Genomic DNA, 40,726 nt, shown 5'->3' with positions numbered 1-40,726 from the left:
TTACTTTTTGGTTTTTTCATACAAGAGACATTCGATTTGTCTACTATCAATTATTTACCAAAATTGGGCATTCTTGAATTGAAAAAATTATATAATTCCAATATTTATTTTTATTTATCACATATTTTTTGGGTTGATTTTTTGAAACAAATCTGTTTTTTTTCTATGGGCTTTAAACGCATGGTTTTGAAGCATTTTTTGTAAGAAAAGTTTTCTAAAAAACTCGAATTGCGCCCGACTACTTTATCGAAAAAAAACGTCATAGGGAAATGGTTAATGTTCGATCCTAGACCATTGGCTTCATGCATCTTTGTTTCTTCTTACTATATGTGATCAAGGTTACTTTTTCTAATTCTCAACTGTTTTATTTTTGAAATATAAACCAATAAGAACCATGTTTAATTTCTTTAGAACAAAACCAAAAAACTATACAGACCTCTCCAATGAGGATTTCAAAAACGGCATGACAGCAAAAGATGCAGTTCTCATTGATGTGAGGACAGCTGGGGAATTTCAATCCGGAAAAATCAAAGGTGCCAGAAACATTGATATGATGGGGCCTGGATTTATGGGGCAGATCCAAAACCTGCCTAAAGATAAAAAGTATTACCTCTACTGCAGAAGTGGCAACAGAAGCGGGCAGGCTTGTGAAGTCATGGCAGATATGGGGTTTGAAAGTACGTTTAACCTCGCAGGCGGTATCATGAGCTGGCCTTATGAGGTAGTTTAAATTGAAGATTGATTGGGTTAAAGGGTGAAAACTCCATCGACAGATATGCTGTTCGGTGGAGCTTTTTTTTGGATACTTCCGTTCAATTTCAGTTGGGTCTTTCAGACCTGTAATGAGGGGTATGCGATCCATTCCTGGGATTTTATCCCGGATTGATACAGTCCGAGCCCTTTAGGCCTGGTTCTTTTCCCTTATCAGCACTTTATGGATCAGAAAGCTGGATCTCTTTGATTGTAGAATTTTGCCCCTTTAATTAATTCCCTTGTGCCCTGAGCCATTGCTTGGAATAGGATTTGTGTACTATTTATTTACGGATACGGTTCAAGCAAGGCCAGAAGGGCCATCCTTTCACAACCCAGACTAGGACCAAGCGTAAAAAAACAGTCCATTGGACCCCCGAGCTTTCGGGGTAGCTTGGGGCCAGGTTGCAGGGTAGGCGGAAACCCCAGAGGCTTGAAGGGCCAATCCTTGATTTCCTACGTATTGCTCATCAAAATCACTTGGGTACTAAAATCAATCTTCCAACCCCCATTTTTTCTACTTTATCTTTACCAAATGGCACAGTGAAAAACCTATCATTGGCCCATAACTCAAAAAGATGCTTGTAAAACGGACTTTCCGGATCACCGGACTGGCCCGGGGTATTGATACCCATGGTCCTTTCCCAGTCGCCTGTGTCTACTACAATCCTGAAAGAAGCTCCAGAAGTGTTGTTGTCCCCATAAGCATTGGCAGCAGGGGTAAAACTATAGCCTCCTCTTGGAAGGGGTCCTGCATCCAGTTTTTCCCTCCATTCCTCAGACAGGGCCAAACTCAGTGGATGCCGAATAGAGGCATGCTTGTAATCCTCCTGTCCATATTGCCAGTTATTTGGGTTAAGCCCCAACTTCTTTTCCAATTCATCAACTGCTTCTTTAAAGCAAGCCAGTATCCATTGATTCCTGGCACTTTCCGGGGCTTCTGTGAATAATTTTTCAGGTTTTTCCACCCATTCCAGGATTCTTGTCATTTGGATGGCTCCTACATAGGGCAGTGCCACATCAGGAACCGCCATATTTTTTCCATTCTCCCTTAGTTTTCTCTCCCACATAACATAAATCCCGGCAGGAATAGACTGGCTTTCCAGTCTATAATCCCATCCTTCCAGGAATTTGATCGCGTTCTTGTATTTATCTTCCTCAAAATTCAGATTCAACAAGTAGGGCACCAGTTTTCTCGCAGGAAGGGAGAGGTAGTCATTTTGAAGGGCTCCCATCTCTTCCATGGTGAATTTCCGCCCTTCGGATAAAACTTCCCTTATACGGTCACCTCTAAAAGCATCTGCCCATTCATAGCCTATGGTATGCTGTAATGAATAGTCTTCTGGAGTGACATTTTCATTGGCTGTAACAAAAAAGCCAGCTGCTGGATTGGTGATGTTTGGGCGTTCTTTGATGGCTTGGTAGCCTTCCCAATCCATACTGCCATCACCCAAAGAGGCTACCAAGCCGGAATGGCTGGTTCTGATGGGGTTGATACCTGTGGACTGCCATCCTATATTTCCTTCTTTATCAGCCCAAACCATATTTTCAGCAGGAATATGGTTGAAGCTGCATGCCTCTCGAAATTCCTCCCAGGTCTTAGACTGGTCCATCCGCAAACTCGCTAAATAAGGTGCTCCTCCAGGTTCCATCCAAGCACATTCTACAGCAACCGCTTTGTTCAGTTCTTGGTCAATGAAGGTCACTGGGCCATGGACGGTGTAATAATGCTTCACAATTTCATCGGCACGTCCTTTCACTTTGATGGTATCCTGAATAATACGCATATCCTGCCAATTTCCCTTGTAAAAATATTGTGTAGGTTTTTGCGGATGGATGTCATATACCCTTAAGTCTTCATTATCTGTCTCAAAAATGGTCAAACCCCAGGCACCGTATTCGTTATGCCCGATAGAAATACCCGGAATCACAGGTTCTCCCGCACCTACTACATTCCATCCAGGGGCATGTAAACCTACCCAATAGCGCAGGGAAGGAATGGCATGGAGCCGGTGTGGGTCATTGGCCATGATTGGATAACCACTTTCGGTAAATTCACCTGAAATTACCCAGTTGTTACTCCCAATATTGAATTTTTCCATTTTCAAGGCTTCTTCCTGTTCTTGCAGATATTCCTGATATTCGCTTAGAAAGCTTAAATTTTGGTTACGGTATTCTGGCAGCACATCTTCTGGCTGGAATGCAAAACCTGCTCTGAAAGCATTGTAAGGGGCCAAAATATCTTTGAAAAGCAGCTCTTGGGGTATAGCTGCTGGAATTTCAAGATGAGGTTCATTAGGATGGAAATATAAAAAAGATTTGGCTTTTTCAGCTCCAATTTGACTGACTACCCTGCTGTACAGGAGTTCATCCTGCACATTTTGGAGGAGACCCTGATGCCTGGATATGACTGTTTCCCATGTCCAAAATCCAGGTAAAATATCCAGCATTTTGAATTCAATAGGTAGGTTTTCGGGTTGCATCCTTACTTCCTGGATATAGGCATTGACCCCTGCCACAAAAGAATCTACGATTTCAACACCCCTGGGGTGATAATGCTGTAGTTCCTGTTCCTTATTTCCACGAAATTGGAACAGCCGAACCCCTTTATCTCTTTCAAGTTCCCTATCACCTAAAATTTCAGCCAGGGTTCCTGCTGCCCTTCTTCTCCAAATTTCAAACTGGAACAAGCGGTCTTTAGCTGCAAGATAGCCTTGGCTGAAGAAAAGATCCTGCTCATTTTGGGCAAAAATATGGTTGATACCATTTTGATCTCTGGTGACTTCAACTTTCTCCATCAAGCCACTGATTGTCAATGTTTGCTCTTGCGCTAAGCAAAGGCCTGTTAAGCTGATAGAAACAAGAAACAGGACTGCGTTCTTAATTTTCATGAGGTATGTGTTTACTGTATAATCCAATAAGTTTTGTAAAAATCTGTATTTTCCTATTCAATATTGGATAAACGGTAAATTCAAATCTATTTTATTTTGCAATTTTGAATAAATTAAACCTTGTAACCTATGAAAAAAATGATGTTTGCCACGTTTTTGGTAATCTTTGCTGCATTGGCATGCCAATCTCCCCAAAAGGAAGTAGTGATAGAAAAAACTGTAGAAAAGAAAATCAGCAATATGGACCCTTTATTAAGACATGTTGTGCTCTTTAAATTCAAGGATGAATCTTCTGAAGAGGATGTTGAGAAAGTAAAGGATGCTTTTATGGCTTTAAAATCAAAAATCTCGGAGATTGAAGATGTAGAATGGGGTACCAATAACAGTCCTGAGGGATTGGATCAAGGGTTTACCCATTGCTTTTTTGTCAGTTTTAAATCTGAAGAAGATCGTGATATTTATCTTCCTCACCCGGAACATAAGGCTTTTGTAGAGGTATTGGGACCTCATTTGGATAAGGTCTTGGTCGTGGATTATTGGGCTAAAAAAGATTAAAAAATTATTAGTGTTTTTGGGTATTGGAGGTAAAATTCAAACCATTTATCCAAAAACACTAAGTTTATTGGTCAATTTTCAAAAGCAATCTAAGGTCTAATCCCTATTTACAGGTAATTCTCTGTTGTCATCAGAATCTCTTTCTCCGATTTCTATGACTTCTATGACAATATAACTGGAAGCACCTCGCCAAGGGAGGGGGTTGAGGTATTCCTTATACCTTAATTCCACAAATTTTCCACCTGCTCTTTCCAATTGCTTGGCGACTTCTTCTCCCTGGGCACTGAACCGAAATTCATTGCTTTGCAGTGCTCCTGCTGAGGGACTTTGGAAGCCTTCCTGGACAATTCTTCCTTCCCAGGTTTTAAAAACATAGCCTTTCTTTTCGAAATAGTTTAAATTACCTCCTTTGATACCTTCGCTAAAAACAAAAAAGTACCGCCAATAAACAACAGCAGCAAGGATCAGGACCAAGACAAATAGACTGATTTTTACATATTTATTCATAAGAAATAGGACTGGGTTAAGAAAAGTTTATTCGATCGTTTTTTGTTAATCAATTTCCTATAATTCTGGCAATTAAACAAGAAGGCCTCTTGAATTCTTTTAACTCTGGATCTATTTTCAGGTTATATATCAATGCATATGTTTGAAGATAAAAAAATGAATATTTTGCCGGAAAAAGGAGAAGTGTATTATTATCCTTCTTTTTTTTCTGTTGAGCTATGTGATGATTTTTATGAAAAATTAGTCAATAAAATTCAATGGAAACAAGAACCAATCTGGATGTTTGGCAAAAAAGTCATGCAACCCAGATTGACAGCCCTGTACGGTAATCCATCCGTCGCATATGGCTATTCCGGAATTAAAATGCAGCCCTATCCATGGACTGACTTTCTGTTGCAGATCAAGGAAGCAATCGAACAGGTAGCTGACACGGATTTCACCCATGTTCTGCTAAACTATTACCGGGATGGAAAAGACAGCATGGGCTGGCACCGGGACAACGAACCAGAACTTGGCAAAAACCCAGTTATTGGATCGGTGAGTTTTGGATATCCCAGGAGATTTCAATTTAGGCTTTATAATGATAAGAGTAAGAAAAAAGAGTTACTCTTGGAGCATGGCTCTTTTTTGTTGATGAGGGGAGAAACCCAGCATTATTGGGAACACCAGATTCCCAAAAGTCAAAAAGTCCAGGGGGCCCGGATCAATCTGACGTTTCGGAAGATTTTAAAATAAATCTGGAAAAAAACTTAGACGGCGAATGGAATTTTATTGAAGTACCTTCAAGATTCTAATGCACCTTCCTTATCGGTAAACCATTAAATTTCTGATGTCTAAGTATTAGGGTTTAAACAATTTTTCAATCCAACAGCCATAGCCAGTTTCCATAGCCTTCATTTTCCATATCCTTTTTGGAAATAAACCGCATGGCTGCAGAATTCATACAATAGCGCAGGTTGGTTGGGTTGGGACCATCATTGAAAACATGTCCCAAGTGTGAATCTCCAAGCTTGCTTCTCACTTCTACCCTGGTCATTCCAAAAGAGACATCAGTAGGTTTATCGATCAGCCTGGCATCTATGGGCTTGGTGAAGCTAGGCCATCCGGAATAAGACTCATATTTGTCTTTTGAAGAAAACAGTGGAGCACCGGAAACAATACAGACATAGATGCCCTCTTCCTTATTGTCATTGTAGGTATTGGCAAAAGCCCGTTCAGTAGCTTCATGCATGGTCACATCGTATTGCAGCTTGGTCAACCTTTTTTTCAGTTCGGCATCTGATGGTTTTTTGTATTTTTCCTCCAAACTCACAGGCCAATGCTTGGCGATGAAGGCATCCCTTCCTGACCCCCTTCTATAGGCATAGTATTCAGAGGGGTTTTTGAGGTAATAATCCTGATGGTAATCCTCGGCGGGGTAGAAATTACTGTATTTGATAACTGGGGTAACTATGGGTTTATCAAAAATCCCGGCCTCGTCCAATCTTGTAATGGCTGCTTCAGCCTCCTTTTTTTGTACATTATCATGATAAAATACTGCTGAAGTGTACTGTAATCCCCGGTCATAAAATGAGCCCCCTTCATCGGTGGGGTCAAACTGTTGCCAAAAGATATCCAATAATTCACTGTAGGAGATTACATCTGGATCAAAAGTAATCTGAACGGATTCTCTATGTCCGGTTTTCCCATTGGCGACATCCTCATATTTCGGGTTTTTTTCTTTGCCTCCGGCATAGCCGGAAATTACAGCAATGACCCCATCAATACCTTCAAACGGAGCCTCAATGCACCAAAAGCATCCACCTGCAAAAGTTGCAATGGCTTTCCTGCCATTATAGTCCTCAGGATTGGAGTAGGTTTGTTTTCCTTTATGCTTTTCTTCTGTTTTGGAACATCCACTATGGGCAAGACTAAATAGTGGAATAAGGGCTAAAATAAAGATTTTTTTAACTGTTTTCATGTGCTAATTACTGGTTGTTTATGAATGGGCACAATTTTGGATATTGATTATGCCAAGTTATTACAAATTTTAGTTCTTTGTTGAATTGATTTGCGTAGGCAAAACCTACCACTGAATCAACCGCAATTTGTGTAATGGTGTTTGGAATAAAATCAAAGAATCCATTCCAGGTAAAATATTTATTGTTATCGAGTCTATTGTCATAAATTCAATCACTTATGAAAACGATTTTGAAGCCATTCCTGTTCACTTTGTCATTGATGTTTTTCAGCATTACGGTTTTCCCACAATCAGGAGGGGGATTTGGAATAAAGGGAGGTCTAAATTACAACTCCAATGGGAAGTACTTCCAAGATGCGGAAGCCGTTTGGGGGGATCCATTGAATAATCTGGGCTATCATCTTGGACTTTTCGGTAAAATTAATGCAGGTCCAGTCTTTTTAAGGCCAGAATTGTATTACACGCATTTGGAATCAGAGATCAATAGTACAGTCCTGAAAACACAGAGATTGGATGCACCAGTCCTGATCGGGCTTAACCTTTTTGGTTCTCTGGTGTCTGTTTTTGCTGGCCCTTCCTTTCATTATTATTTGCAAGATGGCCTTAGAAATTATGATTTTGATGAATTTAATTCGGGATACCAATTTGGTGTTGGCCTTAATCTGGGCAAGTTTGGTCTTGACCTCCGATATGAAAGGATATTAAATGGGCAGACTATTACAATAGATAATGTATTTACCGGTCAGGGGGATTTTAAGTTCCAGCAGCTGATGCTAGGTTTATCCATCAAATTCTAAAGCATAAGTTATTACAATTCAAATAAATCCCCTTACCGTATGGGGATTTTTTAATTTAGGATCTGGTATTTTTTATTAAATTGGAAAGTTTCAATCCTATTAACCATGAAAATTAATTTATTATCAATCCTTGCTTTGGGGATTTTACTGATTGCTTGTAAAAAAGAAACTGAGAGATTTGTAAATGAGAAGCCTGAAGAGACAAGGTTCACCAAAGTCACCTTAATTGAGCGTTTGGATGAACCCATGGAACTGGAAGTGCTCAGAGATGGCAAAATCCTTTTTATCGAACGTAAAGGAAAGATCAGGTTGCTGGAACCTGAATCCGGAATAGTGAAAGAGGTAGGCTTTTTACCCGTTTACTATGAAGCTGAAGATGGCTTATTAGGTCTTGCCAAAGACCCCGATTTTTACAATAACCAATGGATTTATCTGTATTATTCCCCGGAAGGGGAAGAAAGCATCAACAGGCTTTCCAGGTTTACGCTTGTAGATGAGATCATGGATATGGCTTCAGAAAAAGTGATGCTGGAAATACCTCAGTTCCGTGGATGTTGTCACAGTGGGGGATCTATTGAATTTGATAGTCAGGGAAACTTGTACCTCTCATTGGGAGATGACACTACTCCTTTTGAATCCGATAATTTCAATCCCATTGACGAAAGGCCCGGAAGGCCTGAGAATGTGGATGCGCAGAGAAGTTCTTCCAATTCCAAGGACCTGCGAGGTGCCATATTACGGATTACTCCTCAAGAAGACGGCACATACACCATTCCCGAAGGGAATTTATTTCCGGAAGGTACTGCCGACACAAGGCCAGAAATATATGTTATGGGAAACAGGAATCCATTTAGAATTTCAGTTGACCCAAAGAATGGGTACTTGTATTGGGGAGAAGTTGGACCTGACGCTCAATTTGATAGTTTGGGTCGGGGGCCCCGCGGATATGATGAGGTCAATCAGGCCAAAGAGGCTGGCTTCTTTGGTTGGCCTTATTTTGTGGGAGACAATAAGGCTTATTGGTATTACGATTTTGAAAAACAGGAAAGTACATCTCAATTCGACCCCCAAGCGCCTGTCAATTATTCCCCGAATAACACTGGCATCAAGATATTACCACCAGCCCAAGAAGCCATGATTTGGTACCCTTATGCTGATTCTGAAGACTTTCCAATGTTGGGCTCTGGAGGGCGTAATGCCATGGCCGGACCGGTATACTACCATGATCTCTTTCCTTTCAGCGAAGTGAAATTTCCCAAATATTACAGCGGTAAACTTTTTATTTATGACTGGATGCGGAACTGGATTTTCACAGTCAGTTTCGATGAAAACGGAGATTATGCGGGTATAGAAGAGTTTTTACCGGAGACCCGGTTTAAGAAAATAATTGATATGCAATTTGGCCCTGATGGGTCCCTTTACACGCTGGAATACGGGACTTATTGGAGTGCACAGAACGATGATTCGGGTATTTATAAAATTGAATTTAACCCAGGAAACAGGCAGCCAATAGCCAAAGCTCAGGCTTCGAAAAACCAAGGGGCGGTTCCTTTACAGGTCGCATTTAACAGTGAAGGTAGCTTGGATTTTGACGGGGATAATTTAGAATTTGAGTGGGATTTTTATGGGGATGGCGTATACATTTCCAAAGAGGCCAACCCTGTTTTCAATTTCGAAAGGCCCGGGACGTTCAATACTATTCTTACAGTAAGAGATCCAGAAGGCTTGAATAGTCAGGCGGTTCTTCCCATCACCGTGGGGAACGAGCCTCCGGTTATCCGGTTTGATTGGGAAGGGAACAAAAGTTTTTATTGGGGTAAACCCACCAAGTCTTATCGGGTCATGGTTGAGGACTTGGAGGATGGTAGTTTGGACAATGCTGGGATTGCTGCAAAAGATGTGTTGGTTACTTGGGATTTTTTGAAAGAAGGTTTTGATAAAGTTTTATCTTCTGAAGGGCATCAACAAACAGAAAGTACTACACAGTTATTAGGGCAAAACTTGACTGTAAAAAGCGGTTGCAACGCCTGCCATGGCGAAGAAAATGCCTCGGTAGGTCCAAGTTATAAAGAAGTAGCTTTGGAATATGAAACTGATCCCAATGCATCCGATTTGCTTTTGCAAAAAGTAACGCTTGGCGGCGGAGGTGTTTGGGGTGAAAGGTTGATGCCTTCCCATGCACATTTGCCGGAATCAGATATTGTATTGATGGTGGACTATATCCTTTCCTTGTCACCCAATGCTGCACTTCATCAAAAAAACAGATTGGAAATTGAGGGAGAATTAAAGCTGGATCAACATAAGGATCAGGGGACATACATTTTGACGGCGAGTTATAGAGATAAGGGGGCCAATGGGATAGCTCCTATACTTAGGCGGGAAGAGTTGGTCCTGAGACATCCTTTGGTCCTTGCAGCCGATGCGGATTATTTTGAAGGAACAGCCAAGGCTAATTTCAGGGACTCCAGGTTGGTTAAGTTTACGGAAAATGAGTCTTACATAGGCCTTGATTCAATTGATTTAACACAGATTGAAAACCTTATCCTTTCCATTGACCCCAATAGAAGAACGGGTTGGTTGGAAGTAAGGCTAGGAAGTCCTCAAGGTCTTATGGTTGGGAGGACCCAATTGCTCAGCAATGAATTAAGGCCAAAAAATGCTCAGGGGAAGTGGTTTGACATAAAAATACCGCTAGAACCTACGAAGCAAAAAGACAATATTTACCTGGTTTTTCAGACAGAGACAGGCGTGGATATATGGAATTCCTTCCTTCTGAATACCATTTACTTTGATGGAAAATAATACCAAAAAAGCAGCTGGAAAATAGAAATCCAGCTGCTTTTTTTTAAAAGTATAAAAATTTTACCTGAATTTTTTTTGCAGGTAGCTAAGCGCCATGCCATAAGCCTCCTTGGTGGCTTCCTTATCGTGTCTGGCATTAGAAGGATTGGCAAAGCCATGTACCGCATCAAAAATTTTATAATTCAGCTCTTTGCCTGCAGCTTCCATGGCAAGGGCAAATTCTTCAATTACGGTTTTGGAAATGTATTCTTCAGTGGCAAACAGTCCCAATACATCTGAATTTAAGTAAATCAATTGGTCTACTTCTCTGATAGGCATACCGTAATATATGATAGAACCTACATTTTGATGGCCAAGGAGCAGGGCTGATTTAAGAGACCATGCACCGCCAAAGCACCAACCTACATTGGCAATTTTAGCCTCCGGGCCAGCAAAGCTTTTTGCTGCCAAAACGATATTTTCTAATCTTTTTTCATTGGTACCTCTCATAAATGTACCTGCTTCTTGGGGATTTGAGGTAACTTTTCCATCATACATGTCCAGGGCAAGCACATTGACTTTTCCTCCGAGATCATTGTAGAACTTTTCTGCCTCCTCTTTGATGTTATCGTTTAAGCCCCACCATTCCTGATACACAAACAACCATTGGATGGAAGGTTCCTTTGCTTTGATTAAATAGCCTGCTGCATCTTTTCCATCGGCTGCGGGGAAAGAAACCATTGTACCCATTGCCTCAAAATCAAATTCCCGAGGTGCAGGATGAAAGGCAATAAATTGAGGATCATCCAGGAAAGCAATCATTTCGGAAGGGCCTGTATGGCAAATGGTGATTTCTTCGCCACTTTTTGTAGGCATGTCATGGGCAAAATAATACCCTAAGAAACTGAACAGAATAATAGAAATGTATAAACTGATTTTTAACATGGTGTTTTTATTTGGATGAACAAAAAGGAAATGTTATTGTTGGCTTGATTTTTAGCCTTTAAGCTTTTCAATTTCAATTGTTTGAAATAGTCATATGGATCATAGACTGTCTCTCAATCAAAATTAAGAATTTTAAAACTGCTAATAAATACCAGTCAACCCTTTTAATTCCCGATGGTGTCGGAATTTTTGGTCAGATCAACAGACTCTGTTAAATTGAGTTCATGAAAAATGATGTTATGATGAAAAAATTTTATCTATTGTTGCTCTGTTTGGGATGGTTATCACTGTCCTTTTTACATGCACAGCAAATACCCAGTCCAAAATCGCATTTTGGATTTGAAATAGGGGATGATTATAAGTTGTTCAATTACACTGCATTTGAGGAATACATCAAAAAAGTAGCAGCAGCTTCAGATCGTGCGCAACTATTTGAAATTGGTCCCACTGAAGAGGGGAGGCAAATGCCCATGTTGGTTATTAGTTCTCCTGAAAATTTAGGTAAGCTTGAGCGATACAAGGAAATTTCCCAAAAGCTGGGAAGGGCAGAAGTTAGTGAAGAAGAAGCCCTGCGCTTAGTTGCAGAGGGAAAACCTGTGGTTTGGATAGATGGAGGTTTACATTCTACAGAGACGGTAGGCTCCCATCAGCTTGTTCCTACCATTTATGACCTACTTACAAGAACAGATGATGAAAATATGCGCATACTGAATGATGTAATCATTTTGGTGGTGCATACCAATCCAGATGGCCATGAAATTGTATCCAATTGGTACATGGGACCTGAGGATGTGACCAAAAGAGACATGAGAATTCCTTACATGTACCATAAGTATGTTGGACATGACAATAACAGGGATTTCTTCATGAATAATATGAAGGAGACCACCAATATTTCCATGCAGCAATACGTAGAATGGTTACCACAGGTTATTTTTAACCACCACCAGACTTCACCTGCTGGAACTGTAGTGGCTGGACCTCCTTATAGAGATCCTTTTAACCACGTCTTTGATCCACTGATCATGACCAGTTTGGATGGTGTTGGAGCTGCTATGATCAACAGGCTGAATCTGGAAGGCAAGCCCGGGTACACCCGTCTCGGGGGTTCTGTTTTTTCTTCTTGGTGGAATGGAGGCCTTAGGACCACACCTTATTTCCATAATATGATCGGTATTCTGACAGAAACCACCGGAGGACCTACGCCTTCGGAGATTCCATTGGTTCCTGAGCGTCTTATACCTACCCATGCCACGCCTTATCCAATAGAACCTCAGCCCTGGAATTTCAAAAAGTCCATTGACTATTCTGTTTCTATGAATTATGCTGTATTGGATTATGCCAGCAGGAATGGCGATGCTCTCTTGCATAATATTTACAAAATGGGCAAGAACAGTATAGATAGAGGGAATATGGATTACTGGACCAAATACCCCAAGCGTTCTGCGGCTGTACAGGCAGCTTTTGATGCAGCAAAAGAAAAAGCTGCTCCTGATGATCCTGAAATGGCATATTATGGTATGCGCAGGGGATTGCCTGTGCAGTACTTTGGGGAAATATTTGAAGATCCTGAACTGCGGGATCCAAGAGGATTTATCCTTTCGGCCGACCAAGCTGATTTTCCAACAGCGGTACGCTTTATCAATGCCCTGATCAAATCAGGAATCCAAGTTCATAAAGCAAGCAGCAGTTTTACCGTAAATGGCAAGCAATATCCTGCCGGTTCCTATGTGGTAAAAACAGCACAGGCTTTTCGTCCGCACGTTTTGGATATGTTTGAACCGCAGGATCATCCTAATGATTTTGAGTATCCCGGTGGACCTCCAAAAAGACCTTATGATGCCGCTGGCTGGACTTTGGCTTTCCAGATGGGTGTTGATTTCGACAGAATTATGGATGGATTTGATGGTCCTTTTGAGGCATTGCCTTATGGAGAGATAGAAGAATTTCAGGCACAGGCCCTACCAAGAGGTTCAGGTTTCTTGATAGATGCCAGAGGAAACAATGCCTTTATGGCAGTCAATGATCTCTTGAAGTCAGGGGCCAATGTTTACAGAACAGTATCTCCAGCCTCTGGTCTTCCGGCAGGCAGTTTCCATGTTTCCGGCTCCAGAGCTATTTTGGAAAAAGCTGCCCAGGAATATGGGGTGAAAATGATAGTGTCATCCAGACCATCCGATGCAGTAAGGATCAAACCTGCCAGGGTGGCCCTTTTTGACCATTATGGGGGGTCTATGCCATCCGGTTGGGTAAGATGGATGCTGGAACAATACCATTTCCCCTTCCAATTGGTCTACCCTCAGGACATAGACAATGGCAACCTGATTACCAAGTATGATGTAATATTGTTTATAGGTCCTGGAGCTCCCGGAACTGTCAGAAGTTGGGGAGGATTACCCAAAGCAGAGGAAGTGGATGCCCAATATCATAAATTGTTGGGAGAATTGACCAAAGAAAAGTCAGTTCCGGAATTGAAGAAATTCATGGAATCCGGAGGAAATGTAGTGGCTGTTGGCGCCAGTACCTCTTTGGCCTTTGATTTGGGCTTACCGGTCACCAATGCACTTACAGAGAAGCTTCCCGATGGAAGAGAGCGTTCATTGACAGGTGCCAAATATTATATTCCTGGCAGTATTCTAAGGGCCAATTTGGATACCAGTCATCCTGCCAATTGGGGTATGGGAGATGCTGCCAATATGGTATTCAATAACAGTCCGGTATTCAACCTTGCTCCTGATGGATTGCTGAAGGGCGTTAAACCACTGGCCTGGTTTGGTACAGAATCGCCTTTGGTCTCTGGCTGGGCATGGGGAGAGTCTTACCTCAGAAATGGCATTGTGGCTTTTGAAGCGCCGGTAGGAAAAGGTAAACTCTATGCTTTTGGTCCTGAGGTGACATTTAGGGCACAGGCTCACAATACCTTTAAATTGTTGTTTAATCAGCTGTATACCGATTGATGTTAAATTTCTTACATGCAAAGGGCATAATTTTAAAAATTTGCCCTTTGTTTTTTTATATTTTGTTTCAGTTTATCCTAAATAATCGAAATTTATGAAAAATCTAAAAGGCGGTTACCATCTGATTTTATCCTTGATTTTGATAGGGATATGGTCATGTCAGCCCCAACCTGCGACCGAAGAAGCAGAGGAGTTCCGTTCTTCATCCCTTTTGAAGGATTATGTACATGCAGCAGATCCTGATTTCAGCTACGAATTGGTTTATTCCTTAGAAGAGGAGGATTATGATTACCATGTAATCAGGATGGTGTCCCAGAACTGGCTCAGTAAAAATATAGTCGACCAAACGGAATGGTGGCATTGGATCTCGATGGTGGTCCCCAAGGAGTTGCCATTCGAAACTGGGATGATGTGGATAGGAGGGGGAAGTAAAAACTCCAAGATGCCTGAGCTTCCTGAACCTTTGATATTGGAAGCCGCGATGAGGACCAATTCTATTGTTGCCCAAATCCACAATGTACCCTTTCAGCCCTTGGTTTTTGAAAATGACACCTTTGGGGAGCGTTATGAGGACGCCATAATCGCTTATGGCTGGAGAAAGTTCTTGGAGGGAGGCGCCAAGGATGAAGATGCCATTTGGCTGGCTAGGTTCCCAATGACCAAGGCAGTCAAATTGGCCATGGATGTAGTTTCCGAGGTGGCTTCAGAGCAGCATGAAAAGGTATTGGATAAATTTGTGGTCGCCGGAGCCTCCAAAAGGGGCTGGACCACCTGGACTACTGCAGCTGTGGATGACAGGGTAGTGGCCATAGCACCCGTAGTCATCGACTTATTGAACATAGTTCCTTCTTTTCAGCACCACTGGCGCAATTATGGATTCTGGGCACCAGCCGTAGATAATTATGTGCAGGAAGGCATTATGGATTGGCAGGGAAGTAAAGAATATGACCGGTTATTGGAACTGACGGAGCCCTTTTCCTTTTTGGAAGCGTACGATATGCCCAAATTGCTAATCAATGCAGCAGGAGACCAATTTTTTCTACCTGATAGTTGGAAGTTTTATTGGGATGAGCTCAAAGGGGAAAAGCATATCCAATATGTCCCTAATTTTGGACATGATCTAAGTGAATCTGATGCAATTCCCAATTTAATTGCATTCTATGCCTCTATATTGAATGAGACACCCCGCCCAAGCTATGATTGGAAAATAGAAGATGATAGCATCATCATTACGACTGATCCCAACCAAAAACCCGCATCAATCAAACTTTGGTCGGCGAACAATGAAGAAAGCCGTGATTTTAGAATAGATGTTTTGGGAGAAAAATGGAATTCCACGGAAATACTTGTCAATGAAAGTGGGCGCTATGAGGTTAAACTTCTGGAACCTGAAAAAGGATATACTGGATATTTTGTGGAAATAACCTATCCTGGTGAGGCGCCGATCAAGGTAACAACTGGGGTGGAAGTGTTACCAAAAGCTTACCCTTTTGAGCCCTTTCAATCCGAATCTCCCAAAGGGAGTTTTTAAACCCGAAAGCAGGAATTTCTGAAATGTCACTTTGCTTATAGCATTTTACTGCATACACAGGAATAAGCTGTATCAAAATCTATGAATAGGATAAAAAATCCCCTCCTGAAACTTTGGAGGGGATTTGGTCAAATAAAATTAAACGAATAATGAAAAAGTTTTTCCGACAATGGATTTGTGGTAGTTATCAATTGTTGGATTATACTATTCTATCATGGCAAAGAATTTGTCCAGGTCAGGGATAATCACTATACGGGTTCTCCTGTTTTTAGCCATATTCTCTGCACTGTCATTATCCACCAAGGGTACATAGCTTGACCTTCCTGCTGCAATAAGTTTATCAGGGGACACACTGTACTTTTTCTCCAAAATCCTGACAATAGAAGTGGCTCTTTTCACACTCAGGTCCCAATTGTCCTGCAATACACCTGTCTGTATGCTTCTTGGATCTGTATGGCCTTCGATCATTACCTCAACAGATGGCTCCGCATTGATAACATCAGCCAATTTTTTCAATAGTCCATCAGCATTTCTTGAAACCTGATAAGACCCGGTATTGAACAATAACCTATCAGATACATTGATCATGACTACAGTTTTGTCCACGCTGATACTGATATCTTCGTCCTGCTCTGTAGATCCATCAGAAATGGATTTCTTTAAGTTATAGGAAATGGCAAGGTTTACTGAATCTTCCATTGTTTTTGCATTTGCCAATTCTTCGGGATTGACTTTTGCCAAAGTAGCATTCAGTTTCTGTTTGGTATTGGTAGACATGGGAGTTTTCCCATCCAGACTGAACATGGCATCGTTTTCAGTTCTCAGGGAATTGATACGGGCATTGTATTCATCCACCCGGGCCTGAATTCTTCCCATTCTGTCTTCCAGTATTTGTTTTTCAGCCTCTACAGCTTCTTTTTCACTTCTTGTTTCGGCCAAAGTAGCTTCAGTGCGGAACAAGTCATTTTGCAGTTCAACGTATTTCTTTTTAGAAACACAGGATACGGTCAGTGTAGCTATAGCTACAAAAAAAAGAATAAGTTTTTTCATAACGTTTGATTTTTAAAGCTCAAAACCAAAAATAAAGCCATGAAAAAATAAGCTATCGAAAAGTTCTTAAAAATGGCGGAAAATTCAGGTATTTAGTCTTAAATTACCTGAAAAACAAGAAACTATGAAGCGTATACCCTGTTTTATTTTGATAATTATTCTATTACAATTTATATCTTGTCAAAATAAAGACAAGAAAATTACAGAGCAAATGGAATTCGAAATTGACGTACGTGCCATTGAAAAAGATGGCAATGAAGCCAAAGTTTACCTTTTAAAAAACGGGAATGGCATGGAGGTAGAAATATTGAGCTATGGTGCTATTCTTTCCCGGATTGTGGTTCCCGATAGGGAAGGTAAAAAAGAAAACATCCTTCTTACTTATGAAAGTCCAGAAGGATTTTTTACAGATAGGTACTTTTTTGGAGCTACAGCAGGGCGTTATGCCAATAGGATAGCAAATGGTAAATTTGAACTGGATGGGGTAGCATATCAACTTGCCACCAATAATGGGGAGAACCACCTTCATGGAGGCGTAGAGGGTTTTAACAGGAAGTTTTGGGAATCTGAAGTACTTGAATTGGATGATGCGATAGGTGTAAAAATGAGTTATTTTAGCGAAGATGGGGAAGAAGGATATCCGGGAAACCTATCCACTACAATTTCCTTTGTTTTGCATGCCGATAATTCACTTTCCATCACGATGGAGGCTGAAACTGACCAAAGCACAATCGTCAACCTAACCCATCATGGCTATTTCAATTTGAGTGGGATGAAGGAAAACATTTTAGGTCATGAGCTGCAGATTTTTGCTGATCATTATACCCCCGTTGGAGCAGGGTTAATTCCTACGGGTGAGCTTGCACCTGTTGAAGGAACACCCTTTGATTTTAGAAAAGCCATGACTGTAGGTTCTAGGATAGCGGCTACAGGTGGAGGATATGACCATAATTATGTCATCAAAAAAATCCATGATAGGGATCTGACAAAAATGGCCGAATTATCTCATGCAGGTACAGGTCGGAGAATGCTACTTCATTCCGATAAACCCGGTGTACAGTTTTATTCTGGAAATTTCCTTGATGGCAAGCAGGTCACGCAAGGGGTGGCTTATACTAAAAACTATGGACTTTGTCTTGAACCGCAATTCTTTCCGGACTCTCCGAACCAGCCACAATTTCCTTCAGCAAGATTGGATCCAGGGGACAAATACCGTCACAGGATTGTATATGCGTTTGAGGTCTTTTAAAGTAAAAGCATGGCACTGAAATTGCATAGTTGTCCTCTTGAGCTTTGATTTTATTTTGGTAAAAATTATTAGACATAATTTTTACCAAATCTTCATTCCAAAAAGCAATAAAAACGTAACTTTAGCTTTTTATAATTCATAAAACTGCATGCCTAAACTTATCCGAATTACCACTGTACCGCTATCGCTCAAACTTTTATTGGCAGGACAGATGAAGTTTATGAAGCAAGCAGGCTGGGAGGTATTGATGGTGAGTGCTGACGGCCGGGAGATTCATGAAGTGGTTAAGAGAGAAGGGGTTCCGCACCATATCATTCCCTTTACCAGAAAGATCACACCTTTTAAAGATTTACATTGTCTTTGGTTACTCTACCGGCTATTTAGAAAAGAAAAACCTGATGTGGTCCATTCTCATACACCTAAAGCAGGCCTTTTGGCTATGATTGCTGCTAAACTGGCCGGAGTAAAAATAAGGATTCACACTGTGGCAGGTATGCCTTACATGGCAGCAGAGAAAGGGAAGAGAAAATTGCTGGTATGGATGGAGAAGCTAACCTACAAATGGGCAACTGAAGTTTGGCCAAACTCCCATTCCCTCAAAGAATTTATTTTGAGAGAAAAACTTGTGCATCCCGGTAAACTTAGGATAATTGGTTTAGGATCATCTAACGGGGTTGATCTGGAAAAATTCAATAGGGGAGCACTTGCCGAAAACCATTTGGTGGCTGCTACCATGAGGATTGCACCTTCAGAGAATGACTACCTCATTTTAGCCGTTGGCCGATTGGTTAAAGACAAGGGAATAGAGGAGTTGGTGGAAGCTTTTTTGGATTCCAAAGTTTCAAAATACGGGAAATTGGTTCTTTTGGGTAGTTTTGAACAAGGGCTAAATCCCTTAGCTGACGGGATTATACGGAAGATTCAAGATCACCCCAGGATTGTGCAGATTGAGTGGACAGACCATGTAGCACATTACCTTGCAATGGCAGATGTGCTAGTTCATCCTTCCCATCGAGAGGGTTTTCCCAATGTGCTGCTTGAGGCAGGTGCGATGCAGGTACCCATTATATGTTCTGATATCATTGGCAATGTGGATGTAGTTACCAATAAAAAAACCGGTCTGGTTTTTCCCGTAAAAAAGACCGATGTACTTAAGGATGCTTTAGAGTTTGCCTTTATCAAAAGGGAATACATGCAGGGTCTTGCAGATAACCTTTACAAGGAAGTTTTAGAAAAATATCAAAGACCCAAAATCCATGAGATGATTTTGGAAAACTATGAACGTTTAATGTCCAAGGAGATAGAAAGTGTTTAGCAAAGGATTACAAATAAACAATTGAAAAGCCATAATTTTTAAAAAAGATAAACATTCACATGAAATATTTAATTACAGGAACTGCCGGATTTATTGGATTTCACCTGTCCAACAAATTGCTGGAAAGGGGAGATACGGTGATTGGTATTGACAATATCAATGATTATTATGATGTAAACCTGAAGTATGGGAGACTGGTGGAATCGGGCATTGCTAAAGAAAAGGTAGCAACCCATACCAAGGTACAATCGGATAAATATCAGGGCTACTCTTTTATTAAAGCTGATCTGAGTGAAAAAGATTTTTTGATGGAATTGTTCCGTGAGGAAAAATTTGACGTGGTGGTCAATCTTGCTGCACAGGCGGGTGTAAGGTACTCTTTGATCAATCCGGATGCATATATTGACGCCAATATTACAGGCTTTCTAAATATTCTGGAAGCATGTAGGGCTTTTCCTGTAAAGCACCTCGTCTATGCATCTTCGAGCTCTGTTTACGGGGCCAATACGAAAATGCCTTTTTCCACTTCTGATAATGTTGACCACCCGCTCAGCCTGTATGCGGCCTCTAAAAAGGCGAATGAACTTATGGCTCATACCTATAGCCATCTTTTTGGTGTTCCCTCTACCGGTTTGCGGTTCTTTACCGTTTATGGTCCTTGGGGAAGGCCGGACATGGCCCTTTTCCTCTTTATTGAAGCCATGAAAAAAGGGGAACCCATTCAGGTGTTCAATCATGGTAAGATGAAAAGGGATTTCACCTATGTTGGAGATATAGTAGAAGGTATTGTTCGTGTGGCTGACAGACCTCCACAAGGCAATGGTGACTGGAAGGGTGATTCACCTGATCCAGGAAGTTCCTATGCGCCTTACAAGGTTTACAATATCGGTAATTCCAATCCTGTAGAGTTGATGGATTATATCGGGGCTTTGGAAGATGCTTTGGGGATAGTAGCGGAGAAAAATATGCTTCCTTTACAACCTGGTGATGTTCCTGCTACCTATGCAGATGTAAGCGATCTGATGCGCGACACAGGTTATAAGCCTGATACTCCGGTAGCTGAAGGAGTGGCCAAGTTTGTCGCTTGGTACAATGCCCATTATTCTAAATGATAGTTTAGCACTGCAAAAAAAATCTACCTAAACAGCGTTTAATTCATGAATGATATGCAAAAAAGTATTTTAATTACCGGAGGAGCGGGTTTTATCGGAAGTCATGTAGTAAAACTTTTTGTGGAGAAATACCCCCATTACCGGATAATCAATCTGGATTGTCTGACCTATGCTGGCAATTTGGAAAACCTTAAAGAAATAGAAGGAGCCCCAAATTACGCTTTTGAGAAGGTCAATATTTTGGATGAAGCTGCTTTGAAGGATGTTTTCAACAAACATAAAATTACAGATGTCATTCATCTTGCAGCTGAATCACATGTCGACAGGTCGATCACGGATCCATTGGCATTTGTCAAAACCAATATTATCGGCACGGTTAACCTGATGAATACTGCTAAGTCCTTTTGGGAGCAATATGAAAATCACCTTTTTTACCACATTTCAACTGACGAAGTATACGGTTCGCTGGATGATGGGGGATTTTTTCTGGAGACAACACCATATGACCCACAGTCGCCCTATTCAGCATCCAAAGCTTCATCAGACCATTTTGTAAGGGCCTATGCCAATACGTATAAGTTGAAGACAGTGATCAGCAACTGTTCTAATAATTATGGGCCCAACCAATTTCCGGAGAAACTCATTCCTTTGTGTATTCATAATATTAAAAACAATAAACCTTTGCCGGTTTATGGCAAGGGAGAGAATATCCGGGATTGGCTTTATGTGGTGGACCATGCCAGGGCCATAGATGTCGTTTTTCATGAGGGGAAAGCAGGGGAGACATACAATATTGGAGGCTTTAATGAGTGGAAAAACATTGACATTGTCAGATTACTCTGTCAAAAAATGGATGAAAAGTTGGGAAGAACAGCAGGCAGTTCTGCACAATTGATCACTTTTGTGAAAGATAGGGCAGGTCATGACTTGCGTTATGCCATCGATGCCAGTAAGATTCAGAAAGAGCTTGGATGGGAGCCCAGTTTACAATTTGAAGAAGGGATTTCAAAAACCATTGATTGGTACCTCGAAAATGAGCAATGGCTGGGTAATGTGACTTCGGGTAATTATCAAAAGTACTACGAATCCTTATATGCTAATCGTGGGTAGGATGTAAAGCAAGCAGGATATTCGGGCGGAGAATATTTTCAAAACCCGAATACCCTAGTTTACTATCTGTATCCTTTCCAGCTTTCCGGCGATTTTCTCCATTCCACCAGAGATGCCAAGGTTTGGTCATCTATGTAATCATCTGCAAGAGCTTGGGGTAACATGGAAGCATAATCGCTTAAGCATATTAATTTTACTTTGGCTTCATTAAAGTTGTTTTTGGCCACATCAAAACCATAAGTAAAAATGCTGACCATTCCCAATACATCAAAACCGGCATTTTTTAAATCCTGAACAGCTTTAAGCGAACTGCCTCCTGTGGAAACCAAATCTTCCACAACGACTATTTTCTGCCCGGGACTTACCTTTCCTTCTATCATATTCCCCATTCCATGTTCTTTGGGTTTGGACCTTACATAAAGAAAAGGAAGGTTCATGCTGTCAGCGATAAGCGCTCCTTGGGGAATCCCGGCAGTAGCTACTCCAGCAATGCCCGCTACATCTTTAAAATTAGCATTTATGGCTTTCACCAGGTTTTCCTTGATGAACGACCTGACCTCTGGATACGAGAGGGAGAGCCTATTGTCACAATAAATGGGAGATTTCCATCCAGAAGCCCAGGTAAAAGGGTTTTCAGGTTGTAGTCTGATAGCTTCAATTTGAAGTAGTTTTGCAGCAACTTGTGCCGCAATTTTGGTATCGAATAAATCCATGGTTCAAAAATAAAAGATAAAAAGTAAGCGCCTGTTGTGCAGGCTAAAAAATTTTATGCATTTTTGATTGTATTTGAAATTAACCTGGCAAAAGTACCCAGCCATGAGGATTTTTATCAATGATAAACCTTTGGATATTGTCTCATCGGAAGATTTACCGAAGGAAAAAACCTATGAGTGCGTATATGACCGTCCGGAAGATTTTCCTCCAACGGCAGACTTCCATGATGATGTATTGATCATTGAACCCAGCAGGGATGTAATCATCAAGTTATTGTACCTCTTAAGAACGAGGAAGCTAAAACATCTGGATTCTGTAACCATTCTTAGCTCCAATAAAAAGGAGATCAAAGATTTTATCAAAAGTCGGTTTACGGTAATAAAAGCAGCTGGTGGTGTGGTGACCAAATCACAAAAAGTCCTATTTATCTACAGATTGGGAAAGTGGGACTTGCCCAAGGGGAAATTTGAAAAAGGGGAAACTCCTGAGGAATGTGCTGTCAGAGAGGTAGAGGAAGAGTGTGCCATCAAGGTTAAGCTAGGGCCGGAAATTTGTAAAACCTGGCATACATATACGAATAATAGAAAGAGTATTTTGAAAAAAACATATTGGTACGCCATGGAAAATATTGATGATGCTGATATGCAACCTCAGAAGGAAGAGGGTATTGAAGATATCCGTTGGCTAAGACATCATGAGGCAAAAATTGCCTTGGTGAATTCTTATCCTTCCATGCGCTACCTTTATAAAAGATTTTTGAAGCTTGTACCAAAAGTTCAAACTTGGTAAGGAAGGTATTCAGTTACATCACCGCCATATCGGTGTACTTCACGGATAATAGTAGAGCTTACTGCAGCAAATTGAGGGGAGGTGATCAAAAAAACAGTTTCCAAATCTGGATTAAGTTTGCGGTTCATCTGGCTGATGGTGTTTTCGTATTCAAAATCAGTAGTATTGCGTAAACCTCTTACCAGAAACCTTGCACCCTCATTTTTTGCAATAGATGATGTCAGGTCATTATAAACCAAAACGCTTACCCTTGGATCCTCTTTGTACAAGTTTTCTATTTTCGAAACCATGGTATCTATATCAAAATACCTCGTTTTTTTGGCAGAATTGTATCCTATGCCAATGATTACTTTATCAAAAATATTGAGGCTGCGGACTACAATGTCATGATGCCCTTTAGTAAATGGGTCAAATGACCCAGGGAAAATTGCAATTTTTTTCATGGAGAGGAGTGGTATTTATCTCAAGTAAAGGTCAATATAAGATTATTTTTTATCGGGAAGCGAAAGAATATCCAATAAGACCTTTTTTAAGATCATGAAAATTCCCAATTAGACTCCAGGTAAACCGTATTGGCAAAGGATTCAGTACCTGGGTGATAGTTTTGAATGTTTTTGAAGGATTCAAAATTGATATTTTTGAAATAATCTTGAGCCCATTTTTCAGAAAAGTCAAAATGGTAACTGTTTCCAAAGACATTGTACCTGCAGTACTTTCTGTCAAAGCCTAATTGCTCGGTCAGTCCAAAAAGGTATTCCAGTAGATTTTCTTTGTTTTCTATTTCAAATCGATTAAAAAGTTTCAATGTTTCTTTATCGAAAGCAGCCAGGTAAAATGATTTGTCAAAAAGATAAATCAATATTTCCTGAGAAAGAAATTTTGCTTTTTCGGCGAGGCAATAGGAGAGAAAGGAACTGCTTCCATGATGAAAGCTGAGCTGTTTTTTCCCATCACTGAGTAATTGGAAGAGCCTTTCATCCATTCCCCCCACCAATTGAATATTGTTACTGTCCAGACTGGTATGGAAAGATTTCAGCTCTGCAGAAAATTCATCAGTAAAACTCAGGTAAATATCTAAATATTCTGGATTGAATAAAGCTCCTGGAACTAAGGCTAAGTACTTATTATGCACAAAAACCTTGGTAGGAACATCCAACCTGTAGAGTTCATCTTTCCAGATTTTGGAGATAGGCTTTTCAGAGGAGGACAATAGATTCCATGTGTGGACTGCTACCACTTTATGGTTGATATCCTTGGCCAAAAGGATTCTTATTTCTTCATATAAGAAAAGCGATAAGTAGGAAACCATTTCGGAATCATACTTATCGCAATAGATTTTTTTCAATGTATTTTCTATCGTTTGAATCAAAATTACTCCCAGTTACCTGAGGTGGAAGAATCGGTTCTTGATCCTACCCTAAGTGCTCTTTCATTGTTGTTCTCCCTTCTTTTGGGATTGATCGGAGCTGGATCTCTAATTTCAAATACGCCAATTTCTCTTTGACTTCTTTCGATTTTATCAGCAAAGAACTCAAATTCCAGTCCACCTGAACCGGGGACTATATGTAGGTTTTCCAAATTAAAATTAGGGTACCTTCTTTCGTTAAACAAGGAATCCATCACCATCACAGAACCTAATGTATCATAAGTAACGGTAGTTTCTTCTTTTCCGTATTCCAGTAGTGTGGTGGTTTCTTTTCTTTCAATCAGCCAGATTTCACCATCTTCAATGAAGTTTCTCAGGCTGTCCCAATTGTCTGCATATTCACCTTTTGAAGCAATGTAGGCAATTTGGGCATCTCTCAGCATCTGAAGCTTTTCGATAATTCTTGATTCAAGGGCTGCAATTCTTTTTTCTTCCTGCATGACATTGTCTACACTCCTGAACAGCATATAGCCAAGTCCAAGAGCACCTAATAAGAAGACTACGGATAAGATTCTGGTTAGCGTCATTTTTAAGATATTTTAATCTTTATTAAAGGTTGATGGTAATAATTGGAATGCTATTTTATCGAATTATTTTCAAAATTAAAATATCCATTCCATTTTCTCACATCATTGAGCGATTTTATTCCCCAAAATACGGGATGTTTTTCTTTATTTTCTATCAAATTGAGATTTTCGAGTTTTAAATAGCCGATTTCAGTGATCAATTGCTTCCCCTTGTCAAGTTCAGGATCGCTGCCTTTTTGCAGGATACCTCCCACCTGTTCAACCATAAAAAACAGCTCAATGGCATGTAATGGAGGTTCAAGGAATTCATGGGCGCATATAAAATTATGAACTTTGATATCAAGCCCGGTTTCTTCCTTAAATTCCCGGATAAGGTTTTCTTCTACGGATGTTCCATATTTCATGCCCCCACCGGGTACATTCCAAAAATAACGGTTTTCCGCCATTTTATGCTTGATCATTAAAATGGCATTTTCCCGGATGAGCACGCCATTGACCCGTGTTCTAAGTCTCCCTCCAAATTTATCTACCAGCTCTTTTTCCAATTTCGTCATATTACACTTAGATTGCTCCTGCAATGAGAAGTAAAGATAAAGAGAACGGGCCTAAGCCCTCCCTTTTGCTGACAAAATATTTCCCTTTTGAGCCGACATCTGGGCAAAAGGCTTTTTTTGCCAAAATGGATGATTTTTTTGAAAAAGATGCCAGTGATGCTTTTATTCTAAAAGGATATGCCGGTACTGGAAAGACATCGCTGATTTCTGTTTTGGTAAAAATCCTACCAAAGCTTAAAACACGATCCATGCTCCTCGCTCCCACAGGGCGGGCAGCCAAGGTGATGGGAAATTACAGTCAAAAAGCAGCTTTTACGATTCATAAGATCATTTACCGTCCAAAAGACCAAGTAGGTGACCTGGGCTCGGGCTTTGATTTGCTCAAAAATTATTACAAAGACACACTGTTTATTGTAGATGAAGCCTCCATGTTGGCAGATGAATCGCAGAGTGGCCGCAGTCTATTACGTGATCTGATCCAGTTTGTCTTTCAAGAGTCCAGCAATAGACTTTTCTTGGTAGGGGATACGGCACAATTGCCGCCTGTTGGCAGTAGTTTAAGTCCCGGATTGGACAGTGGTTACCTTATCCGGCATTTCAGGCTCAAAGTTGATGGAACTGAACTCACCGAGGTGATGCGTCAGGAATTGGAATCAGGGATACTTTACAATGCCACTTTTCTCAGAAATCAGATTCCCGCCAAGGAACCCTTGATTCTTTTTCAAACAGCAGGCTTTAAGGATTTCTTCAAAATGACAGGCGAAAGACTGGAAGATGGTTTGAGATATGCCTACAATAAATATGGGATAGAAAACACCGCTATCATTACACGCTCCAATAAATCTGCAGTTCAGTACAATCAATACATAAGAAGAACCATCCATTTTTTTGATGATGAAATCAGTGCAGGTGACCTGTTGATGATCGTCAAAAATAACTATACTTATATGGCTGATTCGGATAAGGTGAATTTTCTGGCCAATGGTGATTTTATTGAGGTAGTAAAAATAAGGTCCTTCGAAGAAATGTATGGCCTGAGATTTGCAACACTTGAACTGAGGTTGCTGGATTATTCGGATGAGCCTTACTTTGAAGCTAAAGTGATCATGGATACCCTTTATAGTGATGGGCCTTCCTTAAGCAATGAAGCATACCGAACGCTTTACCGGCAGGTGTCTGAAGATTATGCAGATGTGGCCAATAAGGCGGAAAGGATGGAACTGATAAAAAAAGACCCATATCTTTCAGCCTTACAGGTTAAATTTGCGTATGCACTGACATGCCATAAGTCACAAGGAGGGCAATGGGAGGCTGTCTTCGTCGATCAGGGTTACCTCACAGACGAAATGGTTAATAAGGATTATATCCGATGGCTGTATACAGCCATGACCCGTGCAAAGAAGGAATTGTTTATGGTAAACTTCAATTCAAAGTTTTATATTAGCAATCCAAATGGAGTAACAAACGAAAACTAAATACAATTACTATGAAAAAGTTGTTTATGCTGTCAGTAATGGCCCTATTGGCCCTTACAGTGCAGGCACAAACGGAGAAAAAGGGTGCCGTCATGGAATTCAAAGAAAAATCCATTGATTTTGGAGACATCACCCAGGGGGATAAGGTAGAACATACCTTTGTTTTTAACAATACAGGAGATACGCCTTTGGTAATATCCAATGTGGCGGTAACCTGCGGTTGTACTGCTCCCAACTGGCCCAAGCAACCCATCGCTCCTGGTGCTTCTGGTGAACTGAAAGTGGTGTTCAATTCTGCAGGAAAAATGGGCAAGCAAAATTCTGTAGTAAGGATTTATTCCAATGCTTCAGAACCCATCGAAAAAGTATCCCTGATTTCCAACGTTTTGCCTAAAGGCAAATAAGGTTAAAAGAAAAAGGAGGCAAAGGCCTCCTTTTTCTTTTAACCTTCAATCTAAATTAGGTTTTAATCTACATTCCTCAACACTATTTTTATCTGTTCTTTCTCATCCAAAAGCAATAATTTAGATTCAGAAATTCTGTATTGTTTTATTTCCTTTAGTGCGTCAGTATATTTTTTCTCTAATTCTATATTTTCAGGACCACAGACCATTATTGTCATGGCCGCACTTCCAAACACTGCATAGGAGCAACTCCTGTACATGGAATCATACTGCTATTTACCCAAATTATTTTCTTTTCATGGGGTACATCGTTCAAGCTAAGCTCCGATTTGCAGGACATCATGGCCAAGAGTAAGATGGAAAGACCTATAGTAATCAAGTTTCTCATTATTGCAGCATTGTATTGACTTGATCAATACAATTTTACTGCCAATAATTGCAGAACACATAACAAAATTTGTTAAAAATTCATCCTTTCAACAATCAAAGCCGATAAGTCTTTGGCCCACTCCGCATAAACTTTGCTGCTGGGATGGAGCTTGTCAGCTACCAGCATTTCTGGCGCGGCACCGATTGCCCTGTAACGCGCTGTAATTTCAATGTAATGCACACCCAAATCCTCTGAAATGGTACGGTTAGAAGCATTGAATAGATCAATTTCTTGGGACACTTTTCCCCTGTCCGTTTTTCTTTCCTCGGCAAATGGGGTTATCCCCCAATCAGGGATGGAAATTACCACCACATGATCTGCTTTGTTGTTGGCAAAACGAATGGCCTGCTCCAATAAGGAACGGAATTCGTTTTCATAATTATCAAGTGCCCTACCACGGTATTGGTTGTTGACCCCTATCAGTAAAGTTACCAAGTCGTAACTCTTTCCGGCTATTTCGGACTCGGCTATTCCTTGCTGTAGCTCATCTGTAGTCCATCCTGTTTTGGCGATGATGGTTGGTTTTTCAAAAGAATATCCTTTTTCATGAAGTAAGGATACCGTCTGATTGGGATACCTGTCTCCTTCCTCTACACCTTCCCCAATGGTGTAGGAATCGCCCAAGGCCAGGTAGGTGAAAGGTGAATCTGTCATGGTGTTTTCTGTATTTTCTTTTTGGCTGCAACCCATTAGTAGCGTAAAGGCTATCAATGTACAGAGGTGTATGTAGTTTATCATTTCTGAAAGACTTTATCAAGTAATCTAAATGTCCCTGCATCGGCATCCATTTCTATCTGAGCTCCAACAGGAACGATGAATTGCTTGGAGACATGTCCTATCATGGCTCCTCTGAATGCAGGAATGTTAAGCGGTAAAATGTAATCATCCAATATATCATCTAAAGTGAGAGAGCCGTATCCACCGGAGGGGCTGCAGTCTGTACATTGACCAAAAATAAATCCCTTGATTTTACTCAATGTACCATTGAGTGCTAAGGTGCTCAGCATCCTGTCAATTTTGTATGGATCTTCTCCGATATCTTCCAAAAATAAGATAGAATTTTTGAAATCAGGAAAATAAGGTGTACCTGAAAGGGCAGTCAGTACTGTCAGATTCCCGCCCAAGATTTTTCCAGAGGCTTTACCAGACCTGATGGTCTGTATTCTGTTCTGTTTCACAATCAGGTCATCGCCTTTCACTTGTTCATTTTCAAACGCAACCAATTCTTTTTCAAAAAACATTTTTTCGAACTGCTGCACATTGAAACTGTTCCAGCTTCCCGTACCATTGGGTCCGTGAAAAGTAATGAGTCCTGTCTGTGTATGGATGGCGCAATGAAGTGCGGTGATGTCTGAGTAACCCAAGATAGGTTTTGGGTTTCTTTGGATGGTTTTATAGTCTATCAAAGGCAAGATTCGGGCCGCACCTGAACCGCCGCGGATACAGATAAGTGCTTTAATACTGCTATCGGCAAACATCTTATTCAGGTCTTCAGCCCTTTCCGCATCTGTCCCGGCAAGATGCCCCCTTCTGTTTTTCCAATGAAGACCTAAGACTACTTCAAATCCTAAGGCCTCTAGCGTTTCCTGCGCAAACTTGAACTGAATCCTGTCGGCTGTAGCCGCTGAAGGGCTGATCAGTCCCACTTTATCTCCCCGTTGAAGGGCATTTGGAAGCAGGACCTTTTTAGCAGGGCTTTCAGGTAAAATGGAGGAGGAAAGGGGAAAGCCCACAAGCCCTAGTCCAAGGGATTTTAAAAAAAGCCTTTTGTTCATAGCTGATTGTTGTATTTTGAATGCTTTGTAAAACTAAACGGAAATTTGGATTGTAAAAAATATCATCCTTGCGATTAAGATTTTTGTATCGATTTCTAAGTCCGGTTTTTTTGTTTTCAATTAATTATTTCGTTTGTTAGATTTCCCAAGGGAATTGGTTTATTTTACGAATGATTTATTCTGGATTTATATCATTTCCTTTTCTGTAGGGTCTCATAACTGTTAAAAAATCAGGAGTTACGGGTGCTTTAGGGGAGTTCCTTCAAAAGCATTAAGATAGGCTTTCGATTCATTCAGGGAGACGGTTTCACATATTTGTTATTGTTGGTAAAAGATTAGAAGATTAAACTTTTGGAAACACTATTTGGAGATCAATTAGAGCAGGCAGATTCTTCATCCGGTTCATTTGCGGATATCATTTTACCTGTGCCCATTCCCAAAATGTTTACTTATAAAATCCCCAAGCATATGCTGGAGGAAATCGGGATAGGATTCAGGGTTATTGTGCAATTTGGCAGGAAGAAAATACTCACAGGCATTGTAGGCAAAGTGCATCAAAAACCTCCTGCAGCTTATGAGGCCAAACCCATTTTGGACCTTTTGGATAACCATGCCACAGTCAATCCCATTCAGATCCGTTTTTGGGCATGGATGGCAGATTATTATTGCTGTCACATAGGAGAGGTTATGAATGCAGCCCTTCCATCCGGATTAAAACTGAGCAGCGAAAGTAAAATACAGCTGAATCCCACCTACGATTTGGACACCTCTCCCTATCCTTTGGATGATAGGGAAGCCCTTCTTCTCAAAGCCTTAGAAAACAAAGAGGAGATGAGTTATGAGGACTGTGAAGTGGTGCTGGGCATCAAGTCCATTCATGGGATTATCAAAAGCCTGGTGATCAAAGAGGCCATTTTGGTTTTTGAACAGGTGAAAGAAAAATACAGCCCAAAGGTAGAATCCAGGATCCGTTTAAAAACTGAGCTGCTCAGCGATAAGCCGGCATTAGAAGCACTTTTCAATGCAATCAGTGCCAAACCCAAGCAGGAGGAAATCCTTCTCAAATACCTGCAGGAGGTGCCTGTATACCGGCAACCTGAGCTCAATCAAAAAGGCTTGGAAAAAAAAGTGATCACTGATGCAGGTATGTCTGCTTCCTCCCTAAAAACATTGGTGAAAAATGGGGTTTTGGAAGAATTTAAGCTTATTGTCAGCAGATTTGAGGAAGAGGAGGGGAGCGATAAACCCATCCTTCTTTCGAAAGAGCAGGAAATTGCACAGACCAAGATTAAGGATTCCTTTGAAGAAAAGCATACTGTACTGCTGCACGGTATTACAGGAAGTGGCAAGACTGAGTTGTACATCACTTTGATTCAGGAAGCATTGGCAGGGGGCTCCCAGGTTTTATTGCTATTGCCAGAAATTGCCCTGACAACCCATATGGTTGGTAGGTTGAGGCAGGTTTTTGGCAGCAGCATGGGGGTATACCACTCCAAATATTCCGACAATGAGCGGGTCGAGGTATGGAATGGAATTTTGAGCGGAAAGCTTTCCTTTGTGGTGGGAGTGAGGAGTTCCATTTTTCTGCCTTTTGACAGTATAGGTTTAGTGATTGTAGACGAGGAGCATGAACCTTCCTACAAGCAATATGATCCAGCTCCTCGCTTTCATGCCCGCGATGCGGCCATCATGTTGGCCTGGTTGCATCAGGCTAAAACTTTATTGGGTTCAGCCACCCCTTCCTTTGAATCTTTTTACAATGCCCGGACCCATAAATACGGATATGCCAGTATGGAGAAACGTTATGGGGAGGCGCAGCTACCTGAGTACCAATTGGCAGATATGTTGGTGGACAAAAAGAAAAACCTGCTGAAACTTGATTTTACCCGTCTGATGCGGGAGAAGATACAGGAGGCATTAGACAGGCAGGAGCAGGTTTTGATTTTCCAGAACAGAAGAGGCTATGCACCCTACATTTCCTGTGAGGACTGCGGTTGGATACCGGAATGTGAACATTGTGATGTGAGCCTGACCTACCATCAATTTGGAGAGGAAATGCGTTGTCATTATTGCGGGTTTAAAGAAAAAGTCCCGCATGTCTGCCCTGCCTGCGGCAGCTCCAAGTTGGGTGCAGTGGGGCTGGGAACAGAGCGCATTGAAGAGAGCCTGTCCCTATTGTTTCCGGAAGCAAGAATTGCACGTATGGATCTGGATACGACAAGGAGTAAGTATGGTTATCAGCGGCTTTTGGAAGAATTTGGTTCGGGCAATGTAGATATTTTGGTAGGTACCCAAATGATCACGAAAGGATTGGACTTTGACCGGGTGACGGTAGTGGGGGTGATGGATGCGGACAGGATCCTCTATTTTCCAGATTTCAGAGCAGGAGAACGTGCTTTCCAACAGATCACTCAGGTAGCAGGGAGGGCAGGAAGAAGGGATAAAAAGGGACAGGTGGTAATTCAAACGAGAAGGCCGGAGCAGGCAATCTTCCAGCAGATCATTTCCGGTGACTACAGGAATTTTTACCTTCAGGAGATGGGAGACCGGCAGCGGTTTTTTTATCCACCTTTTGTTAAACTTCTCAAAGTGACCACGCGGCACAAGGATTACAAAACTGCAGAAAGGGCCGCCAGACACCTGCATAATCTTATGTCGGCAATTCAGGTCAAGAAGATCCTCTTGGGTCCGGAAAAAGGACTCATTGGAAAAATAAAAAACCAATTCATCTTTGAGTCTGTGGTGAAGTTGGACAGGAGCAGCAATGCCCAGGCTCATTTCAAACAGGAACTGCAGCAGCAACTGGAAGCCTTACAGTCTGACAAGGATTTCAGATCGGTACGCTTCATAGTGGATGTGGATCCTTACTGAAATGGGAAAAAACATTCTTTTCATTTGCATGTTATGACATTGACTTTATATTTGCATCCAGATGAACAGCACGAAATTTCATATCGATACTTTTTCCGTCAAAAGGACAGTGGTCTCAGTTCATCATGTGCATCATTCCTCCTGAGGAGGAAAACTATTTACATATCGCCCGAGGATGGCTGTTGGCATCAATATACAGCCCCATTATCCAAAAAACCTATTTAGATTTTAATACTAAATGTATATTGCGTACATGAATAATATGATCCGTATAGCCGTACAAAAAAGCGGTAGATTGAGTGATGACTCCTTGGCTTTGATTAAGGAATGTGGCATCAAATTTTACAATGGTACAGGTAAGCTCAAATCTGTTTCCACCAATTTTCCAATTGAATTCCTTTTTTTGAGAGATGATGACATTCCCGGTTATGTAGCTGATGGTGTGGCTGATCTGGGAATAGTGGGAGAAAATGAATTGGTCGAAAAAGATAAGGATGTCAATGTTCTAAAAAAGCTGGGATTTTCTAAGTGCAGACTGTCCCTTGCCATTCCAAAAGGTGAAGCTTATACTAATGTGCATTATTTTCAGGGCAAAAGTATTGCTACTTCTTATCCCAAAATCCTAGGGGATTACCTTAGCAATAACGGTATACAGGCAGATATTCACGAAATTTCGGGTTCAGTGGAAATTGCTCCGAGCATTGGGCTTGCAGAGGGGATTTGCGATATTGTGAGTTCAGGATCTACCCTGATGATGAATGGGCTTAAGGAAGTAGAAGAAATCTTCAAATCAGAAGCGGTTTTGATTGCCAATAAATCCCTTTCTGAAGAAAAACTGACGATTGTAGATAAGTTGCTTTTCAGGCTCAATGCTGTACAAAAAGGGAAAAGCAACAAATACGTATTACTCAATGCCCCAAACGCCTCCTTGGATAGGATCATTGAACTGATCCCAGGGATGAGAAGTCCGACAATTTTGCCTTTGGCGCAGGAAGGTTGGTCTTCTGTACATTCAGTCATCAGTGAAGATCAGTTTTGGGAAAATATTGAGGAGCTCAGGGCAGCAGGTGCAGAGGGGATTTTGGTGGTACCGATAGAGAAGATGGTGATTTGAGGGGAAAGGGAAGAAGCAATATGTAAGAGGAAAGAATTTCGGATTTCGGAAGACGGGTTTCGTAAGATTGAATCGCGTTCGTAGCCGTCATCCTGAGATTTTAACATGTAGGAAAACGTATAGAAACGAGGATGACATGTTGATTGCCCTCATTCTGACCCCGAGTAATTCGGGAGAAGAATCTCCCATATTTTTGGGGACCTTTCCTTCGTCAGGGTAACGAGTCAAGCAATCTGTTATTGGTAACGAAGTGAAGCATCTCTCAGAGGTATAGAAAAAATGGAAAGAAGAAAGAATAGAAGTGGGAAGGCGGATTTCGGTAACTGCAAAACGGAGGATTAGTTACGGATAATCAGCAACCGCATAGCTTTTTAGGGTTGTTGCAATGAAAAGCTTATCCTTGTCATGTCTACGCGAAGAGTAATCTTAAGAGAAACAAGAAGGGGTTGTACCAAGTACTGTGACATAAGAATTGAGATTTAAGAAACAAATGCAAAGATTAACCTATGAAAACGATAATAAATCCAAGCAGATCAGAGTGGGAGAAGGCCTTGAAGAGACCGGTTCAAAAAACCAAAGAGATCGGGAAAATCGTCAAGCCCATCATGCGCAAGGTAAAACGCTCAGGAGATAAGGCTTTGAAAAAGTTTGCTTTAGAGTACGATCATGTACAGATCAAAAATCTCCTGGTTAGCTTAGATGAAATCAAGCAGGCCAGAGATTTAGTCGATCCCCAACTGAAGGAAGCAATAGCTTCGGCCAAGAAAAATATAGAAAAATTCCATGCAGCCCAGGTGACACCTGAACTCAAGATGGAGGTTATGGAGGGAGTAACCTGCATGCGCAGGTCAGTCCCCATACAACGTGTAGGCCTGTATATTCCCGGCGGAACAGCGCCGCTTTTTTCCACCGTATTGATGTTGGGAATACCTGCCAATCTAGCTGGCTGTGAGGAAATTGTTCTTTCTACTCCTCCTGATAAACACGGAAATATTCACCCGGCCATTCTGTATACAGCAGACCTGATCGGTATTGATAAAATCGTCAAAGCTGGAGGGGCACAGGCAATAGCAGCTATGACCTATGGAACAGAATCAGTACCTAAGGTGGATAAGATTTTTGGACCGGGTAACCAATATGTAACAGCGGCAAAGCAGTTGGCGGTGAAGAAAGGCGTAGCCATAGATATGCCTGCAGGGCCCTCAGAGGTTTTGGTCTATGCAGATGAATCAGCCATACCGGCTTTTGTGGCCGCGGACCTGCTTTCTCAAGCGGAGCACGGAGTGGATTCCCAGGTAGTTCTGGTGACCAATACAGAGAAATTTGCCAAAAAAGTCCTCAAGGAAGTAGAAGCGCAATTGGAATCACTTTCCAGGAAAGATATCGCCAAAAGGGCCTTGGAAAATTCAGTTGCTGTGATCATGGGACACAAGGATACGGCTTTGGAGTTGATCAACGATTACGCTCCTGAGCACCTGATCATCTGCGTGGAGGATGAAGAGGAAGCGGTAAATAAGATCATCAATGCTGGTTCTGTATTTATCGGAAATTACACACCGGAATCCGCTGGGGATTATGCATCTGGTACCAACCATACCCTCCCAACATACGGCTATGCAAGAAATTATTCCGGGGTTTCTTTGGATAGTTTCTTCAAAAAAATCACCTATCAGAAAATCACTGAAAAAGGTATACAAAATCTAGGGCAAACAATAGAGATCATGGCAGCCAATGAACTCTTGGACGCGCACAAAAATGCCGTAACCCTGCGCCTCAAATACCTAAAAAATAAGAAGTGATGGCATTTGAACTCGAAAAATTATTAAGACCACATATTCTTCAGATCAAACCTTATTCTTCTGCCAGGGATGAATATTCCGGGAAAGTGGGGGTTTTTTTGGATGCCAATGAAAATCCATACGGCTCCTTGACGGGAGAAGGATTTAACAGATATCCGGATCCGTATCAGGTGGAGGTCAAGGAAAAGTTACAGTTGATCAAGGAAGTACGTTTTGAGCAGATTTTTTTGGGAAATGGCAGTGATGAGGCCATAGATTTACTTATGCGTGCTTTTTGTGTGCCAGGAAAGGACAATATCATCCTCCTTCCGCCTACTTATGGCATGTATGAAGTCTCGGCGGCTATCAATGACATTGCTGTAAAAAAGGTGAATCTTACCGAAAATTTTCAGCTACGGTCCGATGCCATCCTCGATGCTGTGGACCAAAACTCCAAAATTATCTTCATCTGCTCCCCTAATAATCCCAGTGGCAATAAAATGGACAGGAAAGCTATCCGGCAAATCATTCAAAAGTTCCATGGTTTGGTTGTAGTAGATGAAGCTTACATAGATTTCAGTGACGAGCCCAGTTTCACCACTGAATTAAAGCAATTTCCTAATCTTTTGGTTATGCAGACCTTCTCCAAATCTTGGGGACTGGCCAATTTGCGCATTGGGATGGCTTTTGCTTCCGAAAAAATCATCCGAATTCTGAACCTGATCAAACCTCCGTACAATATCTCGGGACTTACCCAACAGAAAGTGTTGGAATCTTTGGACCAGGCGCAAAGAATAGCACCCTTGGTCAAAGAGGTGTTGAAAGAGCGCCTTTTTCTAGAAGGGGAACTGGATAAGTTACATTTTGTCCTAAATTGCTACCCTTCCCATGCCAATTTTATTTTGGTCAAAATGGATCATGCAAGAAAAATTTACGAATACTTAATCCATGAAATGATCATAGTTAGGGACCGGTCCAAGGTGGTTCTCTGTGAAGATTGCCTGAGGATATCAGTAGGAACCAGAGAAGAAAATACAAAGTTGCTGGAAGCTTTGAAAAGATATGAACCTATTATCAAAAACCTATAATTGATGAAAAAAGCACTTTTTATTGACCGGGATGGGACCATCATAGTGGAGCCACAGACGGATTTTCAGATCGATAGTCTTGAAGATCTGGAATTTATCCCAAAGGTTATTTCTAATTTAAGGAGGATCGTTGAAGAAACTGATTTTGAATTGGTGATGGTCAGCAATCAAGATGGTTTGGGAACCGCTTCTCTGCCGGAGGAAGACTTTTGGCCTGCACATAATAAGATGTTATTGACTTTGGAGAATGAAGGTGTCGAGTTTGCGGCAGTGCATATCGACCGGTCTTTTGAACATGAAAACCTCCCTACTAGAAAACCGGGTACAGGCTTGTTGACCCAGTATATGAAGGGAGATTATGACTTGGCCAATTCTTATGTAATCGGTGATAGGAAAACTGATGTGCAATTGGCCCAAAATATGGGTTGTAAATCGATTTATTTTGGTGAGGCCATAAAAGGTGCTGATTTTTGTACCCAAGATTGGGACGAGATTTACGGATTCCTCAGACTTCCAGCCAGGGTTGGAGAGGTCTACCGCAAGACTTCAGAAACAGATATCCATGTTCGCGTCAACCTTGATGGTTCCGGTAAATGCGAAATTTATACCGGTTTGCCCTTTTTTGACCATATGTTGGAGCAATTGGGTAAACATGGAGGGGCTGATCTAACCATTGAGGTAAAGGGGGATTTACACATCGATGAACACCACACCATTGAGGATACGGCTTTGGCCTTAGGAGAAGCCTATTTGAAGGCCTTAGGGGATAAAAAAGGCATTTACCGTTATGGATTTCTTTTGCCTATGGATGATGTACTGGCCCAGGTGGCCATCGATTTTGGTGGAAGGCCCTGGATGGTTTGGGAGGCGGAATTTAAGCGTGAAAAAATAGGGGATATGCCTACCGAAATGTTTTTCCATTTCTTTAAATCTTTCAGTGATACGGCCAAGTGTAACCTGAATATCAAAGCTGAAGGGAATAATGAACACCATAAGATTGAAGCGATTTTTAAGGGATTGGCAAGGGCGATCAAGATGGCTGTGGCAAGGGATAAGACGGCTTTGAATCAATTGCCAAGCACAAAGGGAGTGCTTTGAGGAGAGGGAGTTTAGATGCGAGATGAAAGGAGCGAGAAACAAGATATGAGCGATTGTCTGTAGAATCGATAGTTTGAATCCACAAAGCGGTACCTCTCCCGGGTGTAAACCCCTAGTGAAAGATGATATATAAATGAACCAATATGAAGAGAAGGTCTTTTATTTCGAGCTTGGCCCTGGGAACGGGGGCAATGTCAGTTTCCCCCATATTTGCCAGCACATCCATGGCATCTTTTCCAGAGGTCAAAATTTCTGAGAACGGAAAAACCCTAGAGGCTGATGTAGTGATAGCAGGAGGAGGTATGGGAGGCTGCGCTGCCGCCTTTGCTGCCCTGAGAAATGGTCTGAGTGTAATTCTGACTGAAGAGACAGATTGGATTGGTGGTCAATTGACTCAGCAGGCCGTACCACCTGACGAGCATGTTTGGATTGAAACTCATGGTGCGACTGCTTTGTATAGGGAATTTAGGAATAAGGTTCGGGAATACTATCGGGCTCATTATCCTTTGACTGATGAGGCGAGGTCCAGAGAACACCTCAACCCCGGGGATGGAGCGGTTTCCCGGCTATGCCATGAACCCAAAGTAGCATTGGCTGTCCTGCAGCAAATGTTTGCCCCTTATGAGAGTGCGCGGAAAATAGTGATTTTATTGGACCATCAGGTCCAGAATGCCAATTCCGATGGAAAGAAAGTGAGTGCCATTGGTGCAAAATCTCTTCAAAATGGGGTTGAGGTACAACTTTTAGCGCCTTATTTTATAGATGCTACAGAATTGGGTGATTTACTGCCTTTAACAGACACGGCTTATGTCACAGGAACTGAGTCCAAAGCCCAAACTGGGGAATTGCATGCCCCTGAAATTGGCGATCCTGAAAATAATCAGGCTTTTACTGTTTGTTTTGCCATGGATTATGTCAAAGGGGAAGATTGGACCATTCCTAAGCCATACCAATATGATTTTTGGAAGTCTTACGTGCCTGATTTAAGACATCCCTGGCCGGGCAGTATGTTGGCTTTGCATTACTCTAATCCCCAAACCCTTCAACCCAAGATGTTGGGATTCCATCCGGAAGGTCTGCCCACAGGAGATTTGCTCAATTTATGGCTTTACAGGAGAATTTTCAATAGGCATAATTGTGATCCTGGTTTTTATGCCGGGGACATTTCTTTGGTCAATTGGCCCCAAAATGATTACATACCGGGGAATTTGATTGATGTATCCCAAGAAACCTTTGCGCAGCATGTAGAAGGTGGGAAGCAATTGAGTTTATCTCTTTTGTATTGGTTACAGACAGAGGCCCCAAGACCAGATGGGGGAATGGGTTGGTCTGGATTGCGGTTGAGACCTGATGTGGTGGGCACCTCAGACGGATTGGCCAAGTATCCTTATGTCAGAGAGTCCAGGAGAATAAAAGCGTTATTTACTGTATTGGAGGAACATGTGGGAAAGGAGCAGCGGGAAATGGTAACAGGTAAAGAAGGAGAGGAGCTAAAGTCAGCTGAATTTTTTGATAGCGTAGGCATAGGATATTACCATATTGATCTGCATCCCAGTTCAAATGGAGACAATTATATTGACTTTCCATCATTACCTTTTCAGATCCCATTGGGGGCTTTGATTCCTGAAAAAATGGAAAATTTATTGCCTGCCAATAAAAATATCGGGACCACTCATATTACCAATGGTTGTTACAGGCTTCATCCCGTAGAGTGGAGTATAGGGGAGGCTGTAGGAATGTTGATTGCTTTTGCGAAGGGAAAAGGGGTAATGCCCAAAACGGTGAGAGAAGATAAGGGACTATTAAAGGACTTCCAGTCCCTGATCAGGGAGCAGGGCATTGAAACCCATTGGCCGGGTTAAGTCTTTGGTTTAAAGTGTTTATGGGTGTATGGTATTTCCTTATGGATTAATCACCCATTTTTTTTCAAAAACATATTCAGCATTGGGGAATATGTAAATAAATTGTTAGTTTTGATGCAAAAGCCTTGAACTCATGCTGCGTAACCTATTGCCATTCTTGTTATTGATCCTGTTAGGTTCTTGTTTTGGGACTTTTTCGGAGGGAGAGCGCTTATTCCGCTCCGGTGCCTATGAGGATGCGGTCAAGGAGTTTTCCAAAGCCTTATTTCTCAATGTGACCGATATCAAATCTTTGCATTTGAGAGCCAGGGCTTACGAAGAGCTGGAATCATTTGAAGATGCTATAGAGGATTACAAGTCCATTTTGCGTTTGGATCCCACTTATGCCCAGGCCCATGCAGGGATTGGGAAAATTTATTGGAAGTTGGAGAATTACCGGCAAGCAGAAAACCACCTATTGATTGCAGCCAAGCATGATGCCAAGGATTTTGAGATTATTTTTCTTTTGGCGAGGACCCTTTTGATGAATGAGAGGTACCAGAGTGCAGAGGAGTTTTTTCAGATTGCAAAGGAATTGGAACCCAAGGATTCCCGGGTACATTTTTATCAGGGCATGGCCCGTTCCCAGATCGGGGATATCTTGGGAGCGGCCGGTTCATTTAACAGTGCCTTGCGTTATGATCCGGATAATCTGACAGCCATGTACAATAGGGGATTGGTGCTGATGCTGATCGGTCATTCTACTTGGGCTTTGGAGGATTTTGATGCGGTATTGAAGGAAAAACCCAATCATGTGGAGGCTTTGGCCCATAGGGGTGTGGCAAAGCTCAACCTCAATGATAGAACGGGTTGCAATGACCTGCAGCAGGCCCTTGCCCAAGGGAGCATTTATGCCCGTGTGCATCAGGATAAGTGCAAGTAGGTTTTTGTTGGTATAAAGTGAGGTGTCAGAATATCAGGAAGTTGTATTTTTTTACCATTCTTATGCGGCTCATTTATTGGAAAGTGGGACAGATTTAAGGTATATACAGGAGTTATTGGGTCATAAGAGTAGTAAGACTACAGAGATTTATACTCATGTTAGCCGGAAAAGGATTTCAGAAATTAAATCACCATTTGATGATTTATAAAAAACATTATTTTTAAATAAATAGTGTAATTTACGTAATAAGCCGTCAATTTTTGATGGCTTGGCAGTACAAACATGTAACAATAAGTAAGTTATGCACTATTCTAAAACAGAGGGACATAAGTGAAAAATGAGGGAAATTTTGTAAATTCGTTGAAGGTTTAACCCAAAGCATATGTTTA

At 41.4% G+C, this 40,726-nt stretch carries 35 protein-coding genes and 1 pseudogene; 23 read left to right on the top strand and 13 right to left on the bottom strand.

The annotated features are described in order from the left end of the window. A partial coding sequence (locus QZT73_RS05660; RefSeq protein ID WP_291787095.1) for a hypothetical protein occupies window positions 1-204 on the top strand: 204 nt, incomplete at its 5' end. Between the two features lie 190 nt (window positions 205-394). Then, a complete protein-coding gene (locus QZT73_RS05655; protein WP_291778641.1) occupies window positions 395-730 on the top strand; it encodes a rhodanese-like domain-containing protein in 336 nt (111 codons plus the stop codon). Between the two features lie 496 nt (window positions 731-1,226). Here the strand turns inward: QZT73_RS05655 and QZT73_RS05650 are convergent, their stop codons facing one another. Continuing rightward, window positions 1,227-3,641: a penicillin acylase family protein gene (locus QZT73_RS05650; protein WP_291778638.1), complete on the bottom strand. Its 2,415-nt coding sequence runs from the start codon at window positions 3,639-3,641 to the stop codon at window positions 1,227-1,229. A 129-nt stretch (window positions 3,642-3,770) separates the two neighbouring features. On the opposite strand from QZT73_RS05650, the gene QZT73_RS05645 reads away from it, so the two are divergent. Further along, window positions 3,771-4,196 carry a Dabb family protein gene (locus QZT73_RS05645; protein WP_291787094.1) on the top strand — a complete coding sequence of 142 codons (426 nt, stop codon included), beginning with the start codon at window positions 3,771-3,773 and terminating at the stop codon, window positions 4,194-4,196. Between the two features lie 96 nt (window positions 4,197-4,292). Here QZT73_RS05645 and QZT73_RS05640 read toward each other — a convergent pair whose 3' ends face one another. Next, complete coding sequence (locus QZT73_RS05640; RefSeq protein ID WP_291787093.1) at window positions 4,293-4,703, bottom strand: hypothetical protein; 411 nt, start codon at window positions 4,701-4,703, stop codon at window positions 4,293-4,295. Window positions 4,704-4,859: 156 nt separating this feature from the next. Here QZT73_RS05640 and QZT73_RS05635 point away from each other — a divergent pair, with 156 nt between their 5' ends. Further along, the gene (locus QZT73_RS05635; RefSeq protein WP_291787090.1) at window positions 4,860-5,438 is read left to right on the top strand and encodes an alpha-ketoglutarate-dependent dioxygenase AlkB; all 579 of its coding nucleotides are present in this window, start codon (window positions 4,860-4,862) and stop codon (window positions 5,436-5,438) included. A 124-nt stretch (window positions 5,439-5,562) separates the two neighbouring features. On the opposite strand, the gene msrB is transcribed toward QZT73_RS05635, so the two are convergent. Beyond that, window positions 5,563-6,663: a peptide-methionine (R)-S-oxide reductase MsrB gene (gene msrB / locus QZT73_RS05630; RefSeq protein WP_291785345.1), complete on the bottom strand. Its 1,101-nt coding sequence runs from the start codon at window positions 6,661-6,663 to the stop codon at window positions 5,563-5,565. Between the two features lie 218 nt (window positions 6,664-6,881). Between msrB and QZT73_RS05625 the strand changes: the two genes are divergently transcribed. Together QZT73_RS05625 and QZT73_RS05620 are read left to right on the top strand one after the other, a co-directional pair. Then, the gene (locus QZT73_RS05625; RefSeq protein ID WP_291787087.1) at window positions 6,882-7,460 is read left to right on the top strand and encodes an outer membrane beta-barrel protein; all 579 of its coding nucleotides are present in this window, start codon (window positions 6,882-6,884) and stop codon (window positions 7,458-7,460) included. A 105-nt stretch (window positions 7,461-7,565) separates the two neighbouring features. Beyond that, on the top strand, window positions 7,566-10,262 hold the full coding sequence (locus tag QZT73_RS05620; protein WP_291787084.1) for a PQQ-dependent sugar dehydrogenase: 2,697 nt from the start codon (window positions 7,566-7,568) through the stop codon (window positions 10,260-10,262). Between the two features lie 60 nt (window positions 10,263-10,322). On the opposite strand, the gene QZT73_RS05615 is transcribed toward QZT73_RS05620, so the two are convergent. Next, window positions 10,323-11,186 (bottom strand): dienelactone hydrolase family protein, encoded by an 864-nt coding sequence (locus QZT73_RS05615; protein WP_291787082.1) that lies wholly within the window; start codon window positions 11,184-11,186, stop codon window positions 10,323-10,325. A 242-nt stretch (window positions 11,187-11,428) separates the two neighbouring features. On the opposite strand from QZT73_RS05615, the gene QZT73_RS05610 reads away from it, so the two are divergent. Both QZT73_RS05610 and QZT73_RS05605 read left to right on the top strand, forming a co-directional pair. Further along, window positions 11,429-14,143 carry a M14 metallopeptidase family protein gene (locus QZT73_RS05610; RefSeq protein WP_291779334.1) on the top strand — a complete coding sequence of 905 codons (2,715 nt, stop codon included), beginning with the start codon at window positions 11,429-11,431 and terminating at the stop codon, window positions 14,141-14,143. A 94-nt stretch (window positions 14,144-14,237) separates the two neighbouring features. Further along, window positions 14,238-15,674, top strand: a complete 1,437-nt coding sequence (locus QZT73_RS05605; RefSeq protein ID WP_291779322.1) for a PhoPQ-activated pathogenicity-related family protein — start codon at window positions 14,238-14,240, stop codon at window positions 15,672-15,674. A 204-nt stretch (window positions 15,675-15,878) separates the two neighbouring features. On the opposite strand, the gene QZT73_RS05600 is transcribed toward QZT73_RS05605, so the two are convergent. Further along, entirely contained in the window at window positions 15,879-16,724 is an 846-nt protein-coding gene (locus tag QZT73_RS05600) for an OmpA family protein (protein WP_291787079.1), read from the bottom strand. Between the two features lie 211 nt (window positions 16,725-16,935). Here QZT73_RS05600 and QZT73_RS05595 point away from each other — a divergent pair, with 211 nt between their 5' ends. The 4 genes from QZT73_RS05595 (at window position 16,936) to rfbB (ending at window position 21,510) form a co-directional block, all read left to right on the top strand. Beyond that, window positions 16,936-17,973: an aldose epimerase family protein gene (locus QZT73_RS05595; protein WP_291787076.1), complete on the top strand. Its 1,038-nt coding sequence runs from the start codon at window positions 16,936-16,938 to the stop codon at window positions 17,971-17,973. 148 nt (window positions 17,974-18,121) lie between these two features. Further along, complete coding sequence (locus QZT73_RS05590) at window positions 18,122-19,288, top strand: glycosyltransferase family 4 protein (protein ID WP_291779718.1); 1,167 nt, start codon at window positions 18,122-18,124, stop codon at window positions 19,286-19,288. 59 nt (window positions 19,289-19,347) lie between these two features. Then, window positions 19,348-20,400: an NAD-dependent epimerase gene (locus QZT73_RS05585; protein ID WP_291779715.1), complete on the top strand. Its 1,053-nt coding sequence runs from the start codon at window positions 19,348-19,350 to the stop codon at window positions 20,398-20,400. Between the two features lie 54 nt (window positions 20,401-20,454). Continuing rightward, on the top strand, window positions 20,455-21,510 hold the full coding sequence (rfbB, locus tag QZT73_RS05580; protein WP_291779712.1) for a dTDP-glucose 4,6-dehydratase: 1,056 nt from the start codon (window positions 20,455-20,457) through the stop codon (window positions 21,508-21,510). A 62-nt stretch (window positions 21,511-21,572) separates the two neighbouring features. On the opposite strand, the gene pyrE is transcribed toward rfbB, so the two are convergent. Beyond that, window positions 21,573-22,223 (bottom strand): orotate phosphoribosyltransferase, encoded by a 651-nt coding sequence (pyrE, locus tag QZT73_RS05575; RefSeq protein WP_291779709.1) that lies wholly within the window; start codon window positions 22,221-22,223, stop codon window positions 21,573-21,575. Between the two features lie 103 nt (window positions 22,224-22,326). On the opposite strand from pyrE, the gene QZT73_RS05570 reads away from it, so the two are divergent. Then, the gene (locus QZT73_RS05570; protein WP_291779706.1) at window positions 22,327-23,013 is read left to right on the top strand and encodes an NUDIX hydrolase; all 687 of its coding nucleotides are present in this window, start codon (window positions 22,327-22,329) and stop codon (window positions 23,011-23,013) included. Here QZT73_RS05570 and coaD read toward each other — a convergent pair. From coaD to QZT73_RS05550, 4 genes are all read right to left on the bottom strand, one after another. Further along, window positions 23,001-23,456 (bottom strand): pantetheine-phosphate adenylyltransferase, encoded by a 456-nt coding sequence (gene coaD, locus QZT73_RS05565; RefSeq protein WP_291779703.1) that lies wholly within the window; start codon window positions 23,454-23,456, stop codon window positions 23,001-23,003. The genes QZT73_RS05570 and coaD overlap by 13 nt on opposite strands. Window positions 23,457-23,548: 92 nt before the next feature. Further along, window positions 23,549-24,358 (bottom strand): DUF3822 family protein, encoded by an 810-nt coding sequence (locus QZT73_RS05560; RefSeq protein ID WP_291779701.1) that lies wholly within the window; start codon window positions 24,356-24,358, stop codon window positions 23,549-23,551. A gap of 26 nt (window positions 24,359-24,384) precedes the next feature. Then, window positions 24,385-24,966, bottom strand: coding sequence for a hypothetical protein (locus QZT73_RS05555; RefSeq protein WP_291787074.1), 582 nt, complete (start codon window positions 24,964-24,966; stop codon window positions 24,385-24,387). 50 nt (window positions 24,967-25,016) lie between these two features. Then, the gene (locus tag QZT73_RS05550; RefSeq protein WP_291779696.1) at window positions 25,017-25,520 is read right to left on the bottom strand and encodes an NUDIX hydrolase; all 504 of its coding nucleotides are present in this window, start codon (window positions 25,518-25,520) and stop codon (window positions 25,017-25,019) included. Between the two features lie 23 nt (window positions 25,521-25,543). Here QZT73_RS05550 and QZT73_RS05545 point away from each other — a divergent pair, with 23 nt between their 5' ends. Both QZT73_RS05545 and QZT73_RS05540 read left to right on the top strand, forming a co-directional pair. Continuing rightward, the gene (locus tag QZT73_RS05545; RefSeq protein ID WP_291787072.1) at window positions 25,544-26,995 is read left to right on the top strand and encodes an ATP-binding domain-containing protein; all 1,452 of its coding nucleotides are present in this window, start codon (window positions 25,544-25,546) and stop codon (window positions 26,993-26,995) included. A gap of 11 nt (window positions 26,996-27,006) precedes the next feature. Further along, window positions 27,007-27,399, top strand: a complete 393-nt coding sequence (locus QZT73_RS05540; protein WP_291779690.1) for a DUF1573 domain-containing protein — start codon at window positions 27,007-27,009, stop codon at window positions 27,397-27,399. Between the two features lie 62 nt (window positions 27,400-27,461). Here the strand turns inward: QZT73_RS05540 and QZT73_RS05535 are convergent, their stop codons facing one another. The 3 genes from QZT73_RS05535 to QZT73_RS05525 all read right to left on the bottom strand — a co-directional run bounded on the left by QZT73_RS05535 (window position 27,462) and on the right by QZT73_RS05525 (window position 29,604). Further along, window positions 27,462-27,659: an META domain-containing protein gene (locus QZT73_RS05535; protein ID WP_291787070.1), complete on the bottom strand. Its 198-nt coding sequence runs from the start codon at window positions 27,657-27,659 to the stop codon at window positions 27,462-27,464. A gap of 200 nt (window positions 27,660-27,859) precedes the next feature. Beyond that, complete coding sequence (locus QZT73_RS05530) at window positions 27,860-28,567, bottom strand: SGNH/GDSL hydrolase family protein (RefSeq protein WP_291779684.1); 708 nt, start codon at window positions 28,565-28,567, stop codon at window positions 27,860-27,862. Further along, entirely contained in the window at window positions 28,564-29,604 is a 1,041-nt protein-coding gene (locus tag QZT73_RS05525) for an LD-carboxypeptidase (protein WP_291779680.1), read from the bottom strand. The genes QZT73_RS05530 and QZT73_RS05525 overlap by 4 nt, the downstream gene beginning before the upstream one ends. Before the next feature lie 351 nt (window positions 29,605-29,955). Between QZT73_RS05525 and priA the strand changes: the two genes are divergently transcribed. The 8 genes and pseudogenes from priA to QZT73_RS05485 form a co-directional block, all read left to right on the top strand. Then, on the top strand, window positions 29,956-32,475 hold the full coding sequence (gene priA / locus QZT73_RS05520; protein WP_291779677.1) for a primosomal protein N': 2,520 nt from the start codon (window positions 29,956-29,958) through the stop codon (window positions 32,473-32,475). A 253-nt stretch (window positions 32,476-32,728) separates the two neighbouring features. After that, window positions 32,729-33,589 (top strand): ATP phosphoribosyltransferase, encoded by an 861-nt coding sequence (gene hisG / locus QZT73_RS05515; RefSeq protein ID WP_291779674.1) that lies wholly within the window; start codon window positions 32,729-32,731, stop codon window positions 33,587-33,589. A 506-nt stretch (window positions 33,590-34,095) separates the two neighbouring features. Continuing rightward, entirely contained in the window at window positions 34,096-35,388 is a 1,293-nt protein-coding gene (gene hisD / locus QZT73_RS05510; RefSeq protein ID WP_291787069.1) for a histidinol dehydrogenase, read from the top strand. Further along, window positions 35,388-36,455 (top strand): histidinol-phosphate transaminase, encoded by a 1,068-nt coding sequence (gene hisC, locus QZT73_RS05505; protein ID WP_291779667.1) that lies wholly within the window; start codon window positions 35,388-35,390, stop codon window positions 36,453-36,455. Before hisD ends, hisC begins: the two co-directional genes overlap by 1 nt. 3 nt (window positions 36,456-36,458) lie before the next feature. Then, a complete protein-coding gene (hisB, locus tag QZT73_RS05500) occupies window positions 36,459-37,553 on the top strand; it encodes a bifunctional histidinol-phosphatase/imidazoleglycerol-phosphate dehydratase HisB (protein WP_291779664.1) in 1,095 nt (364 codons plus the stop codon). 143 nt (window positions 37,554-37,696) lie between these two features. After that, window positions 37,697-39,415, top strand: a complete 1,719-nt coding sequence (locus QZT73_RS05495; protein WP_291779661.1) for an FAD-dependent oxidoreductase — start codon at window positions 37,697-37,699, stop codon at window positions 39,413-39,415. 133 nt (window positions 39,416-39,548) lie between these two features. After that, window positions 39,549-40,337 (top strand): tetratricopeptide repeat protein, encoded by a 789-nt coding sequence (locus QZT73_RS05490; protein WP_291779658.1) that lies wholly within the window; start codon window positions 39,549-39,551, stop codon window positions 40,335-40,337. A gap of 55 nt (window positions 40,338-40,392) precedes the next feature. Next, window positions 40,393-40,545 (top strand): annotated as a pseudogene (locus QZT73_RS05485) (tyrosine-type recombinase/integrase); the annotation flags it as partial. Window positions 40,546-40,726: the final 181 nt, after the last annotated feature.

This window comes from Cecembia sp., from assembly GCF_007126775.1.
GTDB lineage: Bacteria > Bacteroidota > Bacteroidia > Cytophagales > Cyclobacteriaceae > Cecembia.
The sequence above is the reverse complement of the archived record's forward strand: the minus strand, read 5'-3'. Positions and strand labels throughout refer to the sequence as shown.

What these genes read in the sequence shown, in the direction of transcription:
- QZT73_RS05655 (WP_291778641.1), top strand. Translation starts at nt 395, where the DNA reads ATGTTTAATTTCTTTAGAACAAAACCAAAAAACTATACAGACCTCTCC.
- QZT73_RS05650 (WP_291778638.1), bottom strand. Translation starts at nt 3,641, where the DNA reads ATGAAAATTAAGAACGCAGTCCTGTTTCTTGTTTCTATCAGCTTAACA.
- QZT73_RS05645 (WP_291787094.1), top strand. Translation starts at nt 3,771, where the DNA reads ATGAAAAAAATGATGTTTGCCACGTTTTTGGTAATCTTTGCTGCATTG.
- QZT73_RS05640 (WP_291787093.1), bottom strand. Translation starts at nt 4,703, where the DNA reads ATGAATAAATATGTAAAAATCAGTCTATTTGTCTTGGTCCTGATCCTT.
- QZT73_RS05635 (WP_291787090.1), top strand. Translation starts at nt 4,860, where the DNA reads ATGAATATTTTGCCGGAAAAAGGAGAAGTGTATTATTATCCTTCTTTT.
- msrB (WP_291785345.1), bottom strand. Translation starts at nt 6,663, where the DNA reads ATGAAAACAGTTAAAAAAATCTTTATTTTAGCCCTTATTCCACTATTT.
- QZT73_RS05625 (WP_291787087.1), top strand. Translation starts at nt 6,882, where the DNA reads ATGAAAACGATTTTGAAGCCATTCCTGTTCACTTTGTCATTGATGTTT.
- QZT73_RS05620 (WP_291787084.1), top strand. Translation starts at nt 7,566, where the DNA reads ATGAAAATTAATTTATTATCAATCCTTGCTTTGGGGATTTTACTGATT.
- QZT73_RS05615 (WP_291787082.1), bottom strand. Translation starts at nt 11,186, where the DNA reads ATGTTAAAAATCAGTTTATACATTTCTATTATTCTGTTCAGTTTCTTA.
- QZT73_RS05610 (WP_291779334.1), top strand. Translation starts at nt 11,429, where the DNA reads ATGAAAAAATTTTATCTATTGTTGCTCTGTTTGGGATGGTTATCACTG.
- QZT73_RS05605 (WP_291779322.1), top strand. Translation starts at nt 14,238, where the DNA reads ATGAAAAATCTAAAAGGCGGTTACCATCTGATTTTATCCTTGATTTTG.
- QZT73_RS05600 (WP_291787079.1), bottom strand. Translation starts at nt 16,724, where the DNA reads ATGAAAAAACTTATTCTTTTTTTTGTAGCTATAGCTACACTGACCGTA.
- QZT73_RS05595 (WP_291787076.1), top strand. Translation starts at nt 16,936, where the DNA reads ATGGAATTCGAAATTGACGTACGTGCCATTGAAAAAGATGGCAATGAA.
- QZT73_RS05590 (WP_291779718.1), top strand. Translation starts at nt 18,122, where the DNA reads ATGCCTAAACTTATCCGAATTACCACTGTACCGCTATCGCTCAAACTT.
- QZT73_RS05585 (WP_291779715.1), top strand. Translation starts at nt 19,348, where the DNA reads ATGAAATATTTAATTACAGGAACTGCCGGATTTATTGGATTTCACCTG.
- rfbB (WP_291779712.1), top strand. Translation starts at nt 20,455, where the DNA reads ATGCAAAAAAGTATTTTAATTACCGGAGGAGCGGGTTTTATCGGAAGT.
- pyrE (WP_291779709.1), bottom strand. Translation starts at nt 22,223, where the DNA reads ATGGATTTATTCGATACCAAAATTGCGGCACAAGTTGCTGCAAAACTA.
- QZT73_RS05570 (WP_291779706.1), top strand. Translation starts at nt 22,327, where the DNA reads ATGAGGATTTTTATCAATGATAAACCTTTGGATATTGTCTCATCGGAA.
- coaD (WP_291779703.1), bottom strand. Translation starts at nt 23,456, where the DNA reads ATGAAAAAAATTGCAATTTTCCCTGGGTCATTTGACCCATTTACTAAA.
- QZT73_RS05555 (WP_291787074.1), bottom strand. Translation starts at nt 24,966, where the DNA reads ATGACGCTAACCAGAATCTTATCCGTAGTCTTCTTATTAGGTGCTCTT.
- QZT73_RS05550 (WP_291779696.1), bottom strand. Translation starts at nt 25,520, where the DNA reads ATGACGAAATTGGAAAAAGAGCTGGTAGATAAATTTGGAGGGAGACTT.
- QZT73_RS05545 (WP_291787072.1), top strand. Translation starts at nt 25,544, where the DNA reads ATGAGAAGTAAAGATAAAGAGAACGGGCCTAAGCCCTCCCTTTTGCTG.
- QZT73_RS05540 (WP_291779690.1), top strand. Translation starts at nt 27,007, where the DNA reads ATGAAAAAGTTGTTTATGCTGTCAGTAATGGCCCTATTGGCCCTTACA.
- QZT73_RS05535 (WP_291787070.1), bottom strand. Translation starts at nt 27,659, where the DNA reads ATGTACAGGAGTTGCTCCTATGCAGTGTTTGGAAGTGCGGCCATGACA.
- QZT73_RS05530 (WP_291779684.1), bottom strand. Translation starts at nt 28,567, where the DNA reads ATGATAAACTACATACACCTCTGTACATTGATAGCCTTTACGCTACTA.
- QZT73_RS05525 (WP_291779680.1), bottom strand. Translation starts at nt 29,604, where the DNA reads ATGAACAAAAGGCTTTTTTTAAAATCCCTTGGACTAGGGCTTGTGGGC.
- hisG (WP_291779674.1), top strand. Translation starts at nt 32,729, where the DNA reads ATGAATAATATGATCCGTATAGCCGTACAAAAAAGCGGTAGATTGAGT.
- hisD (WP_291787069.1), top strand. Translation starts at nt 34,096, where the DNA reads ATGAAAACGATAATAAATCCAAGCAGATCAGAGTGGGAGAAGGCCTTG.
- hisC (WP_291779667.1), top strand. Translation starts at nt 35,388, where the DNA reads ATGGCATTTGAACTCGAAAAATTATTAAGACCACATATTCTTCAGATC.
- hisB (WP_291779664.1), top strand. Translation starts at nt 36,459, where the DNA reads ATGAAAAAAGCACTTTTTATTGACCGGGATGGGACCATCATAGTGGAG.
- QZT73_RS05495 (WP_291779661.1), top strand. Translation starts at nt 37,697, where the DNA reads ATGAAGAGAAGGTCTTTTATTTCGAGCTTGGCCCTGGGAACGGGGGCA.
- QZT73_RS05490 (WP_291779658.1), top strand. Translation starts at nt 39,549, where the DNA reads ATGCTGCGTAACCTATTGCCATTCTTGTTATTGATCCTGTTAGGTTCT.